The sequence below is a fragment of the Mesorhizobium sp. B2-3-4 genome (assembly GCF_006442315.1).
GTDB lineage: Bacteria > Pseudomonadota > Alphaproteobacteria > Rhizobiales > Rhizobiaceae > Mesorhizobium.
In genome coordinates, this window is record NZ_VFVY01000006.1 from 225,220 (window position 1) to 280,797 (window position 55,578).

A 55,578-nucleotide genomic window follows, 5' to 3' on the forward strand; every position below is an offset into this window, starting at 1 on the left:
CGCACGCGGTCTGGACACGCACGCGACGCGGTCTGGACTAACAGCTTGCGATCGGGCAGGAGTGCGCCGCATGCGCAAGCTTCTCGTCATCGGCATCGGCGCCGGCAATCCAGACCACATGACCGTCCAGGCCATATCGGGCCTGAACAGGGCGGACGTCCTGTTCATCCCCGACAAGGGCGCCACGAAGAACGACCTTGCCGACCTGCGGCGCGAGATCTGCGACCGCTTCGTCACCAATCCGAAGTCACGCCGCGTCGAGTTCGACGTGCCGGTGCGCGCCGAGCCGACCTCTTCCTACCGCTCGACCGTGGACGACTGGCACGAAGCCATCGCTGCCATCTACGAGGGCCTGATCGGCGACGAGATTGACGAAGATGGTTGTGGCGCCTTCCTGATCTGGGGCGACCCCTCGCTCTACGACAGCGCGCTGCGCATCCTCGAGCGGGTGCGTCTGAGGGGCAACGTCGCCTTCGAACTCGCGGTCATCCCCGGCATAACGGCCATCCAGGCGCTGGCCGCCAGCCACAGGACGGCGCTCAACCGCATCGGCGATTCCGTGCTGGTCACCACCGGCCGCCGCCTGACCGAGGAAGGCATGCCGGACAATGCCGGCAGCGCCGTCGTCATGCTCGACGGCAAATGCGCCTTCAACACGCTCGCCGACCAGGACCTTTTCATCCAATGGGGCGCCTATCTCGGCACTCCTGACGAGATTCTTGTCTCGGGCCGCCTGGGCGATGTCGGTACGGAGATTGAAAGGACCCGCGAAGAAGCCCGCGGGAAAAAGGGCTGGATCATGGACACTTACCTGCTGCGCAAGCCGGGGGGATAAGGGAATAGGGCAGTAGGCAGTAGGCAGTAGGCAGTAGGCAGTAGGCAGTAGGCAGTAGGCAGTAGGCAGTCGGCTGTCGGCAGTAGGCAGTAGGCAGTAGGCAGTAGGCAGTAGGCAGTGAATGCTTTGCGTTCGAGTATTGCGCAAGAAGGGATAGCCTAATCCCTAATCCCTAATCCCTAATCCCTAATCCCTAATCCCTAATCCCTAATCCCTAATCCCTACCCCGCATCGATCTCCGCCTGCAGCGCATCCATATGCGTCGCCGCTGCCGCGCTCGCCGCGCGTTCGATGGCGCGAAAACGGCTGACCACGGCCAGGCCGACCGTCGTCAGTTGCGCGCCGCCGCCCTTGCGGCCGCCTGTCTGCGCCGAGACCAGCGGCTTGCCGAACACCCGGTTCATGTCCTCGACCAGGTCCCAGGCGTGCTTGTAGGACATCTCCATGCCGCGCGCGGCGGCCGAGATCGAGCCGAACGTGGCGATATGCTCCAGAAGCTCGATCTTGCCGGGGCCGATTCGTCCGTCGGGATCGAGATTTATCCGCAGGCTCAGCGATGGCATTTTGTTCCTCCGCGATCACCTCGGTTTCGGCGACCGTTATTCCAAAATAATATAGCGGTTATCACCGCCCCTGTCAGCCGTCGGCCTCGAGCGGCAAGCCGGCGCCGGTATTGGCCCGGTCGAAGCTCACCGTCTTGACCACCGCGAAGACCTTGCCGCCGAGCCGCAGCTTCAACGCCTGCCGCGACTGTTCAGTGATGCGGGCGAGCACCGTTGCGCCATTGCAGTCGATGCCGACCTCGACCGTCGGCCCCTCGCCCGGGCCGATCGCGATGATCGTGCCGGGCAGGATGTTGAGGGCGCTGAGGCCCGCCGGTCTCTCCGTGGCGATCATCACGTCGCGAGCGCGGATACGCAGACGCACGGGAGCCCCGGGCTTCGCTGCAAGGCGCGGCACGCGGATCTCGCCGGCGGCCGAGCCGAGCACGCTCATGCCGAAAGCCTCGTCGTGACGGAGCATTTTGGTGTCCAGCACCGCCCCGCCCTCGCCGCGCTCTTCCGCCGGCAAGAGGTCGAGCCTTTGCATCACCGCTTCGGTCGGACCGCTGGCGGTGACCTTGCCCTGCGCCAGCATGACCACGTCGCTGGCCAGCCGCGCCACCTCGGCAACGGAATGGCTGACATAGACGATCGGGATCTTCGTCTCGTCGCGTAGCCTCTCGATATAGGGCAGAATCTCGGCCTTGCGCGCTTCGTCGAGGGAGGCCAGCGGCTCGTCCATGAGCAGCAGCCTGGGGCTGGCCAGCAGCGCCCTGCCGATCGCCACGCGCTGCTTCTCCCCGCCCGACAGCTTTGCCGGCCGCCTGTTCATGAGCGGCCCGATGCCGAGCAGGTCGACAACGGCGTCCATGTCCGCATAGCGCTCCGCTGCCGGCGTGAACCAGCGGCCGTAGCGCAGATTGCTCATCACGCTCATATGCGGAAACAGGCGCGCGTCCTGGAACACCATGCCGATGCGCCGCTTGTGTCTCGGCACGAAAATACCGGCGCCGGTGTCGACCAGCACGCGGTTGTCGACCTCGATGCGCCCCTTGTCGGGCCGGATCAGCCCCGCGATCATGTCGATCAGCGTCGTCTTGCCGGACCCCGAGGGTCCGAACAGCGCCGTCAGCCGCCCCGCGCTCTCGAAGCGGGCGTCGATGGCGAAATCGCCAAGCCGGTGGTTGATGTCGACGAGGACGCTCATTCGATGTCCATCCGCCGGCCGACCCGCCGCGCCAGCACTTCCGAGGCGACCAGCGCCGCCATTGAAATGATGATCGAGATCAGCGTCAGCCTGAGCGCGCCCTCGTCGCCGCCAGGCACCTGCGTGAAAGTGTAGATCGCCGATGGCAGCGTCTGCGTTTCGCCGGGTATGTTGGAGACGAAAGTGATGGTCGCGCCGAACTCGCCCATCGCCTTGGCGAACGCCAGTATGGCGCCGGCGATCAGTCCGGGCAGGATCAGCGGCAGCGTGATGGTGGCGAACACCCATAACGGGTTGGCGCCGAGCGTTCCCGCCGCCGCCTCCATCTTGCGGTCGACAGCCTCGATCGACAGGCGGATCGCCCGCACCATCAGGGGAAAGCCCATGACGCCGCAGGCGAGCGCCGCACCCGTCCAGCGAAACGAGAAGACGATGCCGAAATGTTCGGCCAGGAATGCGCCGGCCGGGCCACGCTTGCCGAACGTCAGAAGCAGGAGATAGCCGGTCACCACGGGCGGCAGGATCAGCGGCAGGTGAACGATGCCGTTGAGCAGCGTCTTGCCCCAGAATTTCCCCCGGGCAAGCAGCAGCGCGATCGCTATGCCCGGCGGCAGGCTGGCGAGCATCGCAACCGTTGCCACCTTGATGGACAGCCGGACCGCATTCCATTCGTCGGGAGTGAGGTCCAGCAGCCAGTTCATATCGCCCGGTTCAAAGTTGCTGTGTCAGGGCTCTTATTTGTGCTTGAGAACCGTAAAACCCTGTTCCTTGAAGATCTTCGCGGCGGCCGGGGACTCCACGCACTTCAGGAAGGCCGGGGTATCCTTGTCCTTCGAATCCGCTGTCTGCGCAATCGGATAGATGATCGGCGGGTGCGAATCCTCCGGGAAGGTGCCGACAACCTTGACGGTCTTGTCGGCCTTGGCGTCGGTTGCGTAGACGATGCCGAGCGGAGCTTCTCCGGTCGAAACCAGCTTCAGGGCGGCACGCACGTTCTCCGCCTGGGCAACCTTGCCCTCGACCGACGACCAGACACCCAGCGATTCAAGCGCCGCCTTGCCGTATTTGCCAGCTGGCACCGCCTTGAAGTCGCCCATGGCGAGCTTGCCGTCACCGAGCAGCTTGGCCAGGTCGAAGCCCTTCTCGACCTTGGCCTTGACCTTCGAATCCTTCGGCGCGACCAGGACGATCTGGTTGCCGAGCAGTTGCAGTTCCGTCTCCGGCTTGGTCAGCTTCTTGTCCGAGAGGTATTTCATCCAGTCGAGATCGGCCGAAACGAAGACATCGGCCGGCGCGCCGCCCTCGATCTGCTTGGCAAGTGCCGAGCTCGCCGCGTAGGAAATGGTCGCGGCTTCACCGACCTTCTTCTCGCAGGCCTTGTTGACCGCGTCGAGCGCGTCCTTGAGGCTGGCGGCGGCAAACACGGTAAGCTTGTCGTCGGCGTGAGCCGCCGGCACGGCGGCCATCAGCAGCGCCGCCAGCCCGCCCACGGCGATTGCCTTCAATCCAAAACCCTTGCCCATCATGAAACTCTCCCTGATTTGAAATCCGTGCGGCGCAAAGCCCGCAGACCGATATATCCGCACGAACATAACAAGGGAAGCCCGGCCATCCGTTGAAACATTCTATCTGGTCTTGTGAGTGGCGCGGCGCGGCTGTTCTGCTAAACAAATCGACGGGAAACAAGCCTTTGAAAGGAAACCCCATGAAGATCAGCGCCCGCAACGTTCTCAAGGGAACGATCACCGAGATCGTCAAGGGAGCCACCACCTCGCATGTCAGGATCGACATCGGTGGCGGCACCATCGTCACCGCCTCGATCACCAACGAGGCCGTAGCCGATCTCAAGCTCGAAAAGGGCAAGCAGGCCTATGCCGTGGTCAAGGCCTCGGACGTGATGGTCGGCATCGACTGAACCACGACCGGCGAATCCCAATGGTTCGCGAGAACGAGATCCGGCCGAGCGAGGTCGCGATCGAGGCACCGCCGGCGACCGACGCCGGCCTGGTGTTCATCGGCGTCATCCGCACGCCTTGGGCCTCGCGCCTGGTCACGCCACGCCAGGGCCGTGACGACGGCCCTGTCTGCCGCATCGAAATCTTCGACCCCTGGCGGCAGGCCATGGACGGCGTCGAACAATTCGAGCGGCTGGAGGTGCTGTACTGGCTGCATCTGTCGCGGCGCGACCTCGTCAAGCAGAGCCCGGCCAGCGACGGCACCTCGCGCGGCACCTTTGCACTCCGCTCCCCGGTACGGCCCAATCCGATCGGCACGTCGATCGTCAGCCTTGTCGGTGTCGAAGGCTCGGCACTGCTGGTGCGTGGCATGGATTGCGTGGACGGCACGCCCCTGCTCGATCTCAAACCGGATCGCACGCTGTTCAAGCCGATCGCACCGCCCCAACAGGGTGATTTCGAGGTCGGTTGAGCCAACCGGCGTCCGGCTCAAACGGCGATCGGCGCCTTGATCGATGCGTCGGCGACGTAATTTTCCAGCCGGAAATCCTCGAAGCGGAAGGCGAACAGATCCTTCACCCCAGGATTGATCCACATCGTCGGCAGCGTTCTCGGCGTGCGCCGCAACTGTTCGCGCGCCTGCTCGAAATGGTTGGAGTAGAGATGCGCGTCACCCAGAGTGTGGACGAAATCGCCTGGTTTCAGCCCGGTCACCTGCGCCACCATCAGCGTCAGCAGCGCGTAGGACGCGATGTTGAACGGCACGCCGAGGAAGATGTCGGCGGAACGCTGGTAGAGCTGGCAGGAAAGCCGGCCTTCGGACACGTAGAACTGGAACAGGCAGTGGCATGGCGGCAGCGCCATGGCTTCCACCTCGGCGGGATTCCAGGCCGACACGATCAGCCGCCGCGATTGAGGATTGCGGCGTATCTCCTTCAGAAGATTGGCTATCTGGTCGATCGAGCCGCCATGCCCATCCGGCCAGGAGCGCCACTGCTTGCCATAGACCGGGCCGAGGTCGCCATTCTCGTCGGCCCATTCGTCCCAGATCGAAACGCCGTTGTCGGTCAGATATTTGATGTTGGTGTCGCCGGCCAGGAACCACAGGAGTTCATGGATGATCGACTTCAGGTGCAGCTTCTTGGTGGTGGTGACGGGAAAGCCGCGCGCCAGGTCGAAACGCATCTGGTAGCCGAAGACGGAGCGCGTACCGGTGCCGGTGCGGTCGCCGCGATCGGCACCGTTTTCCAGCACATGCTGCAGGAGGTCGAGATACTGGCGCATCGGTTCCGGCTCGATTCGAGAGTGCACCCGATCATAGCGCATGTGCGCGCCGATGCCACGTCCGTCTGAGGTCTTCCCCACCGACATAGAGAGCGGAGACCTTTTCAGAATTCGCTCTGGCGAGTCGAATAGGGTGGTTTTCGAGAACCGGAGCGGAGCGTACTTAAAGTACGTGAGCACCGGAAGCGCAGAAAACCGCCCTAGTCGGCCGTCAGAGTAGAATTATCAAAAGGTCTCAGAGCGAGCCGAGCTTGCCCAGTTCCTTGGCCACCAGATAGTAGAACGTCACCCTGCCCTTGCTGTGATCCGCGGCCATCGCCTTGCAGGTCTTCTCGATCGCCGCGTCGGCCTTCGCACCGTCGCTGACGCCGAGTTTCTTGGCCGCCCAGCTCTCCTTGACGCGCTCGAGTTCCTTCGGGTCGGTGCAGGACACCAGCGAGGAGTCGCGATTCCTGAGCGCTATGCCCAGATGCTTGACGATCTTTTCGACCGCATCGGCGCTGGCGCCCGCGTCGTACTTCTTCACATCCGCAAGATAGTCGGCCATCAAAATTCCCCTCGTCGGCGCCACGGATCCGATCGATGAGGGCTGTGGCGCGCTTCGCAACTTGTGCGCTAGGTCGATAACTCCTCACCGCCCGCAAAGCTTCGGTTGAGACCGCGCCCAAGTCAACCCTCGCCGTCGCAATTTGACACAGGGACAAAGGCCGATTGCGGCCTTTCATTTCTGGCTGCCGCCCCCTATATTCGTTTTGTCGGCTTGACCGACTATGGCGATAAACTGACGATGAAATAAGCCGTTCGGACCCGGGGGCGGTACCCGGCGCCTCCACCAAAAGCCGCTGTCAGGGACAGAGCGGTTTTTGCTGGGGGCGAAATAGGATCGACGAAGGTGTAAAGATCGTACTTTTGCCCGGCATTGTACCACCGTCATCGGGCTAAACTTATAGTTGCCAACGACAACTATGCGGAAGCACGTCTCGCTGCTTAATGCAGTGCGATAGCTTCAAATCAAGCCCTAGGGGTTCGCACTTCTAGGCGGGGTTCGGAGGTACCTGGCAACAGAAACCTCCACTTCTCCCCTCCCTCGATATCGTCACGCGCAACGCCAGGTCCCCTTGGCCGGATTCGTATGGCCGTTTGGCCCCGAAACCCTCGCGCGTCCCCTCTCTCCATGGACAAAAGATGCAAAACGATTCCGATCGATTCTTCGTGCTGACCGGTGGCCCAGGTTCAGGCAAGACCACCGTGATCGAGGCCCTGGAACAGGCCGGCCTTCGAACCGCGCCCGAAGCCGGGCGCAACATCATCCGCGACCAGGTAGCGACCGGCGGCCCCGCTTTGCCCTGGCAGGACCGCGCGCTCTTTGCCGAATTGATGCTGTCGTGGGAATTACGCTCCTGGCACGCGGCACGCGCCGAACCCGGTCCGGTCTTCTTCGATCGCGGCATCCCGGACACCATCGGCTACCTCAGGCTTTGCGGCCTGCCGGTGCCGGACCACCTCACCAAGGCGGCCATGAAATTCCGCTATGCGCGCCGTGTCTTCGTCGCGCCTCCCTGGCCGGAGATCTTCGCGCAGGACGAAGAGCGCAGGCAGACGTTCGACGAGGCCGAGCGCACGTATCGGGCAGTAGCCGGTGTCTATGCCGACCTCGGTTACGAACTCGTGACGCTGCCACTCGCCCCGGTCGAAGAGCGCCTGCGCTTCATCCTCGATGCTGCTTGCTAGGGCGCCGTTGCCACATGGGTCTGCCCCGGCCCATCGACAAGGTGCTGGCGGAAGAAGGCAAGCACGTCCGTATCGAACATCTTGTGGAACGCGGAGCGGTCGAAGCCCGGCCTATCCACACAAAGGTCCGAGGGCATGCCCGTCTTGCGACAGGATGCCAGGAAAGAGAAATGCACGGCGTTCGGCACGACGTGAAAGTCCGCCGTCCGCGGCAGCAGCCCGGCCAGCAGTTTGACATCGGCGGATGATATGCCGTCGCCACCGAACTGCGAACTCCAGAGCTGCAGCGGCACCTTGACGTCTTTGAGGCTGTCGCTGGTCTGGAACACGATGCTCAGCGGATCGGCAACGACGATTGCCTTCACGCGCGGATCATGGGTCAGCACCTCCGGCGGCAATTGCTTGCGCACCGGCTTGGGCTGGTTGGCCGGCGGACAGCCCGTGGCGGTCGGGTCCGGGCAACGCGGCGGCAGCTTGTTGAAGTCCGGATTGGCGCCGCCCACGACAAGACCGGTATAGCCACCTTGCGAAAAGCCATAGAAGCCGACGCGCTGCGGATCGATGCTGGCCGAATCCGGCGATGCGCCAAGCATGAAATCGATGGTTCGCTTGATATCGAGCGGCCGCTGCCTCAGCACGCCCAGGCCATTGGCCTGGCTCATGTCGGCGTGGTTAGCGTGCGGATGATTGATGGCAACGACGATGAAGCCGGCATCCGCCAGCGTCTCGGCCATGTCATGGAGATCGAGGTACCAGCCGCCATAGCCGTGGGAGATGACGACGAGCGGCAATTTCGCGCCCACGATCGGGCAATCGGGCACGGCCGGAACGGTGGTTCCCTTGACCTTCACCTCGCCGGGCGCGGTGGCGCAAGGCGACCACATGGCTGCGTCGACCGACGGCCCCGCGGCATCCGCCGGAACCTGGATGAACTTCAAACCAGCCGCGTGGGTCGCCGTGGCCGCCAGGCTTGCCAGGGCGGCGAGCAGTATGGTTCCCAGGCGCATTTTCCGGTCTCCGTTTCTCTGAAAATCATCCGTGCGGCCGGGCCGCGGGCCGAAATCCAGACCCACGTTTCCCGATGCCACGCTGTTCGATGAGAGCTGTTGCTGCCGGCCTGTCCAGCCGTTGCCGCCCTTCAGGGAACGGTCTCGACCCTGCCGCTGCCGCTGACTTGCGAATTGATCTTCGGATTGCCGTGGACCTGCACATTGCCACTGCCCGACACGCGGATGTCGGCCCGGTCCTGTGGCGCGATATCGGCATTGCCGCTGCCGCTGATCTGGACGCTGGCGGTCCTGGCGGCGAGTTTGGCGAAATCGCCCGAGCCGGAGCCGGAGATGCGCAAGGACAGATCCTGCACGCTGCCGCTGGCGCGGACATCGCCGCTGCCGCTGATCCTGAGATCGAGTGCGTCCTGGGCAAGACCGGAGAGTTCGAGCCTGCCGCTGCCGCTCAATCTCCAGCCCGGAACGGCCGGTCCGGTGAGCTGGACGCTGACCGCAGAGCGGTCACAATCTAAATTGTCGTCGAATTCCAGCACATTGCCGGACAGGCGGACATGCGAAACCGCCTCGGGATCGCCACTGACGATAGCCTGGGACGGCGTGCCCGGACGATAGGTCACCGTTGCCGGAAGCGCGATCTGGAACTCTGTGCTGACCGGCTCCCAGGCCAGTGTCACCGATCCGGGCTTGTTGCCGTCACCGGAACCGCGGCAACTCGAGGCAAAGGTCCACCATCTGCCGCCTCTCAGGTCGCGCCAGTTGTCCCCGGCCAGCGAGCTTGCCAGCGACAGGCAAATCACGGCGATGCCCAATGACAGGGCGGCGGTCCAGGCGAGTGTCTTGTTCATGATACACCTGTTTGTTTGTGCGGCGGCGGGCCGCGGGGACGATCAATTCCGTGGTGGTTTGACCAGGCGGTAGTGCAGGCGCGCATAGTCCCCCAGGACCTTGACCCCGACATTGAGCGCAAGCAGCAACAGCGAACCAAGTCCGATGCTGGCGGCGGCAAGCCCGACAGCCAACAGCAGCCGGGCAAAGGCCATGGTCCACGACGTGAAATGCCAGAAAGGCACGACGCTCAGCAGCAATCCGACGCTGACGACGCCCAGCGCCATCGCCGCAATGCCGATGGCCAGCATGACAGCGCAAAAGACAATGAGGATCGGCAGCAACAGGACGATGTCGAAGGCGGCCAGGCCGGTCAGCGCAAGCAGGGCGGCAACGACACCGCCAGGGCCACGGTCATGCTCCCAACGGCGCAGCCCCGCTTCCGCGCGCAGTTCCCGCCCCAGGCGCGCCGGATCGCCAAGTGCCTTGGCGACCTCCTCCTCGCTGCGTCCGGAGGCCTGGGCCTCGTCGAAATGGGCAGCGTAGTCGGCCGCGATCTCCGCAACTTCGCCCGGAGGCATTCCGGCCAGGCTGCTGCGCAGGGAAACCAAGAAAGCGTCGCGGTTCATTCCACTTCTCCCAGGAGCAGGTCGACGGCATCGACAAAGCTGCGCCATTCCCGGCTGCGTGCTTCGTAGGCAATTCTGCCGGCCGGAGTGAGCCGGTAATATTTGCGCGGCGGGCCGCTGGTCGATTCCACCAGCCATGTCGCGACAAGCCCGTCGCTCTGCATGCGCCGCATCAGCGGGTAGATCGTCCCTTCCCCCATGCCGACCCGCTCGGCGAGCGTGCTGGCGATCTCATAGGCATAGCTTTCCCTGCCGGCGAGCAAGGCAAGCACGCATAGTTCGAGCGCCCCCTTTTTCAGCTGGACGTCATTTGGATCGGTCATGGTCCGTTCCCGGCGATTTCAGTACACGATATAGAAAGGTATCTTCTTATGCAAGGTACTGACTTAAACTTGATACCAATGTGATGGCGACGGCAAGCCCAGTCCGAAAGATCAGGCTCTGCCGTGACTGATTTTCCACGGGCCCGGCCGGCATGGAAACACGCTTCGGCCGAGACGGCCGCGTCTGGCGCAGGGCCGACAAGGCACAAAAAAGGCCGGGATCCACCCGGCCTTTCCCTGCTGATTGAGGAGTGCTTATTCCGCTGGAGATTCGACCGCTCCGCGCGAACGGCCAAGCGTGACCTTCGCCATTGCGAACGATATCACCGCGCACAGCGTGATACCGGCCACCATCGGCAGCGGCGTGCCGTCGAAGAACGCCCCGGCCACACCCATGGCGAGCGCGCCGATGGCAAAGTGCAGTGTGCCCATCAGCGCCGACGCCGTGCCGGCGATCTCGCCGTGCTCTTCCATGGCCAGGACCGAAGTGGTCGGGATGACCAGGCCGAGGAAGCCGTAGCCGACGAACAGCAGGGCCGCCATCACGTCGAGCCTGTCGACACCCGACGCCATGATCGCGAACAGCACCACCATCGTCGAGGCGTAGCCCGTCACCGCCACCCACACCACGCGCTTCAGCCCGAACCGTTCGGAAAGCAGGCCGGTCAACTGCGACATGCCGATGAAGGCGACCGCGTTGATCGAGAAGAAAACGCTGTAGACCGAAGGCGACAGCCCGTAATGATCGATCAGGATGAAGGACGAACTCGACAGGTAGACGAAGAAGCTGGCAATGCCGAAGCCCGCGATCGCCACCAGGCCGAGGAAGTTGCGGTCCCCCATCAGGAAACGGTAGCCGGCAAGCGCGGTTCCAAAGGACGAACCGACGCGTTCTTCGGCCGGCCGCGTCTCCTTGAGCGAGGTCGCGAGCAGCACCGTGGCAAGCGCTGCCGCACCTGTCACCGTCCAGAACACGGCTCGCCAGCCGAAATTCTCGATGATCTGGCTACCGGTCAGCGGCGCCAGGATCGGCGACACCGAAAACACCAGCATCAGGAGCGACATCAGCTTGGCCGCCTCGTTGCCGGTATGCAGGTCGCGCACGATGGCACGCGGCACGGCCATGCCGGCGCTGGCGCCAAGCCCCTGCAGGAAGCGAAAGGCGATCAGCCATTCTATGGTCGGGCTCATCGCCGAACCGATGCCGCCGACCATGAACAGCACCAGGCCGCCATAGAGCGGCAGCTTGCGGCCGACCATATCCGAGATCGGCCCGACGACGATCTGGCCGAAGCCCATCGACAGGAAGAAGATCAACAGGCTCATCTGCACGGCCGCGGTGCCGGCATGGAGATCGGTGCCGATCGACGGCAGCGCGGGCAGATACATGTCGATGGCGAACGGGCCGATGGCCGACAACAAGCCGAGCACGACCGCGATGCGGAGGAATTTGGGACTCATGATATTGGCTTCTTTCGAATCTGGTTGCCGCCGCCAGGCGACGTCTGACCCCAGGACGTTCCATCCCGTGAGGTTCCGACTCCTGGAGCGAATTTCTTCGTCTCTTGGAGCGAAATCCCCTTATATCCTGTCCACAAATTTAGACAGTCTTGTCTAAATCGTCAATCACCTCTATATAGATTTTCATGAAATCGGGCGTTTCTCCTGACACTTTCCCGCCACGCGGCCATGAGGCCAAGCGCCTGTCGATCGTCGACGCCGCCGCCGCCGTGTTTTGCCGCGAGGGTTTTGCCGGCGCCAATATCGATCTGATCGCGGCCGAGGCCGGAGTGTCGCGCCAGACGGTCTATAATCACCATCGCGACAAGGAAAGGCTGTTTATTGCCGTCGTTCGCGACCTGACCGAGCGCTGCAATGCCGGCATTTTCGCCACCATTGCCACCTTCCCCGACCAGCCCGGGGATATCGGGGCCGACCTGATCGGTTTCGCCGTGCGCCTGAACCAGAACTGCATCTGCAACCGCGACGGAAAATTCCTGCGCAAGCTGATCCAGACCGAGGGCGAGCGCTATCCCGAGCTGTTTGCCGAGTGGCGCGAACAGGGACCTGGCAGGACATGGCCGGCGATCGCCGCCCGCTTCGCCCGCCTCGCCTATGGCGGCCACCTCGTCATCGACGATCCCGACGTGGCGGCGCGCCAGTTTCTCGGCCTCGTCAATGCCGAACTGCAGACCACCTTCATGCTTGGCGGCACCCCAAGCGAGGATGAAGTCGTGCAATCGGCAACGAACGGCGTGCGCACCTTCCTGCGCGCGTTCGGCAAGCGCCCCTCCCCGACGGCTATGAAAAAACACACTGCGCTGGCTAACGCGTAACATTTGCGGTTGCCGGGAAGCCGGCTTGCCGATCAAATCGTTGGCAATAGTCCTCGCTTCGGCGCGGCGGCGGTCTATATCAGGTTTACGCCGCCCTCAAGCTTGATTACAGCTATGCGGACGATTCAACGGAACCCGACCACCTCATGGCCGACGACCACATCCGCTACGACATTCTGGCCCAGGAGGCGTTGCGCGGCGTCATGCGCAAGGTCCTGGCCGAGGTCGCGCGCACCGGCCTTCCCGGCAACCATCATTTCTTCATCACCTTCCTGACCGGCGCGCCGGGCGTACGCGTCTCGTCGCGGCTGCGCGAACGCTATCCCGAGCAGATGACCATCGTCATCCAGTTCCAGTATTGGGATCTGAAGGTCACCGACACCGGCTTCGAGGTCGGGTTGTCCTTCTCCGACGTGCCGGAGAAACTCGAAATCCCGTTCTCGGCCGTGCGCGGCTTCTATGATCCCTCGGTCAATTTCGAGCTCGAATTCGACGTCAAGACCGATGCGCAGCCCGAAGAGGAACAGGCCGCGCCGGCGCCCGAGCCGCTGACCATCGTCTCCGAGAAGAAGCCGAAGGCGGAGAAGAAGGCTACCGCCGAACCGGACAAGAAGCCTGCCGCCGCCGATGCCGGCACCAAGGGCGCCGAAGTGGTTTCGCTCGACGCCTTCCGCAAGAAATAGGCTTGAAATGGCCGACATCGTCAACCTTCGTGAGGTCCGCAAACAGAAGGCGCGGGCAGACAGGGAACAGGCGGCCAGCCAGAATCGCGCCTTGCACGGCCGCACCAAGGCCGAGAAGCAGCGCGACCGCCTGATCGCCGACAGGAGCGAAAAATTCGTCGCGGGCCATCATCGCGAAAAGCCCGGCGAAGCGGACGATCCCAGCCAAAACGACGCTCATTGAGCGCCGTCGAAAAACGCTCGATCACCATTCGCGGCCATCGCACCAGCTATTCCCTCGAACAGCCGTTCCATGATGATCTTGTCGCGATTGCCGAGGCGAGAAAGCTGACGCTCGCCGCCCTTGTCGCGGAAGTCGACGCGACGCGGCCCCGTGACACCAACCTCTCCTCCGCGCTCAGGCTCCATGTCCTGGAGTGGGCCAAGCGCGGCGCGGCCGGCGAGGCCTAGGAAGAGACCTTGCCTTCCTCGTTCCGGCGCCTGCCGAAACCAAGCAAGGTCGAGCGCTCGCGCTCCTCGGCCTGTTTGCGCGAGCGCACCCGCATCAGATCCTTCCAACCGACATAGCCGACCAGCTGCTGGTCTTCGCGCGTGACGACAGGCAGATGCGACACATTCGCCGTCAACAGCTTGTCGGAGAGGCCTTCCAGATATTCGTCGGGATAGGCCAGCGTCACCTTGCTACCGGCCAGCAACTCGCCGAGCGTCGTCGTCCGGTGCTTGCCGGCACGCCGCCAGCGCAGAATCGCCGGCGGATCGATGAGGCCCAGCACCTGCCTGTTGCCGTCGATCACGGGAAAACTCGGATGCCGGGTTTCCGGGGCGGTCAGGAAGGCGGCCGCGCCATGCAGCGTCATTGACGCCGGCACGCTCTCGACCTGCGACGTCATCACCTCGCGCACCCTGGTCAGCGCGAAGGGATCGACGCGATATTCGCGCACCAGATGGTGCCCTCGCCTGGCGATCTTCTCGGTCAGGATCGAACGTTTCATCAACAGCACGGTCACAGCATGCGCCGCCGCGCAGGCCGTGATCAATGGCACCAGCACATGCGTGTTCCCGGTCAGCTCGACCGCGAAGAAGGTGGCCGTCAGCGGCGCGCGCATCGTGCCGCCCATGGTGGCGGCCATCGCCAGCAGCGCCCAGAAGCCCGGGTCGGCCGCCGGCAGGATGCCGGCAAGCACCGCGCCCATCGCGCCCCCCATGATCAGAAGCGGCGCCAGCACACCGCCGGAAGTTCCCGAGCCGAGCGCCACCGACCAGATGATGGACTTGACCACCAGAAGCAGCAGCGCTGCGGTGGCGATCGTGCGGCCATCCAGCATGTCGGCGATGTTGTCGTAGCCGACACCGAGCGCCCGTGGATCGATCAGGCCGCCGATGCCGACCACCAGGCCGCCGAGCATGGGCCACCACATCCAGTGGATCGGCAGCTTCTGGAAGCCGTCCTCGCAGGCATAGACCATCTGCGTCAGCAGTCCCGACAGCAGGCCGGCGCAGATGCCGACCAGCACCCAGCCGCCAAGGCCGAGGAAGGTGATCGTCATGCTGCCCTGGAAGGGAAAGATCGGCCCCGGCATGTGCAGCACCGTGCGCTCCACCTCCGCCACGATGGCCGCCACCGCCACGGGAATGAAACTGCGCGGCGTCCATTCGAACAAAAGCAGTTCCACCGCCAGCATGATGGCGGCGATCGGCGTCCCGAACACCGTGGTCATGCCGGCCGCCGCACCCGCCACCAGCAGCGTCTTGCGTTCATTGTCGCTGACCGGCAGCATCTGCGCGATCAGTGAGCCGATCGCCCCACCGGTCATGATGATCGGGCCTTCGGCGCCGAACGGCCCACCGGAGCCGATCGAGATCGCCGACGACAGCGGCTTCAGGATCGCCACCTTGGCATCGAGCCTGGAACGTCCGAGCAGGATCGCCTCAATGGCTTCCGGAATGCCATGGCCGCGGATCTTCTCGCTGCCATATCTGGCCATCAGGCCGATGATCAGCGCGCCGATGACAGGAACGAGGACGGCGGCATAACCAAGCGGCGTGTTTTCCAGCTTCAGCTCCGCGAGCGAGAACTGGCCGAAATAGGCGATGTTGGTGGCGAGCCGGATCAGCTTCAGAAGCACAATGCCGGCAAACAGCCCGGCGGTGGCCACCACCACCGCTATCGCGGCGACCAGCAGCACCCTGGCATCGGTGGTGAAATCCCTGAGATGACCGGGATTGGTTTGGTGGGTATTCATGTGGCTTTGCCTCCTGGCGGCGGCCGTGTCTGGTTTTTGCGGCACGGTCGATGTGGCCAGCCGGTTGTCGGTCGGCTATGTATCGTAATACGATATATCTATTCAAGCGGGTTCTGCTCGAAATTTCGTTTGAGCTTCCTCCGAAAAACGAAGACATCTCCGATATGACGCAGCCGCCCAAGACATCACGTCCCGCTATCCGCCAATCCGACTACCAGCGGCTGTCCGAGTTCCGCTACCTGATCCGACGGTTCCTCGAATTCAGCCAGGTTCAGGCCGAGGACGCCGGCCTGACCCCGCGCCAGCACCAGGCGCTGCTCGCCATCAAGGGATATCCCGGTGGCGGGCCGGTGACGGTCGGTGACCTGGCGGAGCGCCTGCGCATCCGCCACCACAGCGCCGTCGAACTGGTCAACCGTCTCGGCGATGCGGGTCTGGTCACGCGCGATCAGGACAAGGACGATCATCGCCGCGTGTTCTTGCGGCTGACCGAGCGCGCCGATGATTGCCTGGCCGAGCTGTCGGCGGCGCATCTCGACGAGCTCTCGCGCATAGAGCCGATGCTGCGGCGCCTGCTCGACCGGAGCCAAGACTGACGCTCAAGGATTCGTGCGGGCCGATACCGAAAATATTCTTCCGGACTGCGAATCCTTTGGCCCGGCCGCTGCGTCTTGGACGCGAGACATCAGAAGGAGCGGTTGCGGTGAAACACCATTTGATACGCTACAGGACGAAGCCTGACCGGACGGATGAGAACGTGCGCCTGGTCAAGGCGGTGTTCGAGGAACTGCGCGGCAAATCGCCGGAAGGTGTCCGCTACATGACCTGGCGCTCCGGTGACGGCACTTTCGTCCATCTCGTCGAGATCGAAAGCGACGAGCATGCCGAAATCATTCCTGGGCTTGCCGCCTTCGAGGCCTTTCAAAATGGCATCAGGGACCGCTGCATCGAACCTCCGCATCGTGACGTGATGACCGTGGTGGGCCATTATCGGATGCTGGACGAGCAGCCTGATTAGACTCAAGTTCAAGAACGGCCGGTGCATGAACAGTCCAGGCGGGCTCCGCGAACCTTTCAACCATTTGTTCGGCGAATTGCGCCCCAAACTGCACCGCTACTGCGCCCGCATGACAGGCTCGGTCGTCGATGGCGAGGATGTCCTGCAGGAGGCCCTCGCCAAGGCGGTGGAGGCGCTGCCCGGCGCCGGTCCGATCGCCAACCCGGAAGGCTGGCTGTTTCGCATCGCCCACAATGCCGCGCTCGATTTCCTGCGCCGCCGCGCCCGAGAAAAGGCCTTTTCCGACGACGAGACGGACATGATCGCCGACCCGGCAAATCCAATAGCCGACCGTCAGGCCGCCGCAGCCGGGTTGCACGCGTTCATGCGTCTGCCCGTCGCGCAGCGCAGCAGCGTCATCATGATGGATGTTCTGGGCTATTCGCTGCAGGAGATCGGCACCATGCTCGACACCAGCATCGCGGCGGTCAAGGCGGCGCTGCATCGCGGCCGTGGCCGGCTGCGCCAGATCGCCTCGGAACAGGACGATCGTCCTGTTCCGATTCTGAGCGCCGCCGAACGTCTGCTGCTCGAGGCCTATATCGATCGCTTCAACGCCCACGATTTCGACGCGGTGCGCGATATGCTGGCCGATGAGGTGCGGCTGGAACTGGTGGCCAGAACGCGGCTCAACGGCCGCAAGGAAGTCGGCACCTATTTCGGCAATTATTCCCGGGTTCAGGACTGGCGTTTCGTTGCTGGTTTTGTCGAAGACAGACCGGCAGTGCTTGTCCGCACCGGCGATGATCCGGCCGCGCCGCCCACCTATTTCATCCTGCTAACCTGGCGGGACGGCAGAGTTGCCGCCATCCGCGATTTTCGCCACGCCCGCTATGCCGCCGACGGCGCCGAACTGTTCGTTCCCTGAAGCGGGATCTCGGCCAGTGACCGCAAGTTCCCTACTCCCTACTCCCTACTCCCTACTCCCTACTCCCTACTCCCTACTCCCTACTCCCTACCTACTGAAGAGACTTCAACAGGTTGTCGACCGTGAACGGATTGGCCTTCGGCTTGGCCGGAGGCGGATTGTCGTTGGCGGGCGCCGGCTCGGTCCTGGGCGCCTGTTGCGCCGCCTTGCGTTCGGCTTCGAGCCTGGCCTTTTCCTGTGAAGCGATGCGCATCGCCTCCTCCGCTTTCTGGCGCTCCTGCTCGGCCTGCGCCTTGGCCGCCTCGTCCGCCGCCTGTTGTTCCGCCGCGGCCTCGGCATCGGCCTTGGCTTTCGCGTCGGCGTCCGCCTTGGCTTTCGCTTCCGCATCGGCCTTCGCCTTCGCGTCCGCCTCAGCCTGGGCCTGCGCTTCCGCTTTCGCCTTGGCGTCGGCCTCTGCTTTCAGCCGCGCCGCTTCCTGCTGTTGGCGCAATTCTTCGGCGGCCTTGTCGCGGGCGTCCTGTAGTGCCGCGTAATAACGCACCTCGCGCCGCAGCCGCTGTTTCTCGAGCAGCGCGGCCTGCATCGCCTCGACGCGTTGCTGTTCTTTTTCCAATGCGCGCTGGGTCAGGAACTGCGCCAGCGGCTCACTGTCGAACTGCCGTTTCACGGCACCGAACGGCCCCTCGGCGGTAAAGTTCACGACCGGCTCGGAGCCGACCAGCGCCTCGTCGCCGGGCCGATAGGTGACCGCGCCCTTGGCCGAAACCGTGCTGGTGTTGAGGTCCGCCGTAATGTCGGCAGACAACGTCGCCGCCGGATTTTCGAGGCTGATCGGCGGCGCTCTGAGCGTCCCGCCTGCAACCGTGAAGGCGACATCGGCATTTCCTGCGGCGAAGCTGCCGTCCGCGGCGATCGCAGGCGCGAAGCCGGCGGTCTTGGCGGCGTCGATGTCGCGGCCGATCGCGTCCGCCTTGGCCAGGAAGGCGCTGAACGCGTCAGGGTTGACGCCGGCGACCTGCAGGCCCCTCAGCGCCGCCGTACCGGACCCCGACAGTGCCGCGACCATGGCATCGACCGACTTGCCGCTGGTCGACAGCGTCGTCGAGAAATCGCTGGCTCCGCTGATGCCGGCATCCGGCAACACATTGGCCAGATCGGCCCCCGCCAGTTTCATCTGCCCGGTGAAGAGCCCCGTGCCTTCATTGTTCTTCAGCTCGAACAGGCCGGAGAGCGCACCGCCAAGGAACTTGGCCTTGAGATCGGCGACCCGAATCCCTTCCTGGTCGAGCTTGAGCGAAAAGGCCGCGTCATAGGCCGTGGCGAACGGGCCGGCGGCCAGCGATGCTGTGGTCAGGTCGAGATCGGCGGTGAACGGCAGGCTGGACTTCTGGCTGAACGGGGCCGAGGGCCACGCACCGGCCCCATTACTCTTGCCGGTATTGTCGCTCTTGTCGGCCCCGTTGTTGTCGACGAGGAAGGCGGAATCGCCAAACAGCGCCACCGCCATCGGATCGAGGTCGAGTTCGTCGAGCGCCAGCGCGCCTGCCAGATGCGGCACGCCGGCCTTGCCGTCGACCCCTTGCTTCACATCGAGGTTGATGTCGCCGGACACCGCAGCTTCGTTGATGGCGCCGTTGAGCCCGGAGAGCACCAGCAGGCCGTTGCCGTAATCGGCCTGCGCGGCCATCGATGTCGACATGCCCGCGCCCATGCCGGGCAGGCCGATGCCCGTCGTCATCAGCCATGGCTCGATGTCGGTGGCGTCGAGATTGACCTTGCCCTTGGCGATCGGACCTTGCGGTGTGTCGGCGACAGTCCCCTCGAAGCCGGCCTTGAAGTCGTTGCCGGCAAGGCTGAAGCTCGTCACCAGACCACCGGCAATCGTGCCCTTGGCCTGGATATCGGTGCTTGCTTCGCCAAGCATGCCGAGCGGCAGCGCCGGCAGGCCGTAAAGCGCCAGAAGCGCGGTGGCGTCGGGATTCTTGGCGTTGAAGGTCAGCGTCAGCGGCGCCTCCGGCAATCTGTCAGCCATGCCCTTCCCCGACAGCGAGGCTGAAAAGGCCGATCCGCCGGCCTTGCCTTGTCCGCTGACCGCGAGCCCCGTCGTGCCGTCGCCATTGTCGGCGGCACTCGCCACGAGGTCGACGCGGGCATCCTGGAACAGGTCCGGATAGGCCTGGGCGCGGCTTGCCAGCCCCTTCAGCACAGCATTGTCCGGATAATGCTGCGCGGCGACATCGATCAGCGGTTTCAGGTCGACGGCGACCACCGAGGCGTCGAGCTTGCCGGTCGGGCTCGCCGGGAAATCCTTGATCCGGCCGGTGGCGCTGATCGAGGCGCCGGCCAGCCCGCCGACCGACAACCGGTCGATTTCGAGCAGTCCGTCGCGCAGTCTGAGCGCGGTATCGACCGTGTCGGCGGTCAGGCCGCCGGCACTGACCGGCCCGGCTTTGATCTGGAAATCGAGGTCGCGGTCGGCGAAACGGTTGGCGCCCTTGTCGCTGACGAAAATCGAGGCGAAGGCGGCCAGCCCGTCGACATCGAGATCGCCGCCCTCCAGCCGCATCAGCACCGATGGTCTGGCGTCGTCGGGTTGGCTGGAATCAATGCGTCCGGAGAACTTGGCCTTGCCGAGGATCAATTCGAGATCGCTGAAGGACTGATGGTTTGCCGACAGATCAACCTTGGCCTTGAAGCCGGCGGCCGGCAGACGACGGATCGCCTCGTCGACATCCTTCGACAGCCACGCCGCAAACCCTGAAGGCTGCGACACCGCCAGCAGCAACGAGCCGGTGAAACCGAAATGGCTCTGCACGTTGAGCATCACCTTGCCGTCGGCTTCCAGCTTGGTGCGGCCAGGCAAGGTCGCGGCGAGCGATTTCACCAGCCAACCGTCATCGACCGGCTCGGCCGACAGATGGACGTCGCGCACCGTCGTGTCGCCGGCCACCACCGCCGGCAGCTTGACCTCGACGGTTCCAGGAATCGTCGGCTTCGGCAAATCGAGCAGCGCCTGTTCGAGCCCGGCAATGCGTTGGTCCAGCGTCAGGCCCGCGCCGGCTTGAGCCCCCACCGCCTCGTCGAACTGCACCTGCGCGCCATTGGCCTCGATGGCGAAGCTCGGTTTCTGGCCGAGATCGACCGACGCCTTGCCGTCGGCTGTGTAGGGATTGTCGAGCGGACCGGTCTCGAAACGGAATTCGTCGATGCCGAGCTTCTGGTGGTCGAGCGAGAACTTGCCGTTGAGCCGGAATCCCGGATCGGGCTTGCCGGTGCTGATCTTGACCGTTTCCCCATCGCTGCCGCGCAGTTCGGCGCTATTCTTGTCCGCGCCCGAGATCTTGAACTGGCCGCCATAGACAGCCGCGCCGTTGACGATGCCGGCATTGCCGTCGGTCTCGATGACCAGCGGATAGGCGTCGGGATCGGCCTTCAGCCGCAGCCGCATCTGTCCGGACGGCTCGGCCTTGCCGGTAGACGCCGCCACCGTCATGCGCAGCCCGTCCAGCCGCAACGTGCCATCCATTCGCCACGGGCCGGCCAGCGACTTGGCCGAGATCGTCGAGTTGATCTCGGAAAAGGTGTGGTTGCGGCCGCCGGCTTCATGGCGCAGTTCGATCTGCCCCTCCGTCACGGTCAGCTTCTCGATCGAGATCTGGCCGGGGTCGAAGGGCGAGGACGGGCGCATCGCCCAGTCGACGGTCCCGTCTGGAGCGATGTCTATGGTCGCCTTCGGCCGCACCAGCCGCATGTCGAAGATCAGCACCTCGCCGCGCAGGAAGGGTGCCAGTTCGGCATCCATCGAAAACGTCTCGACGGTCATGGCCGGCTGGCCGTTGGGACCTCCCGCGACGGCGACATTGGAGAAGGTCACCGAGGGAAACGGCAACAGCCTCGCCGTGGCATCGCCCTGCACGGTCACCTTGCGTCCGAGGATGGCGCTCGCCTCGCGCTCGAAATCGGCGCGGTAGCCGGTCCAGTCGACAAAATACGGCACCACCAGCGCCGCGCACAGCACCAGCACGAAAAGGCCACCGAAAATCACGAACAGGCGTGCGAGCATCAGCTCCGAACAGGTTTATTGAAATTCTTCCGCACTCTACCCGCATCCGCGTGTCGATAAAGAGGCAATTCATCCAGTGTTGCGTCATCCCGGACGATCTGAAACAAATCCGGGACCAAGCGGAGATTTTCGGATGTCGGGCAAGAACTGGGACCGGGTGCCGATCGATGCGCAGAGTGTCGATGCCCCGCTTTCGCAGTCGGCGATTTTCCTCGTCGTGACCGTCGCCGGCGACCAGCCGTCCCTGGCCAGGGTCTGTTCCGTGCTCGGCGAACTCGACGACCTGGTCAAGACCGTCGGCTTCCGCGATCTCGGTGGGCGCCTGTCGTGCATATCAGGCATCGGCCGCGATCTCTGGGACCGGCTCAGCCCCGGCCGGCGGCCGCTGGAGCTGAAATCGTTCGCGCCGATCAAGGGCGCGGTCCATTCGGCTCCTTCGACGCCGGGCGACCTGCTTTTCCACATCCGCGCGGAACGACCCGACATGTGCTTCGAGTTCGAGCGTATCCTGCTCGACAGGCTTGGTTCCGGTGTGACCGTCGTCGATGAAGTCACCGGTTTTCGCTATTTCGATGCCCGCGACTTGCTCGGCTTTGTCGATGGCACGGCGAACCCCACCGGCCTCGACTTGCCTGCTTCGGCGCGGGTCGATGACGAGGATGCCGATTTTGCCGGCGGCAGCTACGTCGTCGTCCAGAAATACCTGCACGACATGCAGGCCTGGGCGCGCATTCCGACATCAGAGCAGGAAGCGATTATCGGCCGCACCAAGATCGACAACATCGAAATCGACGATGACGACGCACTGCGCAAATCCCACAAGTCGCTGGCCACGATCGAGGACGCCGACGGCAACGAATACGACATATTGCGCGACAACATGCCGTTCGGCAGGCCTGGCCAGAACGAGTTCGGCACCTATTTCATCGGCTATTCCAGATATCTCTGGGTCATCGAAAAGATGCTGCAGCGCATGTATGTCGGCGATCCGCCGGGCGCCTACGACCGGCTGCTGGATTTCTCGACCCCGCACACCGGCACCACCTTCTTCGCGCCGACGCGGCCCTTGCTGCAAACCCTTGCCCAGGGCGTGCAGGAGCGGCTGCCCGCCGCGCGGTAAAACCGAGGGCGGTTGACAGCCCTGCCCTTCAGCGCGCGTCGCGCTTGGCCTGCGCCACCTTGGCCGCCTTGCGCTGCCGGCCGAGTTCGGCCGGTCGAACCAGGCTTGCAACCTTCTGGTTGGCCACGGCCCGCATACCCTTGTGCGCCGTGCGCGAATTGTGCGCGGGATTGTCGGGGGCTTTCTGCTTCAGGGCCAGCGCCTTGCGCGCATTGTCGACCAGGGAAACGCGGGCCGCCAGTTGGCGGCGCAGTTCGGCCTCGCCGTTCAGGCGCCGCATGGCCATCGCCAGCACAGCGAGCTTCACTTGTGAGCCGCCGTCGGCCTTTGAGGGCGCGGCGCCCTTTGCCGCGCCCTTGCCGCGCATCTCACGCCGCCGGCGATGCGCCTCTGTCTGCGCCTTGTCGCGCCTCTCCCGCAGCAGCTTCACCAGGCCGGAAAGGTCGGCGTCGGATAGTTCCTGTACCGCCGGATGGTGCGATTTCTCGACCAGTTCCTTCTCATCGGTGCTGAGAGCGCGCGCTTCTTCCTTGCGGGAAATCGCCATGACATTCCTCCTGCGCTGGCGTGCCTGTCTGTTTCAGGCAGCCAGAGCCTCGGCCTGAATAGCGGCGCGGTCAAGACGCGCGCTTCGCCATGCCCTTAGCCTTCGCCAGGCAGGATCTTCCCCGGATTCATGATGTTTTGCGGATCGAGTGCCTGCTTGATCGTGCGCATGACATCGACGCCGTGGCCCAGTTCATGGCGCAGGAAACCGATCTTGCCCTGGCCGATGCCATGCTCGCCGGTGCAGGTCCCGTCCATGGCGATCGCCCGCATATTGAGCCGCGCGACGAATTTTTCCGACAGCGCGATCTCCTTTGGATCGTTGACGTCCATCAGCACCAGAACGTGAAAATTGCCGTCGCCGGCGTGGCCGACGATCGGCGCGATCAGCCCCATCTCGGCAATGTCGGCTTCGGTTTCGGTGACGCATTCGGCAAAGCGCGAGATCGGCACGCAGACATCGGTCGAAAGGCCCTTGGCGCCCGGCCGCAGCGTCAGCGACGACCAGTAGGCGTCGTGCCTGGCCTTCCACAGTTTTGTCCGCTCCTCGGCGACACTGGTCCACAGGAACGGCCCGCCGCCATTTTCCTCGGCGATCATGCCGAATGTCTCGGCCTGTTCGGCAACGCCCGCGTCGCTGCCGTGGAATTCCACGAACAGGCACGGGCTTTCGGGATAGTCCAGCTTCGAATAGTTCTTCATGGCCCGCATCTGCAGCGCGTTGACCAGCTCGATGCGCGCCACCGGAATGCCCATCTGGATCGTCGCGATCACCGCGTTGCAGGCAGCTTCGACGCTCGGGAACGGGCAGACGCCGCCCGAGATCGCCTGCGGAATGCCTTGCAGCTTCAAGGTCAGCGCCGTGATGATGCCTAGCGTACCTTCGGATCCGACCAGCAACCTGGTCAAATCATAGCCGGCAGAACTCTTCTTCGCCCGCTTGCCTGTCGTAACCGTCTCGCCGTCAGCCATGACGGCGGTCAGCGACAGCACGTTCTCGCGCATCGTGCCGTAGCGCACCGCATTGGTTCCAGAGGCCCGCGTCGCCGCCATGCCGCCGAGCGAGGCGTTGGCGCCGGGGTCGATTGGAAAGAACAGGCCGGTGTCGCGCAGATGCCGGTTCAACTCCTCGCGCGTCACGCCGGGTTCGACGGTGCAATCCAGATCCTGCGGATTGACTGCCAGGATCCGGTTCATCCGCGACGTATCGACTGAGATGCCGCCGCCCGGCGCATTGGTGTGGCCCTCGAGCGAGGAACCGACGCCGAACGCGATCACCGGCACGCGGTGCGCCGCGCAGGTACGCACGATCTCCTGCACCTCGGCCGTCGTCTCGGGAAACGCGACGCCGTCCGGCGCTTGCGTCGGGATATAGGTGGTCGTATGCGCGTGCTGCGAGCGGATGGCCTGGCCAGTCTGGAAGCGCTCGCCCAGCCGCTGCTTGAGGATGCCGAGCACGGCGGCGATGCCTTCCTCGTTGCGTTCGACCGGATTGAGGTCGCTCAGAGCCATGAATTCCTCCGCGAATGGACCAGCGTCCACGCTTGTTATGCGAGTATGGATGCCTAAAGCAATTCCAGGAAAAGTGTGAAGCGGTTTTCCCTTGGCAATTGCGTCGGAATGCAAAGACACTCGGCGCCAACGCGCTGTCCAGCGCCAGAACAAGGAAGTTTCGATGCCCATCCCCGCCCCCTTCGTCTCCAAGCCAATGGACATCGAGAAGGACTGGATCGATTACAACGGCCACCTCAACATGGCCTACTACAACGTGCTGTTCGACCGCTGCTCGGACGCGGCCTTCGAGGCGATGGGCATGGGGCTGGACTACGTGAAAGAGCGGCGGCTGACCATCTACACCGCCGAAGTCCATGTCTGTTACGTGCAGGAACTGCATCTGGATCACAAGGTCACGGTCTCCTTCCAGCTCATCGACCATGACGAGAAGCGGCTCAGGGCTTATCAGGAGATCCGCCATGTCGACGGCTGGCTCGCCGCCACCTCCGAGACCCTGTCGCTCCATGTCGACATGTCGGGGCCGAAGGTGGCGCCCTTCCCGGCCGATGTGCTGGCCAGGATCGAAGCCATGCGCGCCGCGCATTCGGTGCTGCCGATGCCCGAGCGGGCCGGCCGTTCGATCGGCATCAAGCGCAAGCAGGGCTAGCCTTCGACGACGAGACCTGGCTTCAAAGCCACACCCTCGATCCAAAATCACCGGACCCGCAAATCCGCCGGCGCCGCTGCTTGAAGCGCCCTCGCGGCCGCGTTAACCTTACCGAGGTTTTAACGGGAACAAGCCAATCGAGCCGTTGAACGACTCAGACAAGCGGTCGAAAACGTCCGCCCAAGGGTTGTTGACGGGCGGCGCGGCGAAGCCGGTTCGAGGGACGTGCATGAAAACCGACATCAAGGTCGAGGTGGACAGGCTGGCCGCTGATCCTCGCATATCGGACTATGATTTCTGGCGTTCGCTCAAGAATGTCGACAACGAGATTTTTCATATCGCCAACAACAACGAACCGATTCCGTTCGACATGATTCGCTGGCGCAGCATCCTGAAGCAGGCCCGCCTCAAGCGCGGCCACGCATAGCCCCGACAGGCAGGCCTGGATCGCTCTCTTTTGGAGACCCGCAACCTTACGTTGGCCGTTTCACCGCCGCCAGCGGCGAGCGCGCGACCACCGGCGACGATTGGATGATCGCCGTATTGGTCATCGCATAGGGGATGATGCGGTCGATTATCCGTTCGAGCTCGCCAACCGAGGCGACATGCGCCAGCGCGATGAAACAGTCTTCACCGGTCACGCGGTCGCATTGCGCGATCTCGGGCAGGCCACGGATGATCCCGGCCACGACCGACAACTGTCCCGGCACCGGCCGGATGCGCAGCCACGCCGAAAGTTTCAGGCCAAGCGCGGCGGGGTTGATCCTGACGCGATAGGCCTCGATCACGCCGTTCTCCTGCAGCCGCTTGACGCGCTCCGCCACGCTCGGCGCCGACAGGCCGACAGAGCGTGCCAGTTCCGCGGTGGAGATGCGCGCATCCTCTTCCAGCAGGCGCAGGATTTTCATATCCGCCGCATCGAGATCGGCACTTTCGGTTCGAAGGCGCTTCACCTGGATTTCCCTTTCTTCAGCGAGGAAATTAGCCATAGGGGCTGGGCATCATCCATGTAGTTGGTAGAAAACGCCTGCGATACTGATCGCATGAACGACCAAGCGCAAGCTTCCACCGCCAACCCCGCCCGCTCCGCCCTCGGCGGGCTGGCGACAGGAATGCCGCCGCATCTCTGGTTCTGTGTCAGTGCCATCTTTCACTATCTCGGTCCGGCCTTCGCCGTGCTGCTTTTCCCGCATGTCGGCGTGCTCGGCATGGCGTGGCTGCGCATCGCCACCGCTGCGCTGATCTTCGCGCCGCTGACCCGCCCCTGGCGAACCTTTGCCAATGCCGCTCCTCGGGCGCGCCTGCTGTTGATGGCCTTCGGCGCATGCCTTGCCGTGATGAACTGCTCGTTTTACCAGGCGCTCGACCGCCTGCCGATCTCGCTCGTGGCAGCGATCGAATTCGTCGGCACGATCGGCATAGCGCTCGCCGGCCTCAGGAGCGCCCGCAATCTGGCCGCCCTTGCCGTCGCCGTCGCCGGCACCTTGTTGTTGATCGACGTCAAATGGTCGAGCGACCCGGTCGGGCTGTTCTGGGCCTTCCTCAACGGCGCGCTCTTCGTCGGCTACATCGTGCTTGGCCACCGCGTTGCCCGCGCGGGTGCCGGCGACGGCATCGCCGGCCTTGGCGCCGCCATGGCGGTGGCCTTCCTCGTCGTGCTCCCGATCGGCCTGACCGACGCCCTGCCCGCCTTTTTCTCGCCGCCGCTTCTCGTCGCGGCCATCGGCGTCGGCATCTGCTCGTCCGTCATCCCCTATGTCTGCGACCAGCTTGCCATGGCGCGGCTGCCGCGCGCCAGCTTCGCGCTGATGCTGTCGCTTTTGCCCGTGACCGCGACGCTGATCGGCGTCGTCGTGCTGCGCCAGGTCCCCACGCCGGCCGACTGCCTCGGCATCGCACTGGTTGTTGCCGGTGTCGCCTTTCACAAGCCGGGCTCGGCCGGCTCGTGAAGAAATCGCTTTTCCTCTCAGTCGGTTGAAAAAAACCTTGCTTGGTTCCCAGCCTGCGACGAACTGCGGCAGGCCGCTCGAAAATGAACCAAATCCGACTTTGAGCCGTTGTCTCCCCACGAAAATTGGCTTGGAGCGACGCGATGGAGTGGAAACGGACCAGGGAACCGGCCGATGCATGGCACATGACCGACGACCTTCATGTCGAGCAAGGCAAGGGCGATCCCTTCGCCGCGGCCATTCGCGCCACGCGCATGTCGATGATCATCACCGACCCGCGCCGGCAGGACAATCCGATCGTTTTCGCCAACGACGCCTTCCTGCGGCTGACGGGTTATGAGCGCCACGAAATCATCGGCAAGAACTGCCGGTTTCTGCAGGGGCCAAAGAGCGACAAGGCGGCAATCGCGCAGATACGCGACGCGATCGCAGGCGAAAACGATCTCAGCGTCGATATCCTGAACTACCGCAAGGACGGTTCGACCTTCTGGAACGCGCTCTACATCAGCCCGGTCTCCAACGGCAAAGGCGAACTGCAATTCTTCTTTGCCTCGCAGCTCGATGTCTCGGACCGCAAGCGTTCGGAACATCGCATCACAGCGGACAAGGATCGCTTCGAGAAGGCGGTGAAGGAACGCACCGCGGAACTCGAGGCAGCACTCGAGGCGCAGACCACGCTTCTCCACGAGGTCGATCATCGCGTGAAGAACAATCTGCAGATGATCTCGTCCCTCATCCTCATGCAGAGCCGCACCATCAATGACGAGAACCTGAAACGCTCGCTGGGAACGATGCTGGAGCGCATCGAGGCGCTCAGCACGGTGCATCGCCGGCTCTACCAGTCCAAGGATGTCAGCAAGTTCGATGTGTCGGACTTTGCCAGGGATCTCGTCTCCGACCTGCTTACGGCTTCGGGACGTTCGGAAATCAGTCCGACACTCGATCTCGAACCCATCGTCATTCCGGCCGAGAAGGCAACGCCGGTGGCGCTGATGGTCAACGAGCTCGTCACCAACGCGCTGAAGCATGCCTTCAAGGAAGGGCCCGACGGCACGAGATCGGGCAGGCTTGGCATCAAGATGAGCCAGCCGGACGGCCATTTGAACATCGAGGTCTCGGATGACGGCGTCGGCATGGCCGATGCCAATGCCGACGCTTCTTTCGGCATGCGGCTGATCAAGTCGCTTGCCCGCCAACTGCGCGCCGACATCGAATGGCGCGATGCCGGTCCTGGCACCCGCGTCGTCATTTCGATGCCCAACGGGCCGCAGCACAAAGGGGATCCGTCATGATTGAACCACTCAAGGTCCTGATCGTAGAGGACGAGGCGCTGCTGGCCATGGAACTTGAAAGCCTGGTCGAAGACGCCGGCCACAGCGTGGTGGGCTGGGCGACATCCCTGGCCGAAGCAAGGGAAGTGGTCGATTCGACGCGCGCCGACATCGCCTTTGTCGACATCCACCTGACCGACGGCCCGACCGGCGTCGATGTCGCCGAATATATCGGCAACAGGAAGAATGCGATGGTGGTGTTCATGACCGCCAATCCGAAGCGCATTCCGGATCATTTCGCCGGCGCGATCGGCGTCATCGCCAAGCCCTATACGATGAATGGCGTGACCTCCGCCTTGCGCTACCTGCAGGAAGGCGTGCGGCGCCCGCCGCCGAAATCGGAACGTCCGGCGGGCTTCACCCTGTCGCCGGCCTTCGAGACGGTCTGGGCGCCGGCGACGTGACGGGGGTCAGGCCAGTTTCTGCTTCAGGAAGGCGATGGTCCTGCCCCAGGCCAGATCGGCCGCCTTCTTGTCGTAGCGCGCCGCAGAAGTGTCGTTGTTGAAGGCATGGTTGGCGCCCTCGTAGACATAGACCGTGTATTCGACATGGGCAGCGTCGAGTTCCTTCTTGAAGGCATCGATGCCGGCATTGATACGCTCGTCGAGGCCGCCATAGTGCAGTAGCAGCGCAGCCTTGATTCTCGACGCGTCGGCGGCCTTCGGCTGCATGCCGTAATAGGCGACGCTGGCGGATAGGTCGGGCGCATTGACGGCCAGCATGTTGGCTGTGCCGCCGCCCCAGCAGAAACCGATGGCACCGACCTTGCCATTGCCGTCCTTGTCGGCCTTCAGGAAGGCGATCGTCGCCACGCCATTGGCGATGGTCTGTGCCGGATCGAGTTTCGAGAACAGGTCGCGCGCCTTGTCCTCGTCGGCGGGTGTGCCGCCGAGCGGCGACAGGAAATCGGGCGCGAGCGCCACGAATCCCTCCAGCGCGACGCGCCGGGCAATGTCGCGGATATGCGGATTGAGCCCCCTGTTTTCATGGATGACGATGACCGTGCCGAGCTTGCCGGTCTGGTTCGCCGGTTTGACCAGATAGCCCTTCATCTCGCCGCCGCTGCCGGGATAGGTGATGTCCTCACCCTTCACGCGGGCATCGGTCTCGGCCATGATTGCCGCCTGGGCCGAGTTCGCCGCCAGCATCGGCGCGATCGCGGCCGCCGCCGCGCCCGATCCTGCAAGCCTGGTCAGTTGCTCCATGAAGCGGCGGCGATCCAGCGTCAGATGCGTGTACTCGTCATAGGCATCGATCATCGCCTGGGTGATGACAGGCTTCGTGGTGACGTCGGTCATGGGCTTCCTCGATCTCGCTGTGTCGATTTTCGGTGTCGTCTTCAGTGCCGTCTTCAGTGTCTGGGCCATTCCCAAGATAGAGGCGTGCCTGGCACCGTCCAGTCACGGCCCGATGACGCCTTGCGCCGCGATCCGCATCGGTCCGTGGATCATCACGTTTTCGTCATCGGCGATAAATTGGTGGCGCTGCCACAATAGTAGGCGAAACTTGCTGATCGGCCGCCCCGTCCGGCGGCAACGGTCCCGAAGGAGCGATCGAGATGACCATGACCTCGCCGATCCTGGCAACCGCCTTCATGGTTGCCGCAGCCATCATTCTGGCGATGCGCGCGGCATTTGTCGCCGCGAGCCGCAGGTCCATGGTCAAGGTTCGCAGCCGCCGGCCAATCCGCGCAAACAACAAAATCCAAGGTTGAGGTGAAGTCATGGACGTACAGGACATCGTGAACACCGTCTCGCAAAAGGCCGGTCTCGACCAGGCGACGACGGAAAAAGTCGTCGGCACCATTTTCTCGGTGCTCGAGCACGAGGCGGAAGGCACCAGCGCTTCCTCTTTTTTCGCCAAGATTCCCGGCGCCGACGCGCTGGCGCAGAAATATGACGTCATGGCCGCCGCCCCTGCCGGCGGCGGCGGCGGTTTCCTGTCCTCGCTGCAGGGCGCGCTTGGCGGCGTGCTCGGCGAAAAGGCGGGCGCGCTGGTCAACGGCCTGGCCGCGCTCAAGGCCTCCGGCCTCGACCTGGCGCAGATCCAGAAGGCCGGCGAAACGCTTGTCCAGCAGGCCGAGGCCGCGGCAGGCCCCGATCTGACCAACCAGGTGCTGGGCTCCGTGCCGAGCCTGAAGAGCCATCTCGGGCTCGGCTGACCGCAACCTCGCCAAGCCCGGCAACGTCGCCCGGTTATTTCGGCAGCGCGTAGGCCATCACATAATCGCCGGGCTTGGTGCCAACCGAGCCATGGCCGCCGGCGACGATGACCACGAACTGGCGCCCGTCGGCGACCGTATAGGTCATCGGCGTCGATTGGCCGCCGGCCGGCAGTCGCGCCTGCCAGAGTTGCTTGCCTGACGTCAGGTCGTAGGCACGCAGATAATCGTCGACCGCCGCTCCGAGGAAGGCGACGCCTCCGGCGGTGATCATCGGCCCACCGATGCCGGGCACGCCGACCTTCAGCGGCAGCGGCAACGGCGTCATGTCGTAGACGGTACCGTTGCGGTGCTTGTAGGCGATCTGTCCTGTCCTCAGATCGGCGCCGGCGACATAGCCCCAGGGCGGCGCCTGGCAGGGAATGCCGAGCGGCGACAGGAACGGCCCCATCACCACGGCATAGGGAGCGCCCTCGTTGCGATTCAGCCCCTGTTCGCTGCCGCGCCCGCCATCCGGCGGCGGCACCTGGTCGCGCGGGACGAGCCGCGACTTGAATGCCAGATAGGTCGGCATGCCGAACATCACCTGCCGCACCGGGTCGACCGCCACCCCACCCCAGTTGAAGGTGCCGAAATTGCCGGGATAGATCAGCGACCCCTGCACGGAGGGCGGCGTGTAACGGCCCTCGTAGCGCAGGCCCTGGAATTCGATCCGGCAGGCCAGCTGGTCGAACATGGTGATGCCCCACATGTCGGCGCCTGTCAGCGGCTTCGGCATGAAGGTGAGATCGGAAACCGGCTGCGTCGGTGACGTGTGGTCGCCTTCGATCGCGCCGCCAGGCGCCGGCACTTCGTTGACCGCGATCACCGGCTCGCCGGTGCGCCGGTCGAGCACATAGAGGTCGCCCTGCTTGGTCGGCCCGACGAGTGCCGGCACCACGCTGCCGTCGGCCTTGGTGATGTCGATCAGGCTCGGTTGCGCCGGCACGTCCATGTCCCACAGGTCATGGTGCACCGTCTGGCGCACCCATTTCAGTTGCCCGGTGTTGAGGTCGAGCGCGGTGATCGAGGAGGAGAATTTCTCCACATTGGCGCTACGGCCCATGCCGAGCTGGTCCGGCGTCTGGTTGCCGAGCGGCACATAGAGCAGGCCGAGCTTCTCGTCGGCGCTCGGCGTCGACCACATGTTGGGCGAATTGGCGGTGTAGGTCTGGCCCGGCGCCAGCGGCACCGTCTGGTCCGGATTGCCGGAATCCCAGTTCCACAGCAATTTTCCGGTGCCGGCGTCATAGGCGCGGATGACGCCGGAGGGCTCCTGCGTCGAATAATTGTCGTTGACCGCGCCGCCGACGATGATCTTGCCGCCCGCGATCAGCGGCGCCGAGGTCGAATAGTAATAGCCCGACTTCGGATAGGGCATGTTGGTCATGAGATTGAGTGTGCCGCCCTCGGCGAAGGCGGGGCAAACCTGCCCGGTGGCAGCGTCGAGCGCGATCAGCCGCGCGTCCGACGTCGGCAGGTAGACACGGCTGGCGCAAGGCTGGCCGGAGGCGCCCGCCGCGTCGGCGTAGTAGGACACGCCCCGGCAGGTCTGGTGCTGGCGGTCCTTGTCGAGCTTGATCTTGGGGTCGTAGCGCCACTTCTCCTTGCCGGTCGCCGCATCGACGGCGATGGCGAAATTGTGCGGCGTGCAGAGATAGAGCGTGTCGCCCACCTTGAGCGGCGTCACCTGGTAGGTGGTCTCGCCGACATCGTCCGGACCCTTGACGTCCCCTGTGCGGTAGGTCCAGGCGGGCTGCAGGTTGGCGACATTGTCGGGTGTGATCTGGTCGAGCGGCGAATAGCGCTGGCCGAACTGCGTGCGCCCGTAATAGTGCCATTCGCCAGCCGGCACATCGCCGCCGAGATTGGCGTTGGGAACCACCTTGTCGGTGTCGAGCGTGCCTCCGATGTCTTTCGGATCCGTGGTCATCGAATAGCCCGCGACCGCCAGCGATGCCAGCACGGCCAGGATCAACGGCGCGCGCCCGTCGGGGCCGGCAAGCCCGCGCCGCGCCCATGGCGTCAGCAGCCACAGCGCCACCAGCACGATGATGCCGCCGCGCGGGCCGAGTTCCCACCAGTCGAAACCGGTCTCCCACACCGCCCAGGCCAGCGTGCCGAGCACGATCGCCGCGTAGAGCCAGAGCGCCGTGGAACGGCGCCGGTAGAGCAGCCAGGCAGCAATCAGGAAGGCGAGGCCGACGATGATATAGTACCAACTGCCGCCCAGCGAAGCCAACCAGATGCCGCCGGCGCCAAGCGCCAGGCCAATGAGGAAAAGGATGAGGGAGGTGATGGTGACAGCCAAGATGATACTCCTTCGACTGTTGCGCGCCCCACTATTGCCCGTCCTGGGGCGGCCTTTGGGCAACCCGGCATTGCGTGCTGCTCCCAGCACAACTTTCTCCCGGCGGCCTTACCTGTCAAGCATAGGTCACGGGCCGGCGGCGGCAAGCTCGTTGCGCCCGCGATTGTTCGCAATGGCTGCCGACACACCGCTCGGGTGGCGGTATAAGGCACTTTACCGGAACAAAACGTAGACAGTTCTGGTCTTTCCCTGCCGAATCACTACATTCGGGGGAAATGTCCGGCTTTTCCGAAGACATGCCCTTTTTCGACGAACCCAATGCGCGGCCCACGGCCCCGTCGGGCATTGCCGCGCGCGCCATGGCTGCCCGCGGCGGCCAGAACAATGCGCCCGACTATCTCAGGGGCCTGAACCCCGAGCAGCGGCTGGCGGTGGAAACCACGGAGGGCCCGGTTCTGGTGCTCGCCGGCGCCGGTACCGGCAAGACACGCGTGCTGACCACCCGCATCGCCCATATCCTGGCCACAGGCAGGGCTTTCCCATCGCAGATTCTCGCCGTGACCTTCACCAACAAGGCGGCGCGCGAGATGAAGCACCGCATCGGCACGCTGATCGGCGAAGGCAATGTCGAAGGCATGCCGTGGCTCGGCACCTTCCACTCGATCGGCGTGAAGCTGCTGCGCCGTCACGCCGAGCTTGCCGGCCTGAGATCCGACTTCACCATTCTCGACACCGACGACGTCGTGCGGCTGATCAAGCAGCTGATCCAGGCCGAGGGTCTCGACGACAAGCGCTGGCCCGCCAAACAGTTCGCCCAGATGATCGACGGCTGGAAGAACAAGGGCCAGGGCCCGGCCGATATCGCCGAGGGCGATGCGCGCGCCTTCGCCAACGGCAAGGGCCGCGAGCTCTACAAGGCCTACCAGGAGCGGCTGCAGACGCTCAACGCCTGCGATTTCGGCGACCTGCTCTATCACCCGATCCGCATCTTCCGCGCCAATCCCGACGTGCTGAAGGACTATCACCGGCGCTTCAAATACATACTCGTCGACGAGTACCAAGACACCAACACCGCGCAATACATGTGGCTGCGGCTCTTGGCGCAAAGGCCGGATGCCGGGCGATCGTCATACACTTCGACCGATCTGCGAACGGCCGAAGGCCGCAAGCCCGACCGGGCGTCCGAGCCTTTGCGAGGCCCTCGCGGAGGGCCCGCGCCGGCAGGCGCGGAACAGCCCGTGAGCGAAAACAAAGTCAACATCTGCTGTGTCGGCGACGACGACCAGTCGATCTATGGCTGGCGCGGCGCCGAGGTCGACAACATCCTGCGCTTCGACAAGGATTTTCCCGGCGCCACCATCATCCGGCTGGAGCGCAACTACCGCTCGACCGCCCACATCCTTGGCGCCGCGTCCCATCTCATCGCCCACAATGAGGGCCGTTTCGGCAAGACGCTGTTCACCGACCGCAACGATCCCGAGGACGGCAAGGTGAACGTCCACGCCGCATGGGATTCCGAGGAGGAAGCCCGCGCCATAGGCGAGACCATCGAAGCCTACCAGCGCGACAAGCACAATCTCAACGACATGGCGATCCTGGTGCGCGCGTCCTTCCAGATGCGCGCCTTCGAGGACCGGTTCATCACGCTCGGCCTCAACTACCGCGTCATCGGCGGCCCGCGCTTCTACGAGCGCATGGAAATCCGCGACGCGCTGGCCTTCTTCCGCGTCGTCGCCAACGGCACCGACGATCTCGCCTTCGAGCGCATCGTCAATGTGCCCAAGCGCGGCCTCGGCGAAGCCACCATCCGCCAGATCCACGACACGGCGCGCGGGCTTCGCATCCCGATGCTGGAGGCGGCGGCAACGCTGGCCGAGAGCGACGAGCTGAAGCCGAAACCGCGCGCGGCGCTGCGCGAGGTCGCGGCCAATTTCGAGCGCTGGCAGAAGGCGCTGGAAAACACCCCACACACCGAACTCGCCGAGACCATTCTCGAAGAGAGCGGCTACACCGACATGTGGAAGAACGACCGTTCGGCGGAAGCGCCCGGCCGGCTGGAGAACCTCAAGGAACTGGTCCGCTCCATGGAGGAGTACGAATCGCTCCGCTCCTTCCTCGAACATGTCGCGCTGGTCATGGACGCCGAGCAGAATGCCGGTCTCGACGCCGTCTCCATCATGACGCTGCATTCGGCCAAGGGGCTCGAATTCGACACCGTCTTCCTGCCCGGCTGGGAGGAAGGCCTCTTTCCCCACCAGCGCGCGCTCGATGAAGGCGGTCGCTCCGGGCTGGAGGAAGAGCGCCGCCTCGCCTATGTCGGCCTGACACGGGCCAAGAAGAACCTGCACCTCTGGTTCGTCTCAAACCGCCTCATCCACGGTCTCTGGCAATCGACCATCCCGTCGCGCTTCCTCGATGAACTGCCGGAAGCCCATGTCGAAATCGCCGAGGCCGGCAATTCCTATGGCGGCTACGGCAATCCCTATGGCGGCGGCTCCTTCGCCTCCGGCCGCGGCGGCCAGGGCGCGGGACGGCAGAACCCCTACGGCGCCTCGCGCTTCGACAATGTCGGCGCGGAAAAATCCGGTGCTTTCGCCAACACCTATTCGACGCCGGGCTGGCAGCGCGCGCAGGCCAACCGCACCGAGGCGACCGACCGCAACTGGGGCACGCGCTCCGGCCATCAGGTCGAGCGCATCGGCTATGGCGAGACGGATTCCGGCTACGGAGCCGGCCGCACCAGCGTGAAAGGCCGCACCATCGAAGGCGAACTGGTCGCCAAATCCGTCGCCGACAAGCCCTCCGCCTTCAGCGTCGGCGACCGCGTCTTCCACCAGAAATTTGGCAACGGCAACATATCAGCCATCGAAGGCAACAAGCTGACCATCGACTTCGACAAGGCCGGCCAGAAACGCGTACTGGACGGGTTTGTTAGCGGGGTGTGAGTTTCTGCTTGGCTGGAAAGCTGGCGAACCGCCTCAATCCACCTTCTTCTCGCCCCGCTCGCCGGCCTTCACGATATCTCCCGTCGTGAACAGGATTTCCTTCAGTTCCGTGCGCCAGTCGGCCTTCTGGCGCAGCAGGAATTCGAGGTCCATGCCGAAATGCTTGAACTCCTCGCTCTGCGCATTCTTCATGATAGCCTTGGCCTGCGGGTCCTTTTCAACCGACATGCGCTGTTCGTACCAGCTTATCGCTTCCGCCTCCTCGATAAGCGAGGTGATCATGCGGGCGAAGGTCCGCACCTTCTGCGACAGTTCTTCAGGCGGCTCGTGATACTGGTCGAAACCCATGTCGTCCTCCGTGGTTATTCCCATGAATGCCTGGGAATGCCGCCGGTTCCGCCTCATCGCTGCAATTCCGCCAATGCCCTTTCCAGCGGCGCCGCCGAAATCTGGATGGGTCCGGAGAACGCCACATCCATGTCCAGGATCAGGTAGATCGCCCCGGCAATCAGCGCGGCCGACACCATAAGGGTTCCGGCGGTGATTGTGTTCTTCGGTGCCCTGAACCCGAAACTGGCGAAGATCAGCGCCAGCCAGGTAACCAGCATGGCGATCAGCGGCCAGGGAATCGTGCCTTCCGACTGCTCGACCAGGACCCAGCGCAGTTCCAGCACCTTCTGCAGGCGCTGGCGTCCGTCCTGCAAAAGGGAACCGTGTAGAGCGTCGGGAGCGGTCAGGCCATTCAGCCGCACGCCAATCTCCGTCAGCAAGCGTTCGGAAAGCTGATTGGCGGCGATGGTCGTTTCGCTGTTTTGTGACGAGGTGTCCACCACCCGCTGCACATAGGCGACCAACGGTTGGCGCACCGCGTCGGTCTGCGGGCCATACTGGCGCAAGGTCCTGTCGAGCAGGATCAGCTCCGTCGCATAGGCGTGCACGTTGTGGTCGATCGATTCGAAGGTGTTCTTGGCCGAGTTGATCATCAGGCCGAGTATCAGCGAGGTCATGACCCCGAACAGATTGGCGGCGAGCCGAACCACCGTGTTCGTGTCGTCATCACGATGCCTGGCCGGCAATCTCGGCCAGATCGTCATGCTGGCGAACGCCGACGCCGCCAGGCACAGGAAAATCACCAATGCGATCAAGGCTTCGCGCATGAACCGCATTTCTGCACGGGACGCACCAATTGCCAATGCCAGGGCGACCCGTCGAAGGCGAAAGTCGAGCGTATTCGTCGTTTCGATGCGATATGGCAGCGCCTTGCCGGGCCAAAAGGTGGCACGGTAGTGTCCTCTTGTCTGCAAACAGGGCAATTTGATCAGCAAGGAGATCGGCATGTCTGGAAGATCATCCTTGCCGCTCCTCTGGCGCCGGCCGCTGCTGCCGGCCCTGCTTGTGCTGCTGGCGGCGGCGATCTTCCTCGCCGATACGATCACCAATCTGGAGATCGCCGTCGCGGTCTTCTATGTCGCCATTGTCCTGATCGCGGTCCGCTATCTCGACCAGCGCGGCGTGGCGATGGTCGCGGCGGCCTGCATGGCGCTGACCGTGCTGAGTTTCTTCCTCACGCGGGCAGGTTCGGTACCGGCAGGCGTGATCAACTGCGCCATCAGCCTGGTGGCGATCGCCGTCACCGCCTATCTGGCGCTGCGCACCGCCGCCGCCGAGGCTTCCGCGCGCGAGGCGCAGGCACAGCTCGCCCACATCACGCGGGTGACGATGCTGGGCGAGTTGACGGCCTCGATCGCCCACGAACTCAACCAGCCGCTGGCGGCGATCGTGTTGAACGGCAACGCCGCCCGGCGCTGGCTGGCGGCCGGCAATCCGGATGAGGCCGGCAAGGCAGCCGAGCGCATCGTCAGAGATGCCGAACGCGCCAGCGAGCTGATCAAGCGCCTGCGCGGCCTGACCCGAAAGGCGGCCGGCAAGGCCGTCTGGCTGGATGCCGATCAGCTGATAGCAGAGACGCTGACCCTGGTGGAGAACGAGGCCGGCAGAAGCCATGTCTCCTTGCGCACAGAACTCGCCGGCAAGCTGCCTCGAGCCGAGGCCGACCCGGTACAGATCCAGCAGGTCATCCTCAACCTCATCCTCAACGCGATCGAGGCGGTGAGCGGAGAGCAAGAGCGCGACGTGACAATCGTGACCAGTGCCGGCAAGCCCGGCGAGATCGTGATCGAAGTCCGCGATTCCGGCCGTGGCCTGAGCGGCGTCCAGCTCGACCATGTCTTCGACGCCTTCTACACCACCAAGCCCGAGGGGCTGGGCATGGGGCTTGCCATCAGCCGCTCGATCGTCGAAAGCCATGGCGGACGCATCTGGGTACAGCCGGCAATGCCGCGCGGTGCCGCATTCTTCTTTTCGCTGCCGGCAGGCAGGACAGGATCGCGCGGGTCGAACCGATGAAGCAAGCCAGCGGATCGGAAACGAGCAAACCGGAACAGATCGTTTTCGTCATCGACGACGATCCCGCCATGCGCGAGGCGCTCGACAGCCTGCTGCGCTCGGTCGGGCTGGATATCAGCTGCTTCGGTTCGGTCGCCGAATTCCTGGGGGCGCCACGGCCGGACATCCCCTCCTGCCTTGTGCTGGACGTGCGCCTGCCCGGCAAAAGCGGCATGGACTTCCACAAAGAGCTTGCCCACTCCGACACCCCCCTCCCCGTCATCATCATGACCGGACATGGCGACATCGCCATGTCCGTGCAGGCGATGAAGACCGGCGCCGTCGATTTCCTGCCAAAGCCGTTCCGCGAGCAGGATCTGCTCGACGCCATCGCCGCCGCCCTGGACAAGGACCGGCTGCGGCGAAGCCATGCGGCCGAGCTCGATATTCTGCGCGCGCGCCTGGCGACGCTGAGCGAGGGCGAACGCGGCGTCGTTGCGCTGGTCGTGCAGGGACGCCTCAACAAGCAGATCGCCGGCGACCTCGGCGTCAGCGAGATTACCGTCAAGGTCCGCCGTGCGCGGGCGATGCGCAAGATGCAGGCCGGGTCGCTTGCCGAGCTCGTGAAAATGATCGACCGGCTCGGCATCGAGCAATCGGATCACGATCGCTAAGCCGTTATTTCCAAATCGATTTTCGGCGCACCGCTTCACCTGCAAGCGCCTGCCATATGCCTGGGTATCGGGCCATATACTTAAGATTCGGCGGCCCGCGTTGACACGCTGTGAGCAGCGGGCGTAAGGCGGCCTGGCTTCGGTTGAGCGGAGCATCAACTCGAGATCGAACAGGTTATGGACAGCTATCCCAGTCGCTGTCCGGATCAAGCCCCAGGCACGGTCCGGACACTGGCCCCGTCAACAAATCTGGTTTCCGGCATGTGGCGCCGGTCGGGCCTGGGCATGGCATAACCCGCCTTCGGCTCGCCTTGCCGTCCCGCCGGACCGCAAGAGGTGAGCCATGAACACCAATGTCATTCCCTTCCGCACGCGCCCGGTCGCGCGCTCTGCCTCTGGCACGCGGTCGTCCGTCGACACAGGCCGGGGTCTGGCCGGCAAGGCGGGCTTCACCACGCCGCCCACCCGGCTCATCTGCACCTGGCGGCGCGGCCCTGTGAGCGGCCGGCTGGAAGCCCGCTGGTCGCGGGAACAGAAACCCGTTTCCGAAGAGGGCGTCAGTTGTCGCAAGGCTCTCGGGCGGCACGCTGCGTGAGTGCCCGTTCGGCACCGATCAAATCCCGACGCTGACCCCCGAACTCCCGCGCTCCGCGCGACCGCCTCCCGGCGGTGCCCTTTCGTGTGTTCCCAATCATCCGGGCTTTCTCCCAAGCCAAATCGCAATCGGCCCATCATCCGGAGGCCAGCCATGATCTTCCTGCCCCACAACCGCAATTCGCTGAGCGAGGCCGCGGCGCTCGCGCGCGGACGCATCGCGCCCAATGTCTACGACACCATCGCCTTCGCCATGCTGGTGGCCTTGCTGGTCCTGCTCGCGCATGGCGCCGCCGGCATGCGCGCGCCGAGCGCCCTGCTGACCAGCACGCCGGTTACGCTCGATCTCGCCAACCTGCCGGACTATGCGCTGCGCACTACGCTGCGCATGTTCGCAGCCATCATCGTGTCGCTGATCTTCACCTTCACCGTGGCGACGCTGGCCGCCAAGAGCCGGCGGGCCGAAATGGTGATCATCCCCGCGCTCGACATCCTGCAGTCGGTGCCGGTGCTGGGCTTCCTCACCTTCACCGTCACCTTCTTCATGGGCCTGTTCCCCGGCAGCCAGCTCGGTGCCGAATGCGCGGCGATCTTCGCCATTTTCACCAGCCAGGCCTGGAACATGGCGTTCTCCTTCTACCAGTCGCTGCGCACCGTGCCGGGCGACCTCGACGAGGTCAGCCGTGGCTTCGGCCTCACGGCCTGGCAGCGCTTCTGGCGGCTGGAAGCGCCCTTCGCGGCACCCGGCCTGGTCTGGAACACCATGATGTCGATGTCGGGCGGCTGGTTCTTCGTCGTCGCCTCCGAAGCCATCACCGTCGGCAACACCACCGTGCAGCTGCCCGGCATCGGTTCCTGGCTGGCGCTTGCCATCGACAGGCAGGATTTCGCGGCCGTCGCCTGGGCGGTGCTCGCCATGGCGATCCTCATCCTGCTCTACGACCAGTTGCTGTTCCGCCCTGTCGTCGCCTGGGCCGACAAGTTCCGCTTCGAACAGACCGCCAGCCAGGAAAAGCCTCACTCCTGGGTCTACGACATAGTGCGCCGGGCGCGTCTGCTGCGGACCCTCGGCCTGCCGCTCGGCTGGCTGTGGCAGCGCGCCATGCTGCTGCGCCTCGGCAAGCGCACCATGCCGGCGGCCACGGTCGCTTCGCAGCGCGTCTCGCGCGTGATCGACATCGCGTGGCTCGGCCTGGTGCTGCTTGTCGCTCTGGGGCGTCGTCGAGACGGTGTTCTATCTCAGCCAGACGCTGGGCTGGGGCGATGTCGTCGAAGCCTTCAGCGGCGGCCTTCTGACCTTGGCTCGCGTCATCGTACTGATCGCGGTGGCGAGCGTGATCTGGGTGCCGATCGGCGTCTGGATCGGCCTGCGCCCGGCAGTCGCCGAGCGTGTGCAGCCGCTGGCGCAGTTCCTCGCCGCCTTCCCCGCCAACGTGCTGTTTCCGTTCGCGGTGATCGCCATCGTCGCCACCGGCGCGAGCCCGAGCATCTGGCTGTCGCCGCTGATGGTGCTGGGCACGCAATGGTACATATTGTTCAACGTCATCGCCGGCGCCAGCGCCTTCCCTTCGGATCTCAAGGAAGCCGCTTCCGTCTTCAGGCTGCGCTCCTGGACATGGTGGCGCAGCGTCATCTTGCCGGGGATTTTCCCCTATTACGTCACCGGCGCGCTGACTGCTTCGGGCGGCTCGTGGAATGCCTCCATCGTCGCCGAACTGGCAAGCTGGGGCAACACCAAGCTCGAGGCCTTCGGGCTCGGCTCCTACATCGCCAAGGCCACCGAAGCCGGCGATTTCCCGCGCGTCGTCCTCGGCACCGCCGTGATGTCGCTGTTCGTCACCTTGTTCAACCGCGCGCTGTGGCGCCCCCTCTACGTCTTTGCCGAACGCCGCATGCGGCTCGACTGACCCAAGAATTCAGGAGACTGATCATGAACCAAGCTGTCATCACCAAGACCTTGCCGCTCGTCGAAGTCCATGGCGTCTGCCAGACCTATGACAAGGGAAGCGCCGGCAAGCTCATCGTCCTCGACCAGGTCGGGCTCACCCTCGCCCCTGGCGAGATCGTCGGCCTGCTCGGCCGCTCCGGCTCCGGCAAGTCGACGCTGCTGCGCTCGATCGCCGGCCTGATCCGCCCCAGCGAGGGCGCCATCACCTTCGAGGGCACGCTCGTTTCGGGCACGCCGGACGGCATCGCCATGGTGTTCCAGAGCTTCGCGCTGTTTCCCTGGCTGACCTTGCTGCAGAATGTCGAACTGGGGCTCGAGGCGAAGGGGGTTTCGCCGGCAGAGCGCCGCAAGCGCGCGCTGTCGGCGATCGACCTGATCGGCCTCGACGGCTTCGAAAACGCCTATCCCAAGGAGCTGTCGGGCGGCATGCGCCAGCGTGTCGGGCTCGCCCGCGCGCTTGTCGTGCATCCCAAGGTGCTGTTGATGGACGAGCCCTTCTCCGCGCTCGACGTGCTGACGGCCGAGACGCTGCGCACCGACCTGCTCGACCTCTGGTCGGAGGGCCGCATGCCGATCGAGTCGATCCTGATGGTGACCCACAACATCGAGGAAGCTGTGCTGATGTGCGACCGCGTGCTGATCTTCTCGTCCAATCCCGGCCGCGTGGTCGCCGAACTCAGGATCGACCTGCTGCAGCCGCGCAACCGGTTGGATCCGGCCTTCCGGGCGTTGGTCGAGGACATCTATGCCCGCATGACCGCCAGGAAGGATGCCCCTGCCCGCGACGGCGTCTTCCCCGGTACGGGCATTGCCATGGTGCTGCCGCGCGTATCGACCAATTTGCTCTCCGGCCTGATCGAGGCGGTCGCGGCACCGCCCTATGTCGGGCACGCCGACCTGCCGCCGCTGGCCGCCAGCCTGCAGCTCGAGATCGACGACCTGTTCCCGATCGCCGAAACCCTGCAATTGCTGCGCTTTGCCGAACTGGCCGAGGGCGACATCCAGCTGACGCCGGCGGGAAAACGCTTCGCCGAAAGCGAGGTCGATGCGCGCAAGCAATTGTTCGCCCAGCAGCTCGCCACCTATGTGCCGCTTGCCGGCCATATCCGCCGCGTGCTCGACGAACGCACCAACCACAAGGCGCCGGCCCGCCGCTTCCGCGACGAGCTGGAGGATCATATGTCGCAGGACTATGCCGAGCAGACGGTGCGGGCCGTCATCAGCTGGGCGCGCTACGCCGAGTATTTCGCCTACGACGAGGAGAGCGACCTGTTCTCGCTCGACAATCCGACATGAGATGGCGGCCGGCGCCGGTCACGACACCGGCGCCGCCCCGCCCTCTTGCGTGCGCCGGGCGATAAACTCGTCCAGCACGCCCGCGGTTGCCGCCGCGGCTGCCGGCGCTTCGAAATCGGCCAGGATGCGCTTCCAGATGCCGGTGGCGCGTTCGGTCGCTGTCTTCGAACCGCTTTGCGTCCAGTTGCCGAAATTCGACCAGTCGGCGACCAGCGGCTCGTAGAAAGCGGTGCGGTAGCGCGCCATGGTGTGGCCGGCCGAGAAGAAATGGCCGCCAGGCTGCACCTCGGCGATCGCCTCGAAGCCGATCGCATCGTCGTCGCCGGGTGTGGCCGCGCACAACTCAGCGACCGTCTGCAGCGCCTCGACATCGGTGACCAGCTTCTCCAGGGAGACGCTGAGGCCGCCTTCCAGCCAGCCGGCGGCGTGGATGCAGACGGTGGCGCCCGACAGCACCGAGCCCCATAGCGCGAACTGCGTCTCATGCGCCGCCTGCGCGTCCGATATATTGGCAGCGCTGCCGCCGCCGGAGCGCCAGGGCAGTCCGATGAAACGCGCCAGCTGGCCAGCGCCGAGCGTCGCCTTGACATGCTCGGGCGTGCCGAAGGCCGGCGCTCCGGATTTCATGTCGACATTGGAGGAGAACGAACCATAGACGACCGGCGCGCCGGGCCGCGCGATCTGCGCCAGCGTCAGCCCGGCTAGCGCCTCGGCATGCTGCAAGGTCAGCGCACCGGCCACCGTGATCGGCGCCATCGCGCCCGCCAGGCAGAACGGGGTAATGATTGACACCTGCCCCGCTTTGGCGAAGTCGATGATGCCTTGCGCCATCGGTATGTCGAGCTGGCGTGGCGAGTTGGTGTTGATGACGGTGTAGCACCAGGCGTCGGCCTCGAACGCGTCGCGCGACAGGCCGCGCGCCAGCCGGACCATCTCGAAACTGTCGTCCACCTGCGGCGTGCCACGGGCGAACACGAAAGGCAGCTTGTCCGACATCGTCAGTTGCGCCCGGTTGACGGCATAGTGGCGGAAGCGGTTGTCGACGTCCTGCGGTTCCACGCAAGGACCCAGCATGTGCAGCACGTCGAAATGCTGCACCAACTTGATGAACTCCTCGAAGGCTTCGAGCGTGCCTGGCCGCCGTCCACGTTCGAGATCGGTGACATTGGGCGCGCCGGACCCGGCGAGAAACGTCATCGAGCCGAGTTCCAGCATCAGGTCGCGGGAGCGGTCGCCGGCCATTGCCTTGATCGATCTTGGCGCCGAAGCCAGCGCCGAAGCCACCATGTCGCGGCCGATGCGCACCATGTCGGTGTCCGGATCGACCAGCGCACCCGCTCGGGCGAAGTACTCGCGCGCCTGCGGCAAGAGCACCTTGATGCCAAGCTCTTCCAGAACGCGCAGCGCCGTGTCGTGGATCGACGCCACCTGATCGTCGGAAAAGATCGGTTGCGGCAGGAACGGGTTCTTCAATGAACGGTAGTCGGGTTTGCGGCTCGATTCGTTGCCGGCCTCACTTGTGCGACCGCGCCGGCGCTCGCGTCTGCTGTCTCGTGCCGCGTCATCGATCATCAGAAGTTCCTCCTCACTGCCGCATCGCCTTGCCCTGGGGATCGTAGGGCGAGGCAGCGATCACACGCGCCGGCCGCTCGACGCCGACAATGTGCACCGAAAGCGCCGTCCCCTCCCCGGTGAAATCGTCGTCCACCAACGCCAGCGCGACGCTCTTGCCGATCGTGTAGCCAAATCCGCCCGAGCTGACGAAGCCAACGCGGCGGCCGGCGTGCCAGACCGGCTCGAAGCCGCTGGCGTCGGCGTCGACGGCGTCGATCTCCAGCGTCACGATCCGCCGCGCGGTGCCGGCCTCGCGCTCTTTCAGCGCCGCCTCGCGGCCAACGAAATCGCCCTTGTCGAAAGATATGAAACGGTCGAGCCCGGTCTGGCCTGGCGTGTAGCCCTGCGTGAATTCGCGCGACCAGATGCCGAAGCTTTCTCCAGCCTGAGGGCATTGAGCGCGTAATAGCCGATTTCGGCCAGGCCGAGGTCCTCGCCGGCGGCAAGCAGCGTCTCGCGCAGCGTGGCGTGCATGCTCACCGGGCAATTGATCTCGAAGCCGAGTTCGCCGGCAATCGACAGCCGCGCCATTCGCGCCGTGACCATGCCGATGTCGAACGCACCGCAGGCCATGAACGGCAGCGCCGTGCTGGAGACGTCCTGATGCGTGGTCCGCTCCAGGATCTTTCGCGCGTTCGGCCCGGTCAGCAGGAAGCCGCTCATGGCGTCGGAGAGATCCGTGATGGTGACGCCGTCGGCCGCATGGCTCTCGAACCAGCGCATATGGAACTCCCTGAGATAGTAGGACCCCATCAGCCAGTAGTCGCCGCCGCCCCAGTTGATAATGGTCAGGTCGCCTTTCAGCCGCCCGTCCGGCCCGAGCATCGGCGCCAGCCGCGCCCGGCCCGCTTTCGGCAGCCTGCAAGCGAGCATCCGGTCGAGCCACGCCTCGGCGCCCGGCCCCGAAATCGCGTAGCGCGAATAGGCCGAGATATCGACAAGACCAGCGGCGCGTCGCGCTTGCAGCGCCTCGTCGCCGACGATGTCGAAGGCATTGGAGCGCCCGAGCGTGGTGTTCTCGCGAAAACCCATCGGTGCGAAATAGGCCGGGATTTCCAGGCCCCATGAGGCCGTCCATTCGCCGCCGGCGGCAGCCATGCCGTCATAGGCGCCGGGGCGCTTCAAGGGCCGGCCCGCCGGCAGCCGCTCATTGGGAAAGGTCATGACGAAGCGGCGCGAATAGAACTGGCGCGTCGTCTGCCTGAGATATTCGCGGTTGGCGGCGAAAGCGCCGTAGCGGGCGATGTCCATGCCGAAGATGTCGGCCCGCGGCTCGCCGAAAATCATCCATTCGGCCAGCGACTTGCCGACGCCGCCGCCCTGGCTGAAGCCCGCCATGACGCCGCAGGCGACCCAGTAGTTCCTGAGGCCGCGCACCGGTCCGACGATGGGGTTACCGTCCGGCGTGAAGGTGAAGGCGCCGTTGACCCACTTGCGGATGCCGGCGCTCGCCAGGCAGGGAAAGCGCTCATGCGCCTTGGCCAGTTCCGGGCTGATACGGTCGATGTCTTCCGGGATAAGCTCGATGCCATAGTCCCATGGCGCGCCGTGCATGTTCCAGTGTTTCGGATTCTGCTCGTAGACACCGAGCAGCACGCCCTTGCGCTCCTGGCGCAGGTAGGAGAACCCGTCGAGGTCGACGGCGATGCCGATCTCGCTGTCGAGCGCGGCGATCTCGGGAATGTCCTCGGTGACGAAATAGTGGTGCTCCATCGGCGTCACCGGCAGGTCGACGCCGGCCATGCGGCCGAGTTGCTTGGCCCACAGGCCGCCGGCATTGACGACATGCTCTGCGACGATGGTGCCCTGCTCGGTGATGACGTCCCAGCTTCCGTCGGCGCGAGTCTTCAACTCGACCACGCGGTTGCGCAGGATCACATCGGCGCCGCGCTTCCTGGCGGCGCCCGCATAGGCATGCGTCGTGCCGTAAGGATCGAGATGGCCCTCGTTGGAATCATGGAGGCCGCCGAGCACGCCGGTGACATCGACGATCGGACAGATCGCCTTGATCTCGTCGGGCGTCACCAGCCGCGCGGTTTCGATGCCGACCGACTGGAACACCGCCCAGGCCGACTTCAGCCATTCCCAGCGCTGCGGATCGCTGGCGATGTTGACGCCGCCGGTCATGTGCAGGCCGATATCCCAGCCGGATTCGGCCTCGATCTCGCGGTAGAGATTGATGGTGTAGTCCTGCAGCGCCGCGACGTTGGGATCGGCGTTCAGCGCGTGAAAACCGGCCGCCGCGTGCCAAGTCGAGCCGGCCGTCAGTTCGGCGCGCTCGATCAGCGCCACGTCGCTCCAGCCAAAGCGCGTCAGGTGATAGAGCACCGAGGCCCCGACCACGCCACCCCCGATGACGACTGCGCGGTAGTGCGATTTCAAGACGTCCTCCCGGTCTGTCAGAAGCCGCCACCATATACGCACTGTACATATGTGTCTAGTGAAGCTGCTTACAACGGATGGCTGATCAAAAATCTCTCATCGTCCACTTGTTGTGTCGGCACTTGGAGCCCCGGCGGCCTGTCGTCGCGCACTGTCACGCAAGCATCATGTTGACGCCTTAGATCGCTTTCGGGGAGGCACGCGCGGCATCATCGATGTGGCACCTCTTTCCATTTTGTCCTTCGCCGCTCCGGCGTGCTTCGTCACAAAGAGGATTATCCATGAAACATCATAACCGGACCGTCGCGCTCGGCGCGGCACTTGCCCTGTTCACCGCCCTCACCCCGGCGCTCGCCGATGGCGTGGCCTACATCAACAAGGGTCTGGTCGGCGTCGGCCGCATCCCGGCCGACCAGCGAGACAAGTTCGGCGAGACCTTCGGCTCGGGCTCGGGCATGGCGATCGACACATCCGGCTGGACGCATGATGCCGGTACCTACAAGGGCTCGCTCTGGCTGCTGCCCGACCGCGGTTACAATGTCGCCGGCACCACCGACTACCGGCCGCGCCTCAACACCATCGGCATCGAGTTCACGCCTGTCGCGCCGGGCACTGCTCCCGCCGCCGGCCAGGAGCAGGCAGGCGTCAAGGCGACGCTTGCCGACACCCTGCTTCTCACCGACGACAAGGGCGCCGACGCCACCGGCCTCGATCCGCTGTCGGACGTGCGCCCGGCCGCCGGTGACATGCCGATGCTGCCCGTCGCCACCAACGGCAAGCTCGCCCTCGATAATGAGGCGATCGTGCGGCTGCCGGACGGCTCGATGTTCATCTCCGACGAATACGGCCCCAACATCTACCGGTTCTCGGCTGAAGGCCGCCTGATGTCGGCGACCCAGCCGCCGGCGGCCCTCGTGCCGATGCGCAAGGGGAAGCCGAATTTCTCCTCCGACAATCCCGGCCCGGGCGCCTCCGACCCTGATCCGAAGGACCCCGAAACCGGGCGTCAGAACAACCAGGGCCTGGAGGGCATGGCGATGACGCCGGACGGCAAATACCTGATCGCGGTGCTGCAGTCGGCTCCGCGGCAGGATGGCGGCGATTCGGCTTCGACGCGCCAGAACACCAGGGCGCTGGTCTATGACGCCTCCGACCTCGCCCATCTGAAGCTCGCGCATGAGTATGTCGTGCCGCTGCCGGTGTTCAAGGATGCCAAGGGCAAGACCAAGGTCGCCGCGCAAAGCGAGATCGTGGCGCTTTCGGACACGTCGTTCCTGATGCTGGCGCGCGACAGCGGCAACGGCCAGGGGCTGAAGGGCGATGCCTCGCTCTACCGCAAGATCGACATCGTCGATCTCTCCGGCGCGACCGACATCGCCAATGGTCCGTTCGACGCCGCCGACAAGCCGGTCGCCGCCAAGGGCGTGCTCGATCCATCGGTGACGCCGGCCAAGCTGACGCCGTTCATCGACATCAACGACGCCGCCGAGCTCGGCCGCTTCGGCCTGCACAATGGCGGAGCGAAGGACCACAACGAGCTCTCGGAGAAATGGGAAGCGATGTCGGTCGTGAGCGTGCTCGACCCGAAGCTGCCCGACGACTATTTCCTGTTCGTCGGCAACGACAATGACTTCCTCGCCCAGGACGGCTTCCAGGTCGGCGCGCCCTACAAGGCCGATGACGGCGCCGATGTCGACACCATGTTCCTGGTCTATCAGGTAACGCTGCCGGGCCTGGCGAAGAAGTAACAATCATCGCAGGGCGGGCGCGTTTGGCGCGTCCGCCCGCGGGTTGTGAAAAGGCTTACTTCAGCATCTCCGCATCCTTCGGCACGCCTGCATCGATCGGCTCGGCGGTCCTGCTCGACACGGCCATGATCTTGCCGGCGGGCGACAGGTTGGGACGCACGAAGACCTGCGCCGGACCGTTGACGCGGCCGTAGAGGTCGATGATGTCCTGGTTCATGAACCGCACGCAGCCGGATGAAGCGTTCTTGCCGATGGAATCCCACTCCGGCGTGCCGTGCAGCCGGTACATCGTATCCTTGCCGTCGCGGAACAGATAGAGCGCGCGGGCACCGAGCGGGCTCTGCGGGCCTGGCGGCATGCCGTCCTTGTATTTCGCCAGCTCCGGCCGGCGCTGGATCATTTCCGGGGGCGGCGTCCAAACCGGCCATTTCTTCCTGGCCTGGACCACGGCGCTGCCGGTCCAGCCGAAGCCGGCCTTGCCGAGGCTGACCCCGTAGCGGATCGCCTTGCCTCCGTCGCGCACCAGATAGAGGAAGTGCTGGGAGACGTCGACGACGATCGTGCCGGGTTTTTCGCCGGTCGGATCATCCACGATCTGGCGCACGAACCTTGGATCGAGCTTGTTGACCGGGATTGCCGGAAGTTGGAAGCCCTCGTCGGTGCGCGCCGTGTACATGGTTGCGACATCGCCGAGAGCGGGCTCGCTGGGTGGCGGAGCCGGCGCCACTGTCGGCGGCGCTACATCGGTGGTGGTACACGCCGAAAGCGCCAGGGAAGCCGCGCCCAGAGCGGACGCACCCAGAAACGCACGCCGGTTCAGGCGTTCGGAAAACAGCGGAATATCGGACATGACCCCCCCGGTGACAAACGCGGCCCAACGCGCGCAGGATCAATATCCCATTCCGGAGCTTTTGAGAACAGGATGGATCGTGGCAAGGGCATCCAGGGCCGTCCTGCATCGACCTGCCCGGTTGAATCTGCGATCATCGCCCACCGGACTCAATGACAGGCTTCATCGGTCATGGACGAAAAAATGCCCACGCGCCGGCGCACCGGCGACCTGACCAGCGGCCCGATCCCACGCACGCTCCTGCTCTTCGCCCTGCCGGTGCTCGGCTCCAGCGTTCTTCAATCGCTGAACGGCTCCATTAATGCCGTCTGGGTGGGCCGCTTCCTCGGCGAATCGGCACTCACCGCGACATCCAATGCCAATCTCGTTCTGTTCCTGATCCTGGGCACGGTGTTCGGCATCGGCATGGCGGCCACCATCCTGGTGGCGCAGTCGGTCGGCGCCCGCGACCTGCCCGAGGCGCGACGCATCGTCGGCACCAGCGCCACGTTCTTTTTCCTCATTTCGGTTGTCTTCGCGGTCTGCGGCTGGATCTGGGTCGATGCCATCCTGGGCGCGATTGGCACGCCGGCCGATGCCTTGCCGCTCGCGCGCTCCTATTTGCGCATCATTTTCGTCGCCGTGCCGATGATGAATCTTCTGTCCTTCGTCATGACCGTGCTGCGGGGCGCCGGCGATTCGCGCACACCCTTCATCTTCATGGCGTTGGCGGTCGTGCTCGACATCGTGCTCAATCCCCTGCTCATCCGCGGCATCGGCCCCTTTCCCGAGCTTGGCATTGCCGGTTCCGCCACCTCGACGCTGATCGGCCAGACCGTGAGCGTCATCGCCATCCTGGTCGTGCTCTATGCGCGCAAGCATCCTTTGCGGCTGGCCGGCGCCAATCTCGCTTTGCTGCGGCCCGATCCAGGCCTGCTGCGCATCGTCGTCTTCAAGGGCGTGCCGATGGGCCTGCAGATGATCGTCATCTCGGTGGCGGCGCTGACGGTAATGGGCATCGTCAATTCCTACGGGTCGCAGGTCGCCGCCGCCTACGGTATCGCCGCCCAGCTGTGGACCTACATCCAGATGCCGGCGCTCGCAATCGGCGCCGCGGTCTCTTCCATGGCGGCGCAGAATGTCGGTGCCGGCCGCTGGGACCGGATCGGCCGTGTCGCCGCCTCCGGCGTCGGCTTCAACCTGGTACTCACCGGCGCTCTCGTGGCACTGCTTTGGGTGTTCGACCGCTCGATCCTGAGCCTGTTCCTCAGCAGCGACAGCGCCGCGATCGACATTGCCGCCCACATCAACAATGTCGCATCCTGGTCGTTCATCCTGTTCGGTGTCACCATCGTGCTGTTCGCCACGGTGCGTGCCACCGGGGCGGTGATGCCGCCGCTGATCATCCTGGTGATCTCGGTGCTCATCATACGCACCGGCTTTGCCTACTTCATGCGCGGCGTCATCGGCGAAGAGGCGCTGTGGTGGAGTTTCCCGGCCGGTTCGATCGCCTCGCTGGTGCTGGCCGCGGCCTACTACCGCTACGGCGGCTGGCGCACCTTGCACATGATCGAGAACCGGCCGGCTGCCGGAGAACCGCCCGACACCGGGCTTGGCGTACCACGCCAGCGCGCGAACATGGCACCTGAAACGCCGAACGGCTGAAGCTGGCCTGTCTTGTCGCGCCGTCTCAGCGCCCCTGCCTGAGCCCGAAACCCAGCGCCACCAGCGAGAACAGGATGATCATGACCGCGAAGGCCAGGCTCGCGGCGACAGGGCTGGCATAGGTCGACACGATACCGATGCCAATGACAGGCAAGGCATTGCCGACAAAGCAGCAGATGAAGAAGCTGGACACGACCTCGGCGCGACGATCCCGAGGCGCGATCTCGTTCACCACTTGCAGTCCGCCGCGATAGCCAAGCGCGGCCGCCACGCCGCAACAGGCCGTTGCCGCTACCATCAGCGCCATCGACGCCAGCATCTGTGCCGCGACCACGAGCACAGCGCTCGGGATCATCAAAGCCAGCGCTGCCAGCATCGCGGTGCTGCTCTGCATCCGCGCCAGCGCCACGATGGCGAGCGCTGCAACCATCGCCAGTTCGAAGAACAGTGCCCCCGCCACGGCGTGATTTGCCTCATGCAGTTGCTGCGCCAGAATGCTCGGCGCCACCGCCGCATAGAAGCCGACCAGCGCCATGGCGCCAAATCCGGTCACCGCCGGCGCCACGAAGCGCGCCCGGATTTGCACCGGCACCGAGAGCCGCGGCCGCATGGAGACCTGGCGGAGACCGCCCGGCCTCGCCACAGTTTCGCGGGTGCGCCAGACCAGGACCGTCACCACGCCGAGCGCTGCCAGGTAGACGATGAAGACCAGGCGCAACGGCCACGGCTCATATTGGGCCAACAGGCCCGAAACAAGCGCCCCGAAACCGAGGCCGAGGAAGTTGGTGCTGGTGGCGATGACGCTGGCACGCGGCTTGTCGGCATCAGGCAGAAGCTCGGCAATCCACGCGGTCCCCGTCCCGGCGCCGACGCCGATGCCAAGCCCGCTCAGGATGCGTGCGACATCGAGCGATACGACATTACCCGCGAACAGGAAGACAAGCGCGCTGATGACGGCGACGATCATGGCCGCGAGAGCCGCCGGCCGGCGTCCCACGACATCCGAGGCGCCGCCGAACACCAGCAAGGCGCCGAGATTGCCGACGACATAGACCGCATAGATCAGCGTCAAGGTGATCTGCGAGAAGCCGAATTGCTGCTTGTAGATGATATAGAGGGGCGTCAGCACCGTGCTGCCGGCAAACAGCACCGCGATCATGGCGGCTACAGCCGGGATTGCGAGGACGTCGTCGCGGGCATCGTCGTGAGTTTGCGCGAGATCGCGAAGGGCCATGACCAAGCTCGTCAACGGTTTCAGGGATCGCGACGTTAACGCGCCCTCGCCGCCGACGTTCCGGTCGACTGCCGGGCTCCTGACACCACGGTGGGCATTGCCCGATCCGGCCCACGGCCAAAAAGCACGGATTGGGGCCAACGGCCCCCGATCCATCGTGGCAACCTGCATGCCCTATCGGATGCAACCGCCCCTATTTGCAGGAAAAGCCGGGCGCGATCTTGCACTTGCCTGGACGCGGCTTGTGCGGCGGGCGATGGTGCGGAGGACGATGATGGGGCGGCTTGTGCCAATGCGGCGGGCGCACGATGACGACCGGCGGGCGCACGACATGGGCGCGCGCGAGATAGCCTGAACTGGCCCAGCCGCTGACACCGCCGCCATGGATCCTGCACCAGCCCGGTTGGCAGCCGGTGACATTGACCCTGAAGCCGGCCGGCAGCGTCCCGACCTTGGCATATCCCGCACCAGGCCCGCTGCGTACGTTGAGGTTGGTCGTGGTATGAGCGCTGTAGGCGAAAGCCGAGGCCGACATACCGAAGAAGGCGGCCAGGACGGTCGCTATCACAAGCAGAAATCGAAATCTCATCAGTCCCTCCATTCGCTCCCCAGCCGTTCGACAGCTTCGGCCGGGACCGCATCGCAAGGGGAAAGGCCGGGGCGGGAAAAGTCAACAACCGGCCAAGGCCAACCGTCACGGCCAGCGGGTCCGGCATCGGGTTTTTCCCTGATATAGTTGAGGAATTTTCCGCGCACCGTTTATCGGCCTGCCAACATCCGCTAACAATTTACTATCTTTCGACAATTCGTTGCGGAACCGGGGTCGGCAATCATGGGCAAAGGCAGGGTCGAGGCGTTCACCGACGGTGTCGTGGCAATCATCATCACCATCATGGTGCTGGACCTCAAGGTGCCGGAAGGCGAGGACTTCTCGGCATTGCTGCCGCAGTGGCCGATCTTCCTCTGTTACGTGCTCTCCTTCATCAATGTCGGCATCTACTGGAACAATCTGCACAACATGTTCCACACGGTACAGCGCGTCGACGGGCGCGTGCTGTGGGCGAACCTGCATATGCTGTTCTGGTTGTCCCTGATGCCGGTAACGACCGCCTTCATGGGCGAGAACCATTTCGCCACCGTTCCTGTCGCCGTCTACGGCTTCGACCTTGCAATGTGCGCGACCGCTTACAGCTTCCTGGTCCTCGCGCTGCATCGGCTGCATGGGCAGGACACCGCCTTCGCCAAGGCTATCGGCAACGATCGCAAGGGAAGGATTTCGCTCGCCGTCTACATCGCGGCCATTGCCCTGACCTTCCTCGACAGGTGGATCGGCGTCGGGCTCTATGTCGCCGTCGCTTTGGTCTGGCTGGTACCGGACACGCGCTTTGCGCGGGTGATCGAAAGATAGCTCTTTTCCGACGCGATCCCGGACGGGAAACCGCTTCACACTTTTCCTGGAACGGCTTGAGCGCGCATTGCTTTCAGCTTCTCGGCCACGGCAGCGGCAAGGTCGCCGTAGCGCTCTTCCAGGCGTTCCGCGGATTTGATGATCGGGAAGTCATGGCCAAATTTCTCCAGCGCCATGCGCAGTTTCTCGACGAACTCCGCTTGCTTTTCCAAAGCCGAGAACAAGGTCTTCACCTGGGCTTCGCTGATATCGGGACTGGCCAGCATCTGCGGCACCTCGCGGCCCATCTGGTCGCCGGTGGCGGTCTGCTCCTTCAGAATTGCAACCCAATCCGTCAATCCAAATCTCCTTCTGCGGCGCAGCATGCGCAGCCCCGGCCTGACTGGTCAACCCGACAGGCCTCGACAGAAGCTTGCACAAGCCCGTTCCGGCGCTAAGTTCGGCGCCATTCGAACAAGGAAAACATCACCGATGATCCCCGACACCGAGATCCAGACCGCCTTGCCAGCCCTTGCCCAGGGCAATGCCGCCGTCATTACCGGCGCCGCCAGCGGCATCGGACTTGCGGCGGCAAAACGGCTGGCTCTGATGGGCATGAAGATCGTGCTGGCAGACATCGGCGGTCCGCGCCTCGACGATGCCGCGCGTGCGGTTTCCGCCATCACCGGCGATGACGCCGTGCTTGCCGTGGCATGCGATGTCTCGAAGGCCGACGATGTCGATCGCCTCGCCGACCGGGCCTTCGGCGCCTTTGGCGAAATTTCGCTGCTGATGAACAATGCCGGGGTCGGCGACAACCCGGGAAAACCCTGGGAAAACCGCGATGGCTGGAAGCGGCTGCTCGACATCAATTTCTGGGGTATCGTGCATGGCGTCGAAGCCTTCGCGCCGCGCATGCTGGCGTCCGCCAGGCCGGGACTGATTGTCAACACCGGTTCCAAGCAAGGCATCACCACACCGCCCGGCAACCTTGCCTACAACGTTTCCAAGGCCGGCGTGAAGACCTTTACCGAGGGGCTGGCCCACGCGCTGCGCAACGAACCTGGCGCCCGCCTGTCGGCGCATCTGCTCATTCCCGGCTTCACCTATACCGGCCTCACCGAAGGCGCCACGGAAAAGCCTGCGGGAGCATGGACGGGTGAGCAGGTGATTGACTTCATGCTGGAATCGCTGGTCCGGGGTGATTTCTACATCCTGTGCCCCGACAATGAGGCGGCGCGGCCCCTGGACGAAAAGCGCATGGCCTGGGCGATCGGCGACATCATTGAAAATCGGCCCGCCCTGTCGCGCTGGCATCCCAGCCACAAGGATGCGTTCGCGGCCTTCATGAAGGGCTGAGCCTCAGGCCGCGCTCTTCTTCGCGCCCCGCTTCTGGGCGACCGCCTTCTTGGCCGCCATGGTGGCGATCTGCTCGTCGTGCCGCTTCGCCGCTCGCTCGCATTTGTCGCGGATTTCCTCGACCTCGGATTCGGTCAGGTGTTCGATGCCGATAAAGTGGTTGTGGCCCTCGCTGACCCGGATCAGTTCGTCGAGCTTGGCCTGGATCGCCGCGCCGTCACGGTTCTGGGTATTCTGGATGAGGAACACCATCAGGAAGGTGATGATGGTCGTACCGGTGTTGATGACCAGTTGCCAGGTATCCGAAAA

General features: G+C 64.5%; 54 protein-coding genes, 1 other RNA gene and 2 pseudogenes (1 of these 57 only partly in view). 30 read left to right on the forward strand and 27 right to left on the reverse strand.

The window, feature by feature from the left end; genetic code table 11:
- Window positions 1–70: 70 nt before the first annotated feature.
- A complete protein-coding gene (cobF, locus tag FJ967_RS12105; protein ID WP_140731936.1) occupies window positions 71–835 on the forward strand; it encodes a precorrin-6A synthase (deacetylating) in 765 nt (254 codons plus the stop codon).
- Between the two features lie 221 nt (window positions 836–1,056).
- Here cobF and FJ967_RS12110 read toward each other — a convergent pair whose 3' ends face one another.
- The 4 genes from FJ967_RS12110 to modA all read right to left on the reverse strand — a co-directional run bounded on the left by FJ967_RS12110 (window position 1,057) and on the right by modA (window position 4,110).
- Window positions 1,057–1,398: a winged helix-turn-helix domain-containing protein gene (locus tag FJ967_RS12110; RefSeq protein ID WP_140731937.1), complete on the reverse strand. Its 342-nt coding sequence runs from the start codon at window positions 1,396–1,398 to the stop codon at window positions 1,057–1,059.
- A 73-nt stretch (window positions 1,399–1,471) separates the two neighbouring features.
- Entirely contained in the window at window positions 1,472–2,584 is a 1,113-nt protein-coding gene (gene modC, locus FJ967_RS12115; protein ID WP_140731938.1) for a molybdenum ABC transporter ATP-binding protein, read from the reverse strand.
- The gene (modB, locus tag FJ967_RS12120; RefSeq protein WP_140731939.1) at window positions 2,581–3,285 is read right to left on the reverse strand and encodes a molybdate ABC transporter permease subunit; all 705 of its coding nucleotides are present in this window, start codon (window positions 3,283–3,285) and stop codon (window positions 2,581–2,583) included. The genes modC and modB overlap by 4 nt, the downstream gene beginning before the upstream one ends.
- Window positions 3,286–3,318: 33 nt before the next feature.
- Window positions 3,319–4,110, reverse strand: coding sequence for a molybdate ABC transporter substrate-binding protein (gene modA / locus FJ967_RS12125; RefSeq protein ID WP_140731940.1), 792 nt, complete (start codon window positions 4,108–4,110; stop codon window positions 3,319–3,321).
- A gap of 179 nt (window positions 4,111–4,289) precedes the next feature.
- Here modA and FJ967_RS12130 point away from each other — a divergent pair, with 179 nt between their 5' ends.
- Window positions 4,290–4,499, forward strand: coding sequence for a molybdopterin-binding protein (locus FJ967_RS12130; RefSeq protein WP_115144575.1), 210 nt, complete (start codon window positions 4,290–4,292; stop codon window positions 4,497–4,499).
- Window positions 4,500–4,519: 20 nt separating this feature from the next.
- Window positions 4,520–5,011: a tRNA (N6-threonylcarbamoyladenosine(37)-N6)-methyltransferase TrmO gene (gene tsaA, locus FJ967_RS12135; protein ID WP_140731941.1), complete on the forward strand. Its 492-nt coding sequence runs from the start codon at window positions 4,520–4,522 to the stop codon at window positions 5,009–5,011.
- Window positions 5,012–5,028: 17 nt separating this feature from the next.
- Here the strand turns inward: tsaA and FJ967_RS12140 are convergent, their stop codons facing one another.
- Both FJ967_RS12140 and FJ967_RS12145 read right to left on the reverse strand, forming a co-directional pair.
- Window positions 5,029–5,823, reverse strand: a complete 795-nt coding sequence (locus tag FJ967_RS12140; protein ID WP_140732003.1) for a thymidylate synthase — start codon at window positions 5,821–5,823, stop codon at window positions 5,029–5,031.
- Between the two features lie 235 nt (window positions 5,824–6,058).
- Window positions 6,059–6,370, reverse strand: a complete 312-nt coding sequence (locus FJ967_RS12145; protein ID WP_140731942.1) for a DUF2853 family protein — start codon at window positions 6,368–6,370, stop codon at window positions 6,059–6,061.
- Between the two features lie 168 nt (window positions 6,371–6,538).
- On the opposite strand from FJ967_RS12145, the gene ssrA reads away from it, so the two are divergent.
- Window positions 6,539–6,899: a transfer-messenger RNA gene (ssrA, locus tag FJ967_RS12150) on the forward strand.
- Between the two features lie 109 nt (window positions 6,900–7,008).
- Complete coding sequence (locus FJ967_RS12155) at window positions 7,009–7,554, forward strand: AAA family ATPase (protein ID WP_140731943.1); 546 nt, start codon at window positions 7,009–7,011, stop codon at window positions 7,552–7,554.
- Here the strand turns inward: FJ967_RS12155 and FJ967_RS12160 are convergent.
- The 5 genes from FJ967_RS12160 to FJ967_RS12180 form a co-directional block, all read right to left on the reverse strand.
- The gene (locus tag FJ967_RS12160) at window positions 7,551–8,561 is read right to left on the reverse strand and encodes a dienelactone hydrolase (protein WP_140731944.1); all 1,011 of its coding nucleotides are present in this window, start codon (window positions 8,559–8,561) and stop codon (window positions 7,551–7,553) included. The genes FJ967_RS12155 and FJ967_RS12160 overlap by 4 nt on opposite strands.
- A gap of 131 nt (window positions 8,562–8,692) precedes the next feature.
- Window positions 8,693–9,409: a DUF2807 domain-containing protein gene (locus tag FJ967_RS12165; RefSeq protein WP_140731945.1), complete on the reverse strand. Its 717-nt coding sequence runs from the start codon at window positions 9,407–9,409 to the stop codon at window positions 8,693–8,695.
- A gap of 42 nt (window positions 9,410–9,451) precedes the next feature.
- On the reverse strand, window positions 9,452–10,018 hold the full coding sequence (locus tag FJ967_RS12170) for a DUF1700 domain-containing protein (RefSeq protein ID WP_140731946.1): 567 nt from the start codon (window positions 10,016–10,018) through the stop codon (window positions 9,452–9,454).
- Window positions 10,015–10,341 carry a PadR family transcriptional regulator gene (locus tag FJ967_RS12175; RefSeq protein ID WP_140731947.1) on the reverse strand — a complete coding sequence of 109 codons (327 nt, stop codon included), beginning with the start codon at window positions 10,339–10,341 and terminating at the stop codon, window positions 10,015–10,017. The genes FJ967_RS12170 and FJ967_RS12175 overlap by 4 nt, the downstream gene beginning before the upstream one ends.
- Before the next feature lie 255 nt (window positions 10,342–10,596).
- Window positions 10,597–11,802, reverse strand: a complete 1,206-nt coding sequence (locus tag FJ967_RS12180; RefSeq protein WP_140731948.1) for a multidrug effflux MFS transporter — start codon at window positions 11,800–11,802, stop codon at window positions 10,597–10,599.
- 185 nt (window positions 11,803–11,987) lie between these two features.
- Here FJ967_RS12180 and FJ967_RS12185 point away from each other — a divergent pair, with 185 nt between their 5' ends.
- The 4 genes from FJ967_RS12185 to FJ967_RS12200 all read left to right on the forward strand — a co-directional run bounded on the left by FJ967_RS12185 (window position 11,988) and on the right by FJ967_RS12200 (window position 13,810).
- Window positions 11,988–12,677, forward strand: coding sequence for a TetR/AcrR family transcriptional regulator (locus FJ967_RS12185; protein ID WP_140731949.1), 690 nt, complete (start codon window positions 11,988–11,990; stop codon window positions 12,675–12,677).
- 146 nt (window positions 12,678–12,823) lie between these two features.
- Window positions 12,824–13,360 carry an SspB family protein gene (locus tag FJ967_RS12190; RefSeq protein WP_140731950.1) on the forward strand — a complete coding sequence of 179 codons (537 nt, stop codon included), beginning with the start codon at window positions 12,824–12,826 and terminating at the stop codon, window positions 13,358–13,360.
- Window positions 13,361–13,367: 7 nt separating this feature from the next.
- Window positions 13,368–13,583, forward strand: a complete 216-nt coding sequence (locus tag FJ967_RS12195; RefSeq protein ID WP_140731951.1) for a DUF4169 family protein — start codon at window positions 13,368–13,370, stop codon at window positions 13,581–13,583.
- On the forward strand, window positions 13,580–13,810 hold the full coding sequence (locus tag FJ967_RS12200; protein WP_140731952.1) for a ribbon-helix-helix domain-containing protein: 231 nt from the start codon (window positions 13,580–13,582) through the stop codon (window positions 13,808–13,810). The genes FJ967_RS12195 and FJ967_RS12200 overlap by 4 nt, the downstream gene beginning before the upstream one ends.
- On the opposite strand, the gene FJ967_RS12205 is transcribed toward FJ967_RS12200, so the two are convergent.
- Window positions 13,807–15,603: a chloride channel protein gene (locus tag FJ967_RS12205; protein ID WP_140731953.1), complete on the reverse strand. Its 1,797-nt coding sequence runs from the start codon at window positions 15,601–15,603 to the stop codon at window positions 13,807–13,809. The two genes, FJ967_RS12200 and FJ967_RS12205, sit on opposite strands and share 4 nt — an antisense overlap.
- A 164-nt stretch (window positions 15,604–15,767) precedes the next feature.
- Here FJ967_RS12205 and FJ967_RS12210 point away from each other — a divergent pair, with 164 nt between their 5' ends.
- From FJ967_RS12210 to FJ967_RS12220, 3 genes are all read left to right on the forward strand, one after another.
- Entirely contained in the window at window positions 15,768–16,199 is a 432-nt protein-coding gene (locus tag FJ967_RS12210; RefSeq protein ID WP_181175801.1) for a MarR family winged helix-turn-helix transcriptional regulator, read from the forward strand.
- 107 nt (window positions 16,200–16,306) lie between these two features.
- Window positions 16,307–16,621 (forward strand): hypothetical protein, encoded by a 315-nt coding sequence (locus tag FJ967_RS12215; protein WP_140731954.1) that lies wholly within the window; start codon window positions 16,307–16,309, stop codon window positions 16,619–16,621.
- Window positions 16,622–16,646: 25 nt separating this feature from the next.
- The gene (locus FJ967_RS12220; RefSeq protein ID WP_140731955.1) at window positions 16,647–17,528 is read left to right on the forward strand and encodes a sigma-70 family RNA polymerase sigma factor; all 882 of its coding nucleotides are present in this window, start codon (window positions 16,647–16,649) and stop codon (window positions 17,526–17,528) included.
- 91 nt (window positions 17,529–17,619) lie between these two features.
- On the opposite strand, the gene FJ967_RS12225 is transcribed toward FJ967_RS12220, so the two are convergent.
- Window positions 17,620–21,591, reverse strand: coding sequence for an AsmA family protein (locus tag FJ967_RS12225; RefSeq protein WP_140731956.1), 3,972 nt, complete (start codon window positions 21,589–21,591; stop codon window positions 17,620–17,622).
- Between the two features lie 133 nt (window positions 21,592–21,724).
- On the opposite strand from FJ967_RS12225, the gene FJ967_RS12230 reads away from it, so the two are divergent.
- Complete coding sequence (locus FJ967_RS12230) at window positions 21,725–22,711, forward strand: Dyp-type peroxidase (protein WP_140731957.1); 987 nt, start codon at window positions 21,725–21,727, stop codon at window positions 22,709–22,711.
- Window positions 22,712–22,739: 28 nt separating this feature from the next.
- On the opposite strand, the gene FJ967_RS12235 is transcribed toward FJ967_RS12230, so the two are convergent.
- Complete coding sequence (locus FJ967_RS12235) at window positions 22,740–23,258, reverse strand: hypothetical protein (RefSeq protein ID WP_140731958.1); 519 nt, start codon at window positions 23,256–23,258, stop codon at window positions 22,740–22,742.
- 95 nt (window positions 23,259–23,353) lie between these two features.
- Entirely contained in the window at window positions 23,354–24,769 is a 1,416-nt protein-coding gene (locus FJ967_RS12240) for an FAD-linked oxidase C-terminal domain-containing protein (protein ID WP_140731959.1), read from the reverse strand.
- A gap of 163 nt (window positions 24,770–24,932) precedes the next feature.
- Here FJ967_RS12240 and FJ967_RS12245 point away from each other — a divergent pair, with 163 nt between their 5' ends.
- Window positions 24,933–25,418, forward strand: coding sequence for a thioesterase family protein (locus tag FJ967_RS12245; RefSeq protein ID WP_140731960.1), 486 nt, complete (start codon window positions 24,933–24,935; stop codon window positions 25,416–25,418).
- Window positions 25,419–25,647: 229 nt separating this feature from the next.
- A complete protein-coding gene (locus tag FJ967_RS12250) occupies window positions 25,648–25,845 on the forward strand; it encodes a hypothetical protein (protein ID WP_140731961.1) in 198 nt (65 codons plus the stop codon).
- Between the two features lie 46 nt (window positions 25,846–25,891).
- On the opposite strand, the gene FJ967_RS12255 is transcribed toward FJ967_RS12250, so the two are convergent.
- A complete protein-coding gene (locus FJ967_RS12255; RefSeq protein WP_140731962.1) occupies window positions 25,892–26,371 on the reverse strand; it encodes an Lrp/AsnC family transcriptional regulator in 480 nt (159 codons plus the stop codon).
- A 90-nt stretch (window positions 26,372–26,461) separates the two neighbouring features.
- Here FJ967_RS12255 and FJ967_RS12260 point away from each other — a divergent pair, with 90 nt between their 5' ends.
- The 3 genes from FJ967_RS12260 (at window position 26,462) to FJ967_RS12270 (ending at window position 29,102) form a co-directional block, all read left to right on the forward strand.
- Window positions 26,462–27,367 carry a DMT family transporter gene (locus tag FJ967_RS12260; protein ID WP_140731963.1) on the forward strand — a complete coding sequence of 302 codons (906 nt, stop codon included), beginning with the start codon at window positions 26,462–26,464 and terminating at the stop codon, window positions 27,365–27,367.
- Window positions 27,368–27,510: 143 nt separating this feature from the next.
- Entirely contained in the window at window positions 27,511–28,659 is a 1,149-nt protein-coding gene (locus tag FJ967_RS33950; protein WP_140731964.1) for a histidine kinase dimerization/phosphoacceptor domain -containing protein, read from the forward strand.
- Window positions 28,656–29,102 (forward strand): response regulator, encoded by a 447-nt coding sequence (locus tag FJ967_RS12270; RefSeq protein ID WP_140731965.1) that lies wholly within the window; start codon window positions 28,656–28,658, stop codon window positions 29,100–29,102. Before FJ967_RS33950 ends, FJ967_RS12270 begins: the two co-directional genes overlap by 4 nt.
- A gap of 6 nt (window positions 29,103–29,108) precedes the next feature.
- On the opposite strand, the gene FJ967_RS12275 is transcribed toward FJ967_RS12270, so the two are convergent.
- On the reverse strand, window positions 29,109–29,996 hold the full coding sequence (locus FJ967_RS12275; protein ID WP_140731966.1) for a dienelactone hydrolase family protein: 888 nt from the start codon (window positions 29,994–29,996) through the stop codon (window positions 29,109–29,111).
- Window positions 29,997–30,256: 260 nt separating this feature from the next.
- On the opposite strand from FJ967_RS12275, the gene FJ967_RS33355 reads away from it, so the two are divergent.
- On the forward strand, window positions 30,257–30,412 hold the full coding sequence (locus tag FJ967_RS33355; RefSeq protein ID WP_181175804.1) for a hypothetical protein: 156 nt from the start codon (window positions 30,257–30,259) through the stop codon (window positions 30,410–30,412).
- A gap of 9 nt (window positions 30,413–30,421) precedes the next feature.
- Entirely contained in the window at window positions 30,422–30,859 is a 438-nt protein-coding gene (locus FJ967_RS12280; RefSeq protein WP_056573171.1) for a hypothetical protein, read from the forward strand.
- A 34-nt stretch (window positions 30,860–30,893) separates the two neighbouring features.
- Here the strand turns inward: FJ967_RS12280 and FJ967_RS12285 are convergent, their stop codons facing one another.
- Window positions 30,894–33,209: a glucose/quinate/shikimate family membrane-bound PQQ-dependent dehydrogenase gene (locus FJ967_RS12285; RefSeq protein ID WP_140731967.1), complete on the reverse strand. Its 2,316-nt coding sequence runs from the start codon at window positions 33,207–33,209 to the stop codon at window positions 30,894–30,896.
- 275 nt (window positions 33,210–33,484) lie between these two features.
- Between FJ967_RS12285 and FJ967_RS12290 the strand changes: the two genes are divergently transcribed.
- Entirely contained in the window at window positions 33,485–36,154 is a 2,670-nt protein-coding gene (locus tag FJ967_RS12290) for a UvrD-helicase domain-containing protein (RefSeq protein WP_140731968.1), read from the forward strand.
- Window positions 36,155–36,187: 33 nt separating this feature from the next.
- Here the strand turns inward: FJ967_RS12290 and FJ967_RS12295 are convergent, their stop codons facing one another.
- Together FJ967_RS12295 and FJ967_RS12300 are read right to left on the reverse strand one after the other, a co-directional pair.
- Complete coding sequence (locus FJ967_RS12295) at window positions 36,188–36,502, reverse strand: hypothetical protein (protein ID WP_140731969.1); 315 nt, start codon at window positions 36,500–36,502, stop codon at window positions 36,188–36,190.
- Between the two features lie 53 nt (window positions 36,503–36,555).
- Window positions 36,556–37,311, reverse strand: a complete 756-nt coding sequence (locus FJ967_RS12300) for a DUF4239 domain-containing protein (protein WP_140732005.1) — start codon at window positions 37,309–37,311, stop codon at window positions 36,556–36,558.
- A 178-nt stretch (window positions 37,312–37,489) separates the two neighbouring features.
- Between FJ967_RS12300 and FJ967_RS12305 the strand changes: the two genes are divergently transcribed.
- From FJ967_RS12305 to FJ967_RS12325, 5 genes and pseudogenes are all read left to right on the forward strand, one after another.
- Window positions 37,490–38,560 (forward strand): ATP-binding protein, encoded by a 1,071-nt coding sequence (locus tag FJ967_RS12305; protein WP_140731970.1) that lies wholly within the window; start codon window positions 37,490–37,492, stop codon window positions 38,558–38,560.
- Window positions 38,557–39,213, forward strand: coding sequence for a response regulator transcription factor (locus FJ967_RS12310; protein ID WP_140731971.1), 657 nt, complete (start codon window positions 38,557–38,559; stop codon window positions 39,211–39,213). The genes FJ967_RS12305 and FJ967_RS12310 overlap by 4 nt, the downstream gene beginning before the upstream one ends.
- 343 nt (window positions 39,214–39,556) lie before the next feature.
- A complete protein-coding gene (locus tag FJ967_RS12315) occupies window positions 39,557–39,808 on the forward strand; it encodes a hypothetical protein (RefSeq protein ID WP_140731972.1) in 252 nt (83 codons plus the stop codon).
- Between the two features lie 153 nt (window positions 39,809–39,961).
- Window positions 39,962–41,714: pseudogene (locus FJ967_RS12320) on the forward strand (ABC transporter permease subunit).
- Between the two features lie 23 nt (window positions 41,715–41,737).
- The gene (locus FJ967_RS12325; protein WP_140731973.1) at window positions 41,738–43,051 is read left to right on the forward strand and encodes a nitrate/sulfonate/bicarbonate ABC transporter ATP-binding protein; all 1,314 of its coding nucleotides are present in this window, start codon (window positions 41,738–41,740) and stop codon (window positions 43,049–43,051) included.
- Window positions 43,052–43,069: 18 nt separating this feature from the next.
- On the opposite strand, the gene FJ967_RS12330 is transcribed toward FJ967_RS12325, so the two are convergent.
- Window positions 43,070–44,623, reverse strand: a complete 1,554-nt coding sequence (locus tag FJ967_RS12330; protein WP_140731974.1) for a trimethylamine methyltransferase family protein — start codon at window positions 44,621–44,623, stop codon at window positions 43,070–43,072.
- A 13-nt stretch (window positions 44,624–44,636) separates the two neighbouring features.
- A pseudogene (locus FJ967_RS12335) lies at window positions 44,637–47,047 on the reverse strand (FAD-dependent oxidoreductase).
- Between the two features lie 281 nt (window positions 47,048–47,328).
- Here FJ967_RS12335 and FJ967_RS12340 point away from each other — a divergent pair.
- Window positions 47,329–48,795, forward strand: a complete 1,467-nt coding sequence (locus tag FJ967_RS12340) for an esterase-like activity of phytase family protein (protein WP_140731975.1) — start codon at window positions 47,329–47,331, stop codon at window positions 48,793–48,795.
- Between the two features lie 55 nt (window positions 48,796–48,850).
- On the opposite strand, the gene FJ967_RS12345 is transcribed toward FJ967_RS12340, so the two are convergent.
- Window positions 48,851–49,645, reverse strand: a complete 795-nt coding sequence (locus FJ967_RS12345; RefSeq protein WP_140731976.1) for a L,D-transpeptidase — start codon at window positions 49,643–49,645, stop codon at window positions 48,851–48,853.
- Window positions 49,646–49,828: 183 nt separating this feature from the next.
- Here FJ967_RS12345 and FJ967_RS12350 point away from each other — a divergent pair, with 183 nt between their 5' ends.
- Window positions 49,829–51,289: an MATE family efflux transporter gene (locus FJ967_RS12350; RefSeq protein ID WP_246675256.1), complete on the forward strand. Its 1,461-nt coding sequence runs from the start codon at window positions 49,829–49,831 to the stop codon at window positions 51,287–51,289.
- A 25-nt stretch (window positions 51,290–51,314) separates the two neighbouring features.
- On the opposite strand, the gene FJ967_RS12355 is transcribed toward FJ967_RS12350, so the two are convergent.
- Window positions 51,315–52,523 (reverse strand): MFS transporter, encoded by a 1,209-nt coding sequence (locus tag FJ967_RS12355; RefSeq protein ID WP_140731978.1) that lies wholly within the window; start codon window positions 52,521–52,523, stop codon window positions 51,315–51,317.
- A 193-nt stretch (window positions 52,524–52,716) separates the two neighbouring features.
- A complete protein-coding gene (locus FJ967_RS12360) occupies window positions 52,717–53,112 on the reverse strand; it encodes an SH3 domain-containing protein (protein WP_140731979.1) in 396 nt (131 codons plus the stop codon).
- Window positions 53,113–53,355: 243 nt separating this feature from the next.
- On the opposite strand from FJ967_RS12360, the gene FJ967_RS12365 reads away from it, so the two are divergent.
- Entirely contained in the window at window positions 53,356–53,931 is a 576-nt protein-coding gene (locus FJ967_RS12365) for a TMEM175 family protein (protein ID WP_140731980.1), read from the forward strand.
- 35 nt (window positions 53,932–53,966) lie between these two features.
- On the opposite strand, the gene FJ967_RS12370 is transcribed toward FJ967_RS12365, so the two are convergent.
- Window positions 53,967–54,269, reverse strand: coding sequence for a hypothetical protein (locus tag FJ967_RS12370; RefSeq protein ID WP_140732006.1), 303 nt, complete (start codon window positions 54,267–54,269; stop codon window positions 53,967–53,969).
- A gap of 133 nt (window positions 54,270–54,402) precedes the next feature.
- Between FJ967_RS12370 and FJ967_RS12375 the strand changes: the two genes are divergently transcribed.
- Entirely contained in the window at window positions 54,403–55,269 is an 867-nt protein-coding gene (locus tag FJ967_RS12375; protein WP_140731981.1) for an SDR family NAD(P)-dependent oxidoreductase, read from the forward strand.
- Between the two features lie 3 nt (window positions 55,270–55,272).
- Here the strand turns inward: FJ967_RS12375 and FJ967_RS12380 are convergent, their stop codons facing one another.
- Window positions 55,273–55,578, reverse strand: the 3' portion of a protein-coding gene (locus FJ967_RS12380) for a low affinity iron permease family protein (protein WP_140731982.1). It continues 120 nt past the right edge of the window; 306 of the gene's 426 nt are visible here — the last part of the coding sequence; its start codon lies beyond the right edge, outside the window; the stop codon is at window positions 55,273–55,275.

Bases quoted from the DNA above. Each gene is read 5' to 3' on its own strand.
- cobF (WP_140731936.1), top strand. From the start codon at position 71: ATGCGCAAGCTTCTCGTCATCGGCATCGGCGCCGGCAATCCAGACCAC.
- FJ967_RS12110 (WP_140731937.1), bottom strand. From the start codon at position 1,398: ATGCCATCGCTGAGCCTGCGGATAAATCTCGATCCCGACGGACGAATC.
- modC (WP_140731938.1), bottom strand. From the start codon at position 2,584: ATGAGCGTCCTCGTCGACATCAACCACCGGCTTGGCGATTTCGCCATC.
- modB (WP_140731939.1), bottom strand. From the start codon at position 3,285: ATGAACTGGCTGCTGGACCTCACTCCCGACGAATGGAATGCGGTCCGG.
- modA (WP_140731940.1), bottom strand. From the start codon at position 4,110: ATGATGGGCAAGGGTTTTGGATTGAAGGCAATCGCCGTGGGCGGGCTG.
- FJ967_RS12130 (WP_115144575.1), top strand. From the start codon at position 4,290: ATGAAGATCAGCGCCCGCAACGTTCTCAAGGGAACGATCACCGAGATC.
- tsaA (WP_140731941.1), top strand. From the start codon at position 4,520: ATGGTTCGCGAGAACGAGATCCGGCCGAGCGAGGTCGCGATCGAGGCA.
- FJ967_RS12140 (WP_140732003.1), bottom strand. From the start codon at position 5,823: ATGCGCCAGTATCTCGACCTCCTGCAGCATGTGCTGGAAAACGGTGCC.
- FJ967_RS12145 (WP_140731942.1), bottom strand. From the start codon at position 6,370: ATGGCCGACTATCTTGCGGATGTGAAGAAGTACGACGCGGGCGCCAGC.
- FJ967_RS12155 (WP_140731943.1), top strand. From the start codon at position 7,009: ATGCAAAACGATTCCGATCGATTCTTCGTGCTGACCGGTGGCCCAGGT.
- FJ967_RS12160 (WP_140731944.1), bottom strand. From the start codon at position 8,561: ATGCGCCTGGGAACCATACTGCTCGCCGCCCTGGCAAGCCTGGCGGCC.
- FJ967_RS12165 (WP_140731945.1), bottom strand. From the start codon at position 9,409: ATGAACAAGACACTCGCCTGGACCGCCGCCCTGTCATTGGGCATCGCC.
- FJ967_RS12170 (WP_140731946.1), bottom strand. From the start codon at position 10,018: ATGAACCGCGACGCTTTCTTGGTTTCCCTGCGCAGCAGCCTGGCCGGA.
- FJ967_RS12175 (WP_140731947.1), bottom strand. From the start codon at position 10,341: ATGACCGATCCAAATGACGTCCAGCTGAAAAAGGGGGCGCTCGAACTA.
- FJ967_RS12180 (WP_140731948.1), bottom strand. From the start codon at position 11,802: ATGAGTCCCAAATTCCTCCGCATCGCGGTCGTGCTCGGCTTGTTGTCG.
- FJ967_RS12185 (WP_140731949.1), top strand. From the start codon at position 11,988: ATGAAATCGGGCGTTTCTCCTGACACTTTCCCGCCACGCGGCCATGAG.
- FJ967_RS12190 (WP_140731950.1), top strand. From the start codon at position 12,824: ATGGCCGACGACCACATCCGCTACGACATTCTGGCCCAGGAGGCGTTG.
- FJ967_RS12195 (WP_140731951.1), top strand. From the start codon at position 13,368: ATGGCCGACATCGTCAACCTTCGTGAGGTCCGCAAACAGAAGGCGCGG.
- FJ967_RS12205 (WP_140731953.1), bottom strand. From the start codon at position 15,603: ATGAATACCCACCAAACCAATCCCGGTCATCTCAGGGATTTCACCACC.
- FJ967_RS12210 (WP_181175801.1), top strand. From the start codon at position 15,768: ATGACGCAGCCGCCCAAGACATCACGTCCCGCTATCCGCCAATCCGAC.
- FJ967_RS12220 (WP_140731955.1), top strand. From the start codon at position 16,647: ATGAACAGTCCAGGCGGGCTCCGCGAACCTTTCAACCATTTGTTCGGC.
- FJ967_RS12225 (WP_140731956.1), bottom strand. From the start codon at position 21,591: ATGCTCGCACGCCTGTTCGTGATTTTCGGTGGCCTTTTCGTGCTGGTG.
- FJ967_RS12230 (WP_140731957.1), top strand. From the start codon at position 21,725: ATGTCGGGCAAGAACTGGGACCGGGTGCCGATCGATGCGCAGAGTGTC.
- FJ967_RS12235 (WP_140731958.1), bottom strand. From the start codon at position 23,258: ATGGCGATTTCCCGCAAGGAAGAAGCGCGCGCTCTCAGCACCGATGAG.
- FJ967_RS12240 (WP_140731959.1), bottom strand. From the start codon at position 24,769: ATGGCTCTGAGCGACCTCAATCCGGTCGAACGCAACGAGGAAGGCATC.
- FJ967_RS12245 (WP_140731960.1), top strand. From the start codon at position 24,933: ATGCCCATCCCCGCCCCCTTCGTCTCCAAGCCAATGGACATCGAGAAG.
- FJ967_RS12250 (WP_140731961.1), top strand. From the start codon at position 25,648: ATGAAAACCGACATCAAGGTCGAGGTGGACAGGCTGGCCGCTGATCCT.
- FJ967_RS12260 (WP_140731963.1), top strand. From the start codon at position 26,462: ATGAACGACCAAGCGCAAGCTTCCACCGCCAACCCCGCCCGCTCCGCC.
- FJ967_RS33950 (WP_140731964.1), top strand. From the start codon at position 27,511: ATGGAGTGGAAACGGACCAGGGAACCGGCCGATGCATGGCACATGACC.
- FJ967_RS12270 (WP_140731965.1), top strand. From the start codon at position 28,656: ATGATTGAACCACTCAAGGTCCTGATCGTAGAGGACGAGGCGCTGCTG.
- FJ967_RS12275 (WP_140731966.1), bottom strand. From the start codon at position 29,996: ATGACCGACGTCACCACGAAGCCTGTCATCACCCAGGCGATGATCGAT.
- FJ967_RS33355 (WP_181175804.1), top strand. From the start codon at position 30,257: ATGACCATGACCTCGCCGATCCTGGCAACCGCCTTCATGGTTGCCGCA.
- FJ967_RS12280 (WP_056573171.1), top strand. From the start codon at position 30,422: ATGGACGTACAGGACATCGTGAACACCGTCTCGCAAAAGGCCGGTCTC.
- FJ967_RS12290 (WP_140731968.1), top strand. From the start codon at position 33,485: ATGTCCGGCTTTTCCGAAGACATGCCCTTTTTCGACGAACCCAATGCG.
- FJ967_RS12295 (WP_140731969.1), bottom strand. From the start codon at position 36,502: ATGGGTTTCGACCAGTATCACGAGCCGCCTGAAGAACTGTCGCAGAAG.
- FJ967_RS12300 (WP_140732005.1), bottom strand. From the start codon at position 37,311: ATGCGCGAAGCCTTGATCGCATTGGTGATTTTCCTGTGCCTGGCGGCG.
- FJ967_RS12305 (WP_140731970.1), top strand. From the start codon at position 37,490: ATGTCTGGAAGATCATCCTTGCCGCTCCTCTGGCGCCGGCCGCTGCTG.
- FJ967_RS12310 (WP_140731971.1), top strand. From the start codon at position 38,557: ATGAAGCAAGCCAGCGGATCGGAAACGAGCAAACCGGAACAGATCGTT.
- FJ967_RS12315 (WP_140731972.1), top strand. From the start codon at position 39,557: ATGAACACCAATGTCATTCCCTTCCGCACGCGCCCGGTCGCGCGCTCT.
- FJ967_RS12325 (WP_140731973.1), top strand. From the start codon at position 41,738: ATGAACCAAGCTGTCATCACCAAGACCTTGCCGCTCGTCGAAGTCCAT.
- FJ967_RS12330 (WP_140731974.1), bottom strand. From the start codon at position 44,623: ATGATCGATGACGCGGCACGAGACAGCAGACGCGAGCGCCGGCGCGGT.
- FJ967_RS12340 (WP_140731975.1), top strand. From the start codon at position 47,329: ATGAAACATCATAACCGGACCGTCGCGCTCGGCGCGGCACTTGCCCTG.
- FJ967_RS12345 (WP_140731976.1), bottom strand. From the start codon at position 49,645: ATGTCCGATATTCCGCTGTTTTCCGAACGCCTGAACCGGCGTGCGTTT.
- FJ967_RS12350 (WP_246675256.1), top strand. From the start codon at position 49,829: ATGCCCACGCGCCGGCGCACCGGCGACCTGACCAGCGGCCCGATCCCA.
- FJ967_RS12355 (WP_140731978.1), bottom strand. From the start codon at position 52,523: ATGGCCCTTCGCGATCTCGCGCAAACTCACGACGATGCCCGCGACGAC.
- FJ967_RS12360 (WP_140731979.1), bottom strand. From the start codon at position 53,112: ATGAGATTTCGATTTCTGCTTGTGATAGCGACCGTCCTGGCCGCCTTC.
- FJ967_RS12365 (WP_140731980.1), top strand. From the start codon at position 53,356: ATGGGCAAAGGCAGGGTCGAGGCGTTCACCGACGGTGTCGTGGCAATC.
- FJ967_RS12375 (WP_140731981.1), top strand. From the start codon at position 54,403: ATGATCCCCGACACCGAGATCCAGACCGCCTTGCCAGCCCTTGCCCAG.